Origin of the sequence: Novosphingobium sp. ZW T3_23, from assembly GCF_044987305.1 — a bacterium.
Lineage (GTDB): Bacteria > Pseudomonadota > Alphaproteobacteria > Sphingomonadales > Sphingomonadaceae > Novosphingobium.
Genome location: NZ_JBJDRF010000013.1, coordinates 57,672 through 103,214, shown reverse-complemented (window position 1 = coordinate 103,214; position 45,543 = coordinate 57,672). Strand labels below are relative to the sequence as shown.

General features: G+C 65.2%; 43 protein-coding genes and 1 pseudogene (1 of these 44 cut by a window edge). 19 read left to right on the top strand and 25 right to left on the bottom strand.

The window, feature by feature from the left end; translation table 11 throughout:
- Positions 1-242, bottom strand: a pseudogene (locus ACI3K3_RS09880) (hypothetical protein); the annotation flags it as partial.
- A 150-nt stretch (positions 243-392) separates the two neighbouring features.
- Between ACI3K3_RS09880 and ACI3K3_RS09875 the strand changes: the two are divergent.
- Entirely contained in the window at positions 393-2,153 is a 1,761-nt protein-coding gene (locus ACI3K3_RS09875; RefSeq protein WP_404913413.1) for a fatty acyl-AMP ligase, read from the top strand.
- Positions 2,154-2,217: 64 nt separating this feature from the next.
- On the opposite strand, the gene ACI3K3_RS09870 is transcribed toward ACI3K3_RS09875, so the two are convergent.
- The 7 genes from ACI3K3_RS09870 to ACI3K3_RS09840 form a co-directional block, all read right to left on the bottom strand.
- Positions 2,218-2,703, bottom strand: a complete 486-nt coding sequence (locus ACI3K3_RS09870) for a DUF421 domain-containing protein (RefSeq protein WP_404913412.1) — start codon at positions 2,701-2,703, stop codon at positions 2,218-2,220.
- Positions 2,703-3,242 carry a hypothetical protein gene (locus ACI3K3_RS09865; RefSeq protein WP_404913411.1) on the bottom strand — a complete coding sequence of 180 codons (540 nt, stop codon included), beginning with the start codon at positions 3,240-3,242 and terminating at the stop codon, positions 2,703-2,705. Before ACI3K3_RS09865 ends, ACI3K3_RS09870 begins: the two co-directional genes overlap by 1 nt.
- Before the next feature lie 53 nt (positions 3,243-3,295).
- Entirely contained in the window at positions 3,296-4,567 is a 1,272-nt protein-coding gene (locus tag ACI3K3_RS09860) for an MFS transporter (RefSeq protein WP_404913410.1), read from the bottom strand.
- Positions 4,568-4,659: 92 nt separating this feature from the next.
- Positions 4,660-5,100, bottom strand: a complete 441-nt coding sequence (locus ACI3K3_RS09855) for a DUF2721 domain-containing protein (protein WP_404913409.1) — start codon at positions 5,098-5,100, stop codon at positions 4,660-4,662.
- Between the two features lie 24 nt (positions 5,101-5,124).
- Positions 5,125-5,940 carry a class I mannose-6-phosphate isomerase gene (locus tag ACI3K3_RS09850; protein ID WP_404913408.1) on the bottom strand — a complete coding sequence of 272 codons (816 nt, stop codon included), beginning with the start codon at positions 5,938-5,940 and terminating at the stop codon, positions 5,125-5,127.
- A 10-nt stretch (positions 5,941-5,950) separates the two neighbouring features.
- A complete protein-coding gene (locus tag ACI3K3_RS09845) occupies positions 5,951-7,000 on the bottom strand; it encodes a mannose-1-phosphate guanylyltransferase (protein ID WP_404913407.1) in 1,050 nt (349 codons plus the stop codon).
- Positions 7,001-7,267: 267 nt separating this feature from the next.
- On the bottom strand, positions 7,268-8,014 hold the full coding sequence (locus tag ACI3K3_RS09840; protein WP_404913406.1) for a TonB family protein: 747 nt from the start codon (positions 8,012-8,014) through the stop codon (positions 7,268-7,270).
- A 133-nt stretch (positions 8,015-8,147) separates the two neighbouring features.
- On the opposite strand from ACI3K3_RS09840, the gene ACI3K3_RS09835 reads away from it, so the two are divergent.
- Positions 8,148-8,870: a dienelactone hydrolase family protein gene (locus tag ACI3K3_RS09835; RefSeq protein ID WP_404913405.1), complete on the top strand. Its 723-nt coding sequence runs from the start codon at positions 8,148-8,150 to the stop codon at positions 8,868-8,870.
- A gap of 18 nt (positions 8,871-8,888) precedes the next feature.
- Here ACI3K3_RS09835 and ACI3K3_RS09830 read toward each other — a convergent pair whose 3' ends face one another.
- Positions 8,889-9,941 carry a phosphotransferase gene (locus tag ACI3K3_RS09830; protein ID WP_404913404.1) on the bottom strand — a complete coding sequence of 351 codons (1,053 nt, stop codon included), beginning with the start codon at positions 9,939-9,941 and terminating at the stop codon, positions 8,889-8,891.
- A gap of 121 nt (positions 9,942-10,062) precedes the next feature.
- Here ACI3K3_RS09830 and ACI3K3_RS09825 point away from each other — a divergent pair, with 121 nt between their 5' ends.
- From ACI3K3_RS09825 to ACI3K3_RS09810, 4 genes are all read left to right on the top strand, one after another.
- On the top strand, positions 10,063-11,271 hold the full coding sequence (locus tag ACI3K3_RS09825; RefSeq protein WP_404913403.1) for a CaiB/BaiF CoA transferase family protein: 1,209 nt from the start codon (positions 10,063-10,065) through the stop codon (positions 11,269-11,271).
- A 2-nt stretch (positions 11,272-11,273) separates the two neighbouring features.
- On the top strand, positions 11,274-11,672 hold the full coding sequence (locus ACI3K3_RS09820; RefSeq protein ID WP_404913402.1) for a Zn-ribbon domain-containing OB-fold protein: 399 nt from the start codon (positions 11,274-11,276) through the stop codon (positions 11,670-11,672).
- Positions 11,669-12,853, top strand: coding sequence for a thiolase family protein (locus ACI3K3_RS09815; protein ID WP_404913401.1), 1,185 nt, complete (start codon positions 11,669-11,671; stop codon positions 12,851-12,853). The genes ACI3K3_RS09820 and ACI3K3_RS09815 overlap by 4 nt, the downstream gene beginning before the upstream one ends.
- An 81-nt stretch (positions 12,854-12,934) precedes the next feature.
- Positions 12,935-14,134, top strand: coding sequence for an amidohydrolase family protein (locus tag ACI3K3_RS09810; protein WP_404913400.1), 1,200 nt, complete (start codon positions 12,935-12,937; stop codon positions 14,132-14,134).
- Between the two features lie 51 nt (positions 14,135-14,185).
- Here the strand turns inward: ACI3K3_RS09810 and ACI3K3_RS09805 are convergent, their stop codons facing one another.
- The 4 genes from ACI3K3_RS09805 to ACI3K3_RS09790 form a co-directional block, all read right to left on the bottom strand.
- Positions 14,186-15,253: a phosphotransferase family protein gene (locus ACI3K3_RS09805; RefSeq protein WP_404913399.1), complete on the bottom strand. Its 1,068-nt coding sequence runs from the start codon at positions 15,251-15,253 to the stop codon at positions 14,186-14,188.
- A 177-nt stretch (positions 15,254-15,430) separates the two neighbouring features.
- Positions 15,431-16,267, bottom strand: coding sequence for an IclR family transcriptional regulator (locus ACI3K3_RS09800; protein WP_404913398.1), 837 nt, complete (start codon positions 16,265-16,267; stop codon positions 15,431-15,433).
- A 93-nt stretch (positions 16,268-16,360) separates the two neighbouring features.
- Positions 16,361-17,923: a class I adenylate-forming enzyme family protein gene (locus tag ACI3K3_RS09795; RefSeq protein ID WP_404913397.1), complete on the bottom strand. Its 1,563-nt coding sequence runs from the start codon at positions 17,921-17,923 to the stop codon at positions 16,361-16,363.
- A gap of 136 nt (positions 17,924-18,059) precedes the next feature.
- Positions 18,060-19,448, bottom strand: coding sequence for a short-chain fatty acyl-CoA regulator family protein (locus tag ACI3K3_RS09790; RefSeq protein WP_404913396.1), 1,389 nt, complete (start codon positions 19,446-19,448; stop codon positions 18,060-18,062).
- Between the two features lie 166 nt (positions 19,449-19,614).
- Between ACI3K3_RS09790 and ACI3K3_RS09785 the strand changes: the two genes are divergently transcribed.
- The 4 genes from ACI3K3_RS09785 (at position 19,615) to ACI3K3_RS09770 (ending at position 24,827) form a co-directional block, all read left to right on the top strand.
- A complete protein-coding gene (locus ACI3K3_RS09785) occupies positions 19,615-21,207 on the top strand; it encodes an isocitrate lyase (RefSeq protein ID WP_404913395.1) in 1,593 nt (530 codons plus the stop codon).
- Positions 21,208-21,307: 100 nt separating this feature from the next.
- Complete coding sequence (locus tag ACI3K3_RS09780; RefSeq protein ID WP_313441671.1) at positions 21,308-21,478, top strand: hypothetical protein; 171 nt, start codon at positions 21,308-21,310, stop codon at positions 21,476-21,478.
- Positions 21,479-21,740: 262 nt separating this feature from the next.
- Positions 21,741-23,804, top strand: coding sequence for a putative bifunctional diguanylate cyclase/phosphodiesterase (locus ACI3K3_RS09775; RefSeq protein ID WP_404913394.1), 2,064 nt, complete (start codon positions 21,741-21,743; stop codon positions 23,802-23,804).
- A gap of 93 nt (positions 23,805-23,897) precedes the next feature.
- Positions 23,898-24,827, top strand: a complete 930-nt coding sequence (locus ACI3K3_RS09770) for a 1-phosphofructokinase family hexose kinase (RefSeq protein ID WP_404913393.1) — start codon at positions 23,898-23,900, stop codon at positions 24,825-24,827.
- A 3-nt stretch (positions 24,828-24,830) separates the two neighbouring features.
- Here ACI3K3_RS09770 and ACI3K3_RS09765 read toward each other — a convergent pair whose 3' ends face one another.
- Complete coding sequence (locus ACI3K3_RS09765) at positions 24,831-25,508, bottom strand: TetR/AcrR family transcriptional regulator (protein ID WP_404913392.1); 678 nt, start codon at positions 25,506-25,508, stop codon at positions 24,831-24,833.
- A 147-nt stretch (positions 25,509-25,655) separates the two neighbouring features.
- Between ACI3K3_RS09765 and ACI3K3_RS09760 the strand changes: the two genes are divergently transcribed.
- The 3 genes from ACI3K3_RS09760 (at position 25,656) to ACI3K3_RS09750 (ending at position 29,014) form a co-directional block, all read left to right on the top strand.
- Positions 25,656-25,982, top strand: a complete 327-nt coding sequence (locus ACI3K3_RS09760) for a 2Fe-2S iron-sulfur cluster-binding protein (RefSeq protein WP_404913391.1) — start codon at positions 25,656-25,658, stop codon at positions 25,980-25,982.
- A 22-nt stretch (positions 25,983-26,004) separates the two neighbouring features.
- Positions 26,005-27,264: a cytochrome P450 gene (locus tag ACI3K3_RS09755; RefSeq protein ID WP_404913390.1), complete on the top strand. Its 1,260-nt coding sequence runs from the start codon at positions 26,005-26,007 to the stop codon at positions 27,262-27,264.
- Between the two features lie 391 nt (positions 27,265-27,655).
- Complete coding sequence (locus tag ACI3K3_RS09750; protein ID WP_404913389.1) at positions 27,656-29,014, top strand: MATE family efflux transporter; 1,359 nt, start codon at positions 27,656-27,658, stop codon at positions 29,012-29,014.
- Here the strand turns inward: ACI3K3_RS09750 and ACI3K3_RS09745 are convergent.
- The 8 genes from ACI3K3_RS09745 to ACI3K3_RS09710 are packed head-to-tail and all read right to left on the bottom strand — an operon-like array spanning position 29,011 to position 35,139.
- Entirely contained in the window at positions 29,011-29,361 is a 351-nt protein-coding gene (locus tag ACI3K3_RS09745) for a hypothetical protein (RefSeq protein WP_404913388.1), read from the bottom strand. The two genes, ACI3K3_RS09750 and ACI3K3_RS09745, sit on opposite strands and share 4 nt — an antisense overlap.
- Positions 29,362-29,367: 6 nt before the next feature.
- A complete protein-coding gene (locus ACI3K3_RS09740) occupies positions 29,368-29,814 on the bottom strand; it encodes a chemotaxis protein CheW (RefSeq protein WP_313437880.1) in 447 nt (148 codons plus the stop codon).
- Between the two features lie 15 nt (positions 29,815-29,829).
- Entirely contained in the window at positions 29,830-30,201 is a 372-nt protein-coding gene (locus tag ACI3K3_RS09735) for a response regulator (RefSeq protein ID WP_313437883.1), read from the bottom strand.
- A gap of 16 nt (positions 30,202-30,217) precedes the next feature.
- Entirely contained in the window at positions 30,218-30,787 is a 570-nt protein-coding gene (locus ACI3K3_RS09730; protein WP_404913387.1) for a chemotaxis protein CheD, read from the bottom strand.
- Positions 30,787-31,812: a chemotaxis response regulator protein-glutamate methylesterase gene (locus ACI3K3_RS09725; RefSeq protein ID WP_404913386.1), complete on the bottom strand. Its 1,026-nt coding sequence runs from the start codon at positions 31,810-31,812 to the stop codon at positions 30,787-30,789. Before ACI3K3_RS09725 ends, ACI3K3_RS09730 begins: the two co-directional genes overlap by 1 nt.
- Positions 31,809-32,678: a CheR family methyltransferase gene (locus ACI3K3_RS09720; protein ID WP_404913385.1), complete on the bottom strand. Its 870-nt coding sequence runs from the start codon at positions 32,676-32,678 to the stop codon at positions 31,809-31,811. The genes ACI3K3_RS09725 and ACI3K3_RS09720 overlap by 4 nt, the downstream gene beginning before the upstream one ends.
- A complete protein-coding gene (locus ACI3K3_RS09715) occupies positions 32,675-34,843 on the bottom strand; it encodes a chemotaxis protein CheA (RefSeq protein WP_404913384.1) in 2,169 nt (722 codons plus the stop codon). The genes ACI3K3_RS09720 and ACI3K3_RS09715 overlap by 4 nt, the downstream gene beginning before the upstream one ends.
- Entirely contained in the window at positions 34,840-35,139 is a 300-nt protein-coding gene (locus ACI3K3_RS09710; protein WP_404913383.1) for an STAS domain-containing protein, read from the bottom strand. The genes ACI3K3_RS09715 and ACI3K3_RS09710 overlap by 4 nt, the downstream gene beginning before the upstream one ends.
- 174 nt (positions 35,140-35,313) lie before the next feature.
- On the opposite strand from ACI3K3_RS09710, the gene ACI3K3_RS09705 reads away from it, so the two are divergent.
- On the top strand, positions 35,314-36,348 hold the full coding sequence (locus ACI3K3_RS09705) for a chemotaxis protein CheB (RefSeq protein WP_404913382.1): 1,035 nt from the start codon (positions 35,314-35,316) through the stop codon (positions 36,346-36,348).
- Positions 36,349-36,433: 85 nt separating this feature from the next.
- Here the strand turns inward: ACI3K3_RS09705 and ACI3K3_RS09700 are convergent, their stop codons facing one another.
- From ACI3K3_RS09700 to ACI3K3_RS09690, 3 genes are read right to left on the bottom strand one after another with little or no spacing between them, the layout of a single operon-like run.
- Complete coding sequence (locus tag ACI3K3_RS09700) at positions 36,434-37,990, bottom strand: DHA2 family efflux MFS transporter permease subunit (RefSeq protein ID WP_404913381.1); 1,557 nt, start codon at positions 37,988-37,990, stop codon at positions 36,434-36,436.
- A complete protein-coding gene (locus ACI3K3_RS09695) occupies positions 37,990-39,129 on the bottom strand; it encodes an HlyD family efflux transporter periplasmic adaptor subunit (RefSeq protein WP_404913380.1) in 1,140 nt (379 codons plus the stop codon). The genes ACI3K3_RS09700 and ACI3K3_RS09695 overlap by 1 nt, the downstream gene beginning before the upstream one ends.
- Positions 39,129-40,580: an efflux transporter outer membrane subunit gene (locus tag ACI3K3_RS09690; protein ID WP_404913379.1), complete on the bottom strand. Its 1,452-nt coding sequence runs from the start codon at positions 40,578-40,580 to the stop codon at positions 39,129-39,131. Before ACI3K3_RS09690 ends, ACI3K3_RS09695 begins: the two co-directional genes overlap by 1 nt.
- Positions 40,581-40,658: 78 nt before the next feature.
- Between ACI3K3_RS09690 and ACI3K3_RS09685 the strand changes: the two genes are divergently transcribed.
- The 5 genes from ACI3K3_RS09685 to ACI3K3_RS09665 form a co-directional block, all read left to right on the top strand.
- Entirely contained in the window at positions 40,659-41,264 is a 606-nt protein-coding gene (locus ACI3K3_RS09685; protein WP_404913378.1) for a TetR/AcrR family transcriptional regulator, read from the top strand.
- Positions 41,265-41,314: 50 nt separating this feature from the next.
- Positions 41,315-41,818 (top strand): asparaginase domain-containing protein, encoded by a 504-nt coding sequence (locus ACI3K3_RS09680; RefSeq protein ID WP_313437913.1) that lies wholly within the window; start codon positions 41,315-41,317, stop codon positions 41,816-41,818.
- Positions 41,819-42,052: 234 nt separating this feature from the next.
- Positions 42,053-43,510: a PAS domain S-box protein gene (locus ACI3K3_RS09675; protein ID WP_404913377.1), complete on the top strand. Its 1,458-nt coding sequence runs from the start codon at positions 42,053-42,055 to the stop codon at positions 43,508-43,510.
- The gene (locus tag ACI3K3_RS09670) at positions 43,503-43,970 is read left to right on the top strand and encodes a response regulator (RefSeq protein WP_404913376.1); all 468 of its coding nucleotides are present in this window, start codon (positions 43,503-43,505) and stop codon (positions 43,968-43,970) included. The genes ACI3K3_RS09675 and ACI3K3_RS09670 overlap by 8 nt, the downstream gene beginning before the upstream one ends.
- 57 nt (positions 43,971-44,027) lie before the next feature.
- Positions 44,028-45,543: the 5' portion of a putative bifunctional diguanylate cyclase/phosphodiesterase gene (locus ACI3K3_RS09665; protein ID WP_404913375.1), read on the top strand. The gene runs 251 nt beyond the window's last position; only the first 1,516 of its 1,767 coding nucleotides appear in the window; it begins with the start codon at positions 44,028-44,030; its stop codon lies beyond the right edge, outside the window.

Genomic DNA, 45,543 nt, shown 5'->3' with positions numbered 1-45,543 from the left:
CATCCTGCATCGTCCACATAGCCCAGCTCGACATAGCGGCCGATCAGACGATCGAGGTCGGGAGCGTCCCGCCCGTCCGCCTCGCCGTCTTCCGCCCCGACCCACCCCCGCTCGCGCAGCTTGCGCTGCAGATAATCGCGCAGCTTCCCTTGCGTCGTCGCGAAACGCGCGACATAGGCGAGCGCCAATTCCTCAAGGCGCTGTTCGGTAAGGGGTTGCGGATTGCGACGCTTGACGGACATCTTGCCCTATTCGTGCCACAGTCGGCTCGGATTGGGGAGAGCGTACGAAACCTCGTCGTGCGGATTTGCTGCCTTCGGTACGGTCAAAGCCGGACGCAGCGCGGGGTTTCTGCAGGAATACATGTTAAAACAACAACGGGTTAGAACGAAATGAACGACACCATCAACGTGGTGCCGCAAGCGAGCGAAGCACTTGTCGCCACGCCGAACGAGGACGCGCTTGCCCGCCGCTTTGCCGATTTCGACACCTTTGGCGATGCGCTGGACTATGCGGCGCAGGGCCAGCGCGGCTTCAATTTCCACGATCCGCGCGGCACGCTGAAGCAGGTCTATCCGTTCAGCCAGCTGCGTACGGATTCGATCAAGGTCGCCCACGCGCTGATCGCCCGCGGCGTGAAGCCCAACGACCGCGTGGCCCTGATCGCCGAGACGGGAGCCGATTTCGGGGCCCTGTTCTGCGGCGTCGTCTACGCAGGCGCCTGGCCCGTGCCGCTGCCGCTGCCCACCAGCTTTGGCGGCAAGGACAATTATATCGAGCAGCTTGCCGTCCAGCTTTCCAGCTCGGACCCGATGCTGTTGGTCGGCCCGGACGAGATCGCCGAGATGACCGCGCAGGCCGCGACGCGCCAGGGCTGCGATCACGCCACCTGGGCCGATTTCGCCGCGAAAGATGCGCCCGAAGTCGCGCTGCCCAAGGCCAGTCCGGACGATATCTGCTACCTGCAGTATTCCAGCGGTTCCACGCGCTTCCCGCATGGCGTCGCCGTGACGCACCGTTCGCTGATGTCGAACCTGGCCGCGCACAGCCACGGCATGGAACTGGCCGACGGCGACCGCTGCATCTCGTGGCTGCCCTGGTACCACGACATGGGCCTGGTCGGCTGCTTCCTCTCGCTGATCGCCAACCAGGTTTCCGGCGACTACCTCAAGACCGAGGACTTCGCCCGTCGTCCGCTGGCGTGGCTGGACCTGATCACGCGCAACCAGGGCACCTCGATCTCGTACTCGCCGACGTTCGGCTACGACATCTGCGCCCGCCGCATCTCCAGCCAGAGCCCGGTTTCCGACCGCTTCGACCTGTCGCGCTGGCGCCTTGCCGGCAACGGTGCCGACATGATCCGTCCGGACGTGATGCAAAGCTTCGTCAACGCCTTTGCCGACGCGGGTTTCAAGGCCACGGCCTTCCTGCCCAGCTACGGCCTTGCCGAAGCGACGCTCGCCGTCACCATCATGCCGCCGGGTGAAGGCATCCGCGTCGAACTGGTCGAGGAAGAGCGCCTTTCCGGCACTCCGCGCGATCTCAGCCGCCCGGCCCGCTATCGTGCCATCGTCAACTGCGGCAAGCCCGTGCGCGACATGGAAGTGGTGATCCGTGGCGAGAACGGCGACAGCCTCGGCGATCACAAGATCGGCAAGGTCTGGTGCCGCGGAATCAGCGTCATGCACTCCTACTTCCGCGACCCCGAGGCGACCGAGGCCTGCCTCGTCGACGGATGGCTGGACACCGGGGACATGGGCTACATGGCCGATGGCTACCTGTTCATCGTCGGCCGCGCCAAGGACATGATCATCATCAACGGCAAGAACCATTGGCCCCAGGACATCGAATGGGCCGTGGAACAGCTGCCGGGCTTCAACCATGGCGACATCGCCGCGTTCTCGGTGGAAACGGACAATGGCGAGGAAGCTCCCGCCGTGCTCGTGCACTGCCGCGTCTCTGATCCGGTGAAGCGCATCGAACTGCGCGACCTGATCCGCGACAAGGTGCGCTCGATCACCGGCATGAACTGCGTGGTCGAACTGGTACCGCCCAAGAGCCTGCCCCGCACCAGCTCGGGCAAGCTCAGCCGCGCCAAGGCCAAGAAGCTTTACCTTTCCGGCGAAATCGAGCCGTTCAAGATCGCGGCCTGATTGCAAGCCTCCTGAAACGTATCGGGGCCGGGAAAGCGAAAGCGCTTTTCCGGCCCTTTTCGCGTCAATCCGCCAGGTCGTCCTCATTCCGGCGAGAATCGACATCCTGTCCGTCCGCACGGATGAAGGAGATCTTGCCTTCCGGTTCGAGGATAGCCCAGGCCACCTGATCGAGCCGGGATATTCCCGCGAGTCGCATTTCGGCTGCGAGTTCGTCGCGATCGATCCGCTCGATATCCATGTTTCGCTTTATCACGCTGCCGCCCCGCACCAGCACCACCGGCGCGCTTTCCAGAATGCGGCGCGCGCGCGTCGAATGATGGCCGACCAGGCCGAGCACCAGACTCCAACCCGCGAATGTGACGATGGCCAGCGTCGCTCCGGTCAGCGAGAAGTCCTGATGGGTGACGCCCTGCTGGATGAGATCGCCCATCACGATCAGCGATACCAGTTCGAACGGGGCCATCTGCCCCAGCTCGCGCTTCCCCATCAGCCGCAGCAGCAGGTACATGACCGCGAACATGACCGAGGCGCGGATCACGATCTCCATCAGGGAAGGACCGTCAGATGGAGCGGGATCGTGGCGATTTCCGCCTGGCCGTCGGCGACATGGAGGCTGCCCTCCAGGCGTCTGAACGAGCGGGGCTGGATCTGGCCGTCGAACTTCAGAACGAACGGCTGCCCGGCCTCCACTTTGCCGAAGTGATAGGCGTAGACACCGTCCAGCGCGGTCGCACTCTCTGCGTCGGGCACGATCGTGTCGATGCTCATCCCGCGCCAGAGGGGGTCGTCGATCCCCACCACAAGATCGGACAGGGCCTGCCTGGGCGTTATCCGTACTTGCGTCTCGAACCAGTTGCCGCTGCGAAGAATGCCGGCGTGCGTCAGTTCGATCGTTGCCAGGGGCGTATCGAACCGGGTCTTTTCGTCCGCCCCTCCGCCCAGCCAGCCGGTGAATGCCGCAAGGATCACACCGACGATCACCAGAACCGCCAAAGGCGTCCGCCAGACCGCGAATCTGCCCACATCGTCATGACGCGTCGCGATACCGAATGGGGGATCGACAGGACTGGGATCGGTACTGGTCATCGTATGTCTAGGAACCGACTGGGCGTTCTCGTGTTCCCGCCTCAACCAGGCGTTCAGGCCGCCTGTTCTTTCTCCTGCGCTTCCTCTGCATCCCAGCGCGGGTATGGAGGCAGGAACACCAGCAGCGTCCCGCCGATCAGACAGCCTACGGTTCCGGCCCAGAGGAAGGGCTCATAGCCGCCGAGCCGATCGTAGATAGCTCCTGCCGCCAGCGGCCCCAGCCCCGAAGCCAGCGCCACCAGGGCCGACATCATCCCATAGATCGCTCCGAAATGGCGCATTCCGGCATATCCGGCGGTCAGATAGGCGCAGATCTGCATCTTGGTGCCCGCCGCATAGCCATTGACCAGAAGCGCGATAACGATCGCCGGGGTGGAACTCATCGCCACGGTCAGCAGGAAGAAGGTCACGGCGGTGACTCCCATCGTCAATCCGCCGATCCAATTGGGTCTGAAGCGATCCAGCAGAGCCCCCGTCGCCAGCTTGCCAATGATCCCCGCGACCCCGGTCAGCGAGGTCAGCCAGGCCGCATTGCTACGGCTTACGCCCGATTCGGTGAGGATCGGAAAGAGATGGATGGAAAGCCCGATCGTCAGGAACATCACCACGAACGTGGAGACGGCCACTTGCCACAGCGGCCGGCTTCGCAGCGCTTCCTGCCGCGTCAGCCCCGGCAGATGCGCCCCGGAACGGCTTTCGGGAGCCCTACCGCTACGGACGTTGCGGTCGTGGGCATCGTAGAGGAACAGGAAGCAGAGCAACAGCGATAGACCGCCCCAGCCCAGACCGAACCACACGAAAGCCCCGCGCCAGCCCACGTCCTCGATCAGAAAATTGCCCAGGGGCGGCACGATGGCCTGCGCGAGGGCCGTTCCCGAAACCGTGAAGCCCAGCGCCAGGCCCCTGCCCTTCGTGAACATGCTGGCCACGGCCAGCGTCCAGATGGTCGATTTGATGGTGGTCAGGAGCACGCCGAGCACAACCCAGAGCACAATCCATTGCACGGGCGAGCCATTCGCGGTGGCGAAGGCGCATGTCGCTGCCATCACCGCAACGATCCCTGGGAGAGCGAGCCGCCGCGATCCTGCCCGGTCGATCAAGGCGCCGTAGAAGGGGGACAGCACCGCCGTGATGAGCGTGGCGATGGCCGGTCCGGCCGAGAGCAGCGAGCGATTCCAGCCGAACTCTCGCGATAGCGGTTCCATGAACAGGCCGGTTGCGGCCAGAAGCACGGAAAAAAAGGAAAACCCGACCGACGCCGCCAGAACCAGCGTCCAGCCCGATTTCCATTCCTCGGCCTGTCCCGACCCAATCGCCTTGTCCATGGCGCCTCTCCCTCGTTGCCGCGAGACTAGAGGGAAAGGCGCAAACGCCAACCGCCGGGACGATAACCCCCAGATAATTCCAAGTCTGCCGGTCAGATGGTGCGGTGCAGTTCCAGATAGTCGCGAGGAATGCTCAACGCATCCTTAGCCACTTGCGTCTCCCGCAGGAACAGGACCAGAGCCACCAGAAGCAGAACGATCGAGGCAAGGAAGATGACCGCCGCAACGCCGTGCAGGTCGAGCCCGGCCAGGCCCTGAAGGAACAGCACGGCCACAGTCGTGCCGATGCACAGCGCCGACAGCACCATGAACCGGATGGCCTTGGTGATGATGTTGATGCGCTTGTCGACCAGGCGGATCTCCAGAACCACCATGTCGTGTTCGGCGCCTTGCGTCTCGTTATGACGCGACTGCAACTCGCGCGCGCGATCCACGACACGTCCGAGCCGACTGGACAGGATGTTGAGGATGTTGCCGATGGCCACCAGCACGAACACCGGCGTCAGCGCCAACTGGATGGTCTGGACGATCATGACATCGTCTATTGCAAACATGCGTCAGCCTGCACAGGCTCTCGCCAGCAGACAAACGCCGTTTTCCGCAAATTTGACGTCATCCAGGGACTTTGCCAAGCCGCAGCCACCCGGCGAAATCGTATCCTGTCCGACAGTTACGTTGCCTTCGCGCGGTATCACCAGCAGCGCCTCGGGATATCGAGCCGCAACCGCAGGCGAAGGCATGCCCGCGACCTGATCGAGCAGGAACAGCGGGCCATCCACCAGTACGGCGCTATCATGCTCCGGCACGCGCTTGTGCCAACGTGCCAGGTCGTAAACCTCGCCCTTCGCCACGGCCATGCCTTCGTCGAGGTGAAGCTCGCGCGGGCGGCCATAGTCGTAGAGGCGATAGGTGATGTCGCTGTTCTGCTGAACCTCGATCAGGCTGACGCCTACGCCGATGGCATGAACGGTATTCGCCGGGATGTAGAAGAAATCGCCGGGCTGGACTTCATGCCAGGTCATCAGCCCTTCGATCGAACCGTCGCGAGCCGCTGCGCGCATCGCTTCCTCGTCGATCGGCGCATCGAAGCCGATGCCGAGCGTCGCTCCGGGCTCAGCCGCCACGATCAGCCAGCACTCTTCCTTGCCCTGCCGGCCAAGTCCCTTTGCCCGTGTCTGCGCGTCGCTGGGGTGGACCTGCACCGAAAGCTTCTCGCTGGTGAAGATGTACTTCACCAGCAGATCGGGCAAAGCGGCCGGTGGTTCGAACCAGATCTCGCCGATACGCTCCCCGTCCGGCGCCGTGAAAGGCGCAGGCAGCACATCCTTGCCCCAGGGCTTTTCGACCTGGCGGATCGGCAGTGCGGCGTTCATGTGAAATTCCTTACTGGTTGACGGCGCCCGAAAGCTTTCCGACCTTTTGCACACCGTCAACGGTCGTGACCAGCACATCGTTTCCGTCTATCACGACGATGACGTTCTCCAGTCCGATCACAGACACGCGCGGGCCGTCGCTGTCTACCAGCACATTCCGACAATCGACCATCTCGACCGAGCCCGTCCCGCGCACCGAGTTGCCCTGATCGTCTCGCGCCAGCGCATCGTGCAGGGCCTGCCAGTTGCCGATGTCGGACCACTCCATGTCGGCCGGCACAAGAGCCGCCCGGCGGGTGTTTTCCATGACCGCATAGTCCACCGAATCGCTTTCCACTTCCGCGAAAGTGGCAGCGTCCGGGTGGAAGCGATGGCCTTCCTCGCTGCCTTTTTCGACCGCTTCGCGCACTTTGGCGGCGATCTGGGGGCGGTGCGCGGCCAGTTCGGCCATGAAGTCCCCCACCCGGAAAGCGAAGATGCCTCCATTCCAGGCGTAATTGCCATCGGCAAGGAAGGACCTGGCGCGTTCGAGGTCGGGCTTTTCGACGAATTGCGCGGTGCGAAACGCCTTTTCGTGTCCGTCGATCGGTTCACCGCGCTTGAGGTATCCAAAACCGGTCTCGGGTGCCGTCGCTTCGATCCCGAAGGACACGAGCCACCCTTCCTTCGCAAGTTCCGCAGCCGCGCAGGCGGCCGTGGAGAAGACGTCGGGCCGCCCGATGTGATGGTCACTGGGGCACACCAGCATGATGGCATCGTCCGGCAGGCGGCAGGCGGCAAGCGCGATGGCCGCGGCCGTGTTCCGGGCTGCGGGCTCGACGATCACCGAAGCACCCTCGACGCCGCGAAGCTGCGCTTCAACATGGGCCAGATGCTTGGTGCCGGTCACCACTACGGGTGCCGAGAACCCGCTGGCGGCGGGGCAACGCGCCACGGTCGCCTCGAACAGCGTCGAATCTCCGACGAGCGGGAGAAAGGGCTTGGGCATGGCGGCGCGGCTGCGCGGCCAGAGGCGGGTGCCGCTGCCGCCGCAGAGGATGACGGGAACGATTTCGGGCATGGAACTCGCATTATGAAGGGAAAGGGAGCTTTGCGGCGCGCTATTAGCCGCGCCTTCGACCAATGCAACAGGATCGATCCAGTCAGACTTCATCTTTCACTCCTGCGCCGCAGTCCTGCGGCCTGCCCAATTCGTTTTCACATGGTCGTCGACGGGCGATCTCTCGATCCATAGCAACGTTAGCGCCAACCCGGCGACGCGTCTTGGCGGAACGGGACCAACTGAACCAACGTTGCGCCGCATCGAAAGATCCTCAAATTCAATCCCTCAGGATCGGGTCTTCAGAAACCATCGCTGCCGCCATCCATATTCGGCCTCGACCGCGTTCCCTTTGGCATCTCGTGCCGGTTTGAAGCGAAAACGCTCCGTGGCGAGTCGACAGGTGATCCGATCGGCCTCCGCATCCGGACTTGGCTGTAGCACGCGACATCCCTTCACTTGGCCATCGGTGCCGACCCGAAGGGCCACGACGACTTGTGATCCCAAGCGCAGTTCCCGGCTTTCAGAGGGATAGTCTCGGGCCGAATTGATGTCTCCCGCGATTTTCACCGGTTTGGCGGCAATTCCCCCGCCTCCCCCCGATCCCGAGCCATTTCCTCCCGCGCCGCGCCCTTCGCCGGTGCCCCCCGCGCCCCTGCCTGCCCCGTCATCCTGCGCGCCCGATGCATTATCCGGACCGCTGCCCGCGATGATAGGTGCCTCGGTGGTGGCAATCCGTACCGCCGGCTGCGGCGCCGCAATGGGGCGTGGCTCCGCGCGCTTGCCGGGGCTTCCCGCCGCACCCTTCTCCTGCGGGGAAGCCGAACGCGGCATGGGTGACGGCAGCGGTGGATCCGGGAGCGGTGGCTTCAGGGGGATATCAAAAGTTCGCGTCAGCGATCCGATGGTGGTTGCCGCCAATTCCGGCGCGAAGGCACGTATCAACACCGCGAAGAGCGCCAGATGCAAAAGGACGACCAGCAAGATCACAGCCACGCGCGTCTGCCGACGAGGCTTCAGATCGGCTCCGCTCATAGCGACAGGATGCCACGATCGCCGCCCGACCGGCAAGTCCATCGGATTTTGACATGGACCGGCCCCGCGCTACATTCCGATTTGCGAACGCCAATTCACTAATGCGACGCGACATCTTGGGAGAGAGACAGGGATGCCATTCGAACCCGTGACCTGCGAACATGACGGCGCCCGCCTTCATGGCCGGATCGCTCATTCCCAACATGAAGGAATGGGCGGAACCGTGATGATGTTTCCCGGCGCTACCGGCGCTTCGGAAAGCTTCGACGCGGCGATGCGGGAACTGGCCGAGGCCGGCTACACCGTCGTTCATGCCAACATGTATGATGAGGATGTCGATTTGTCCTCGCATCAGACGGCGGGGCAAGGGTTTGCCGCGCTCATGGCAGAGCCTGCCAGACTACGGGCGCGCGCGATGGCCTGGTTCGAGCGCGTACGCCGACTGGACGGCGTCGATCCCGATCGCATCGCTGCCATCGGCTATTGCTTCGGCGGCAGATGCGTTCTGGAACTGGCGCGCTGCGGGGTCGATCTGCGCGCGGTGACAAGCTTTCACGGGCTGCTGACCACCCATGCTCCGGCCCATCCGGGCTCGGTTCGAGCCCGCGTGGCGATCTGGACAGGCGGCGACGATCCCTACGCCCCCGTCGAGGATGCCCAAGCAATCCAGGCGGAATTCGACGCCGCCGGAGCCGATTACCAGTTCACCCTCTTCGCCAAGGCCAGGCACGCCTTCATGGACCCCGATCACGACGGCCTGGCGCCCGGCATTGCCTATGACCGCATGGCGCATCGCATCGCCTGGTCTGCGACACGCGCGCTGCTGGCGGAAACGATCGGCGAGCCTCTGACATAAACCCGCCTCGGGCAGCGGTCAGGCCTGGAGCAGACCATGGCTCCCGTGCCGGGCCACTGCCTTGCCGAGACGGTCCACGAACTCGACGATGATGGGCGGATCGACGCGGCGCGTGATCGACCATAGATAATAGCCGTAGATCGCTGCCTCGCGATATTGCAGCCACGCCTCTTCCTCATCCGGCATGGCCAGGCCATGGCCGCGCATCATCTTCAGATATTCCCCTAGCAGGCGCCGCTCTTCGGCTTCAGCCACCTCGGGCGGCAGTACCGCGTTGATGTGATAGGCCACGTCCAATGCCCAGCCGCCGCGCTGAAGCAGTTGCCAGTCGATCAGGCCCATCCCGCCGTTCCGGCGGAACACATTTCCGGCGTGCGCATCGCCATGGACCAGAAACTGCGGGCGCCGCGCGTCGCGCGCAGCCAGGGACTTCAAGGCCGCCACCAGCCGCGTCGCATCTCGAACCTGGCTTGGAAGACCATCGCCGCGCGGGCCGTCGAGCAGTTCCTGCAGGGTTTCCGGCGTGATGTACGTCATTTCCGCCAGTTGGGAGAGGCGTGGGCGAATCCAGTCGAACTGCGCCAGCACATCGCTGCGCGCATGAAGTCGCGCGATCTGGCCAAGGCTGAGCACGGCATCGTCCGGCGTGAAGCTTTCCAATGCGGAACAGAACACTGCACCCTGACCGATCAGGTCGCGCATCACCGTTACCGCCTGCTGGCGCTCCCGGTCGATCACCGTGGCGATACATTCGGGCACGGTGCAATCCACCAAGGGCGCGATTCTGCCGTAGAAGTCCGATTCCAGAACGCAGGTCGGCCCTCCCCGCGCGGTCGCCTCGTCCACGTCGAGCAAGCCCTTCAGACAATAGGCGCCGCGTTCGCCATCCTCAAATTCCACGGCGAAGCGAACCTTCGTGGCCACCGTGCGAATCACCTCCACGGTTTCGACGCCCTTCACTCGGCGGGCCAGCACGATCGTCAGCCACGCCGGATCCTGCGCCTCGATAAGCGTCTTTGGTACTTCCGTGGCGGCAAGGCGCGGAACTTCGCGCGTGAGAACTTCCGACATGTCGCATTCTCCCATGCCGGGCGAGTCCGGCTTGTCCAATTCTCTATTTCGTTACATAATTCGCAATAGAGAATTTATGGCGGGCCGTAAAATTGATGCCGCCGACGGGAGAGATGCACAGATGGGCAAGCCACTGGAAGGCATAAAGGTCGTGGAAGTGGCGATGTGGGCGTTCGTGCCCGCTTGCGGCGGCATGTTGGCGGACCTCGGCGCGGAAGTGATCAAGATCGAGCCGCCCAGCGGCGATCCGCTGCGCGGCTTGCAGATTGGCGGGCTGGGACAGAGCGCCATCGACTACTCCTGGGAAAGCTACAATCGCGGTAAGCGCTCGGTGACGCTCGACCTGAAGCAACCGGCCGGCCGCGCCGTGCTTGACCGATTGCTGGAGGACGCCGACGTCTTCCTCACCAATCTTCTGCCGCCCGCACGGCGGACCATGCGGATCGATGCCGCAACCCTGCGCGAGGCCTTTCCGCGTCTGATCTACGCCAGCGGCAGCGCTCTCGGCCCCAATGGGCCGGAAAGCGACAAGGGCGGATATGACGCGATCACCTTCTGGGCGCGCGGTGGCCTGGCCTCCTCTCTGACCGAAGAAGGCGCGCTTCATCCGGTGGGTCCGCCCGGCCCCGCTTTCGGAGATACCCTTTCTGGCGCCATGCTCGCGGGCGGCATCTGCGCCGCCATCGCCCGCCGCGCACTGACTGGCGAGGCCGGCGAGGTGGACGTGTCGCTGCTAGGCGCGGCCATGTGGTCGCAGCAGCGGCTGATCTGCCAGGCGACTGCCGACGGTGTCCGGAAATTTCCCCGTCCCGATCCACGGCTTCCCAACAACGTACTGGTCGCCAACTACCGGACGGCGGACGGCAGGTTCGTCGCGCTCTGCATGTTGCAGGCGGATCGCTACTGGGCCCGGTTCTGCGAAGTGGCGGGGCGGCCGGACCTCGCGGCCGACCCCCGCTTCGCGAACAGCGCGGCACGGCGCGAGAACTTGGCCGCCTGTCATGAAGCCGTGACCGAACTCTTCGCCTCCAGGACGCTGGCAGAGTGGCGGGACATCCTTTCCCGTCAGGACGGGCAATGGGACGTGGTACAGGACGTGGGCGAGATCGCGCAGGACGTTCAGGTTCGCGCCAACGGCTATCTCAAGCAAGTTCCGGCAGGCGGCGACACCACGCTACCGATGGTATCGGTGCCCATGCTTTTCGACGGCGCCGCGCTGCCATCCAGCCGTTCGCCGGAACTCGGGGCCGACAGCGACGCCGTGCTCTCCGCGCTGGGCTACAGCGAGGATGAGATCATCGATCTCAAGGTCCAGGGCGTGGTGTTCTGAGCATGATCCGCAAGCTTCCCCGACTGGAACCGGACAGCGCGTTCTTCTGGACGTCCGGCGCCGATGGCATCCTGCGGATCCAGCGCTGCGCGGATTGCCGGCGATGGCAGCACCCGCCCCTTCCCCGCTGCGCCGGGTGTGGCAGCGAAGCGGTTTCCCCGCAGCCGGTCTCCGGCAACGGCCGGATCGCCAGCTACACCGTCAATCGCGAGGCATGGCTGCCCGACATGGCCGTGCCTTTCGTATTCGCCGTGGTCGAGCTGGAGGAGCAGCCGCAACTCTACGTGTTCACGAACCTCCTGGCGCAGGTCGAGGAAGCACGAGTGGGGCTGCCGGTATCCGTCACGTTCGAGCAGCACGACGACCTTTGGCTGCCGCTTTTCCAACCGGACCCGTCATGACCCAGTTTCCCGAAAAGCTGGTTTGCGTAACCGGCATTGCGCAATCCGAAGTAGCCCGCCCGTCGCAGCGCAGCGCCCTGCAACTCACCGCCGACGCCTGCCTGACCGCCATCGCGGACGCCGGTCTGGCAGTGTCGGATGTCGACGGGATCGCCACTTATCCCGGCAAGTCGTCGGAAGGCGGCGGCATTGCCCCGGTCAGCCCTTCCGAAGCGGCGGAGGTGCTGGGGATCGATCCCCGCTGGATTCTCGCTTCGTCCGAAGGCTTCAGCCACATGGCGCCGATCTTCAACGCGGTGACCGCGATCGCCTGCGGCATGGCGCGCCATGTCGTGGTGTTCCGCACGGTTGCGCAGGCCAGCGCGCGCCGGCAAGCTCGCACCTCTACGCTGATGTCCGGCGGGCGCGACCGGGTGGACGGCAACAACGCCTGGACGGTGCCGTTCGGGGCACTCTCGCCGGTCAATACTTTCGCGCTCTACGCGCAGGCCTACTTCGATCGATACGAGGCCACGGCGGAGCAACTCGGCGCCATAGCCGTCACCAGCCGGGCCAACGCCGCGCTCAACCCTGCGGCGATCTATCGCGAGCCGATCACGCTCGAAGACTATCTGGCCTCGCGGGTGATATCATCGCCATTGCGCCTCTACGATTGCGACGCCCATGTCGATGGAGCCACGGCGCTGGTCCTGTCCCACCGCGACGCCGCGAAGGACTTGCGCAATCCGCCGCTTCACATCGAAGCGATGGGCATGGCCGTCGGAGGGCTTTGGACCGGCCGGCACGAAGGCGATTTCACCAGTCTGCCCGCAGCCCGGCGCGCTGGCGATATGCTCTGGTCGCGCACCGACATGACTCCCGGCGGGATCGATTGCGCGCAGATTTATGACGGGTTCTCGATCTTCGTCTGGCTCTGGATGGAAGCGCTGGGGCTAGTCCCCCCGGGCGAAGCCTGCCGCTTCACCGAAGGCGGCAGCCGCATCGGTCTGGATGGAGAGCTGCCCCTGAATACGGGCGGCGGCCAGCTCTCCGCCGGACGGCTCCATGGCTACGGGCATATTCACGAGGCCTGCATCCAGCTCTGGCGGCGCGGTGAGGGCAGGCAGGTCGCGGACGCAAGCACCGCCATCGTCTCCAATGGCGGCTACGGATACGGCGCGATGCTGCTGAGACGGGACTGAGCGACGCCGCGACACTTGACTCAAAAGTTCGTTATATCGATAATTGGTTCACAATAACGAATATATGAGAGGAGTCGGAAGTTGAGCGAAGCCGATCCGGCCGTTCGGGCCAATATCGCAACGCCTTGGCCCTATGGACCGATCTTCGATGCGGACGCGCATATCGATCCCCCGCACGACATGTGGAAGGAGTACCTGCCCGCCCATTTGCGCGAGCGAGCGCCCTTCATCGAACATGCCGAGGACGGCGATTACATCTGCTTCGAAGGCAATCGCCGGCCGTTCATGATGATCAACAACCAGGCCGGTCGCGAGGGCAAGAACTTCAAGATGAAGGGCCGCCTGGCCGACCAGCGCAAGGTCTGGGAACCGGCGACCCGCCTGGCCGACATGGATGCGGACGGCATGGACGCGGCGCTGCTGTTCGGTGGCGGACCGCTGGGCTCGCTCGACAACGAACTCTATATCGCCAGCTACGAAGCCTATCAGAACTGGGTGATGGACTTCTGCTCGGCGGCGCCGGACCGGCTCTACCCGGTCGGTTACGTGCCGATGCGCGATGTCGATGAAACGGTCGAACATGTCCGCCGCCTGGCAAGCAAGGGCTTTCGCGCCATCAACCTGCCGGCCTTTCCCCAGAACCCGGACGCCTGGAGCACCAGTTCCGGCGTGGCCGCGCTCAAGCCGGGGCAAGTCTCGGCGCTCACGGGCGATCCCAAGGGGAGCCTGCAATATTATCAGCCCGAGTTCGACCGGCTCTGGGCCGCGATCTGCGACCATGATCTGGTCGTCACCTTCCACCTCGGTGCGCGCGTGCCGCGTTTCGGGGAAAAGCAGTTCTTCCTGCCCGACATGCCGATGAGTAAGCTGGCCATGGCCGAACCGCTGGGAATCCTGATCTACAACGGCGTCTTCGACCGCTTTCCCACGCTACGCATCGGCTCGATGGAAAGCGGTGTGGGCTGGTTCGCGTGGTATGCCGAATACAACGACCGCACCTGGGAAAAACAACGCTACTGGACCGAGTCCCCGCTGAAGAACCCGCCAAGCTGGTACATGGACCGCAACATCTACGGTTCCTTCATCCAGGATCGCGCAGGGATCCTGAGCCGTGACCTACCCGGCGGTCGCAATATCATGTGGTCGTCGGACTATCCGCATTCGGAGACGACCTTCCCGCGATCGCGCGACGTCATCCTGCGCGACTTCGAGGGCGTGCCGGAAGCCGACGTGAGGGCGATCATCCATGACAATTGCCGCCGGATGCTCGGCCTGACCTGAGTTGCCTCTAATGGCGAGCCCGGATGCGCCGGGCTCGCCACCACGATCGCTTCAAGCCACCTTCAATCGCCGTGCCATGGCCGCATCATCCATCCTCGGCGTTCCGCGCAAGTGCGCGAGGCGGACGCCGGTGCAGGTCATCTTGAGATGGGCGAAATCTTCGTACCATTCGAGGTCGGCGGAGGACTTTCCGGTCAATTCCTCCCACAAGGCCACCGTTTCCTCGCGATTGCCCATGCCCTCCAGCGGCGCACCGTAGGTGGCGCGCGGGCCGTGCATCGTTTCCGCGATCACGCAGAACCAGGCGAGATCGTGCAGCGCGCCGCCCAGCGAAGGCTGTTCCCAGTCCATGACGGCAACGACGTCGAAGGCATCGTCGAACATCATGTTGCCAATCCGCGAATCACCCCAGACGAGGCCCTCGGGCTGGTTTTCCGGCCATGAAGCGCGCAGCCGCTCCAGCGCGGCGTTCAGCACCGGCAAAGGTTCGACCTCCTGCAACCAGCGCGCGAACCCGGTGAACTTGACCCATTCCTGTTCCAGCCCGTGCTCGCCAGCCGGTCCGGCGAGAAAGTCCAGCCCCTCCAGCGGCACGCGCTGTATCGCCGCCAGTTGCTGCACCGCATTTCGCCAGAGCACCCGGCGCTGCGCCGGAGCGGCGTCCTTCAGCCAGCCTTCGCGGGCATAAGGCGGAATGGATACGGGCACGCGGCCGACCTTCCGTTCCATCACGAAGAAGGGACTGCCGAGCACATTTGCGTCTTCCTCGAACCAGAGCGGACGAGCCACGCGGACGGCTTCATCGTCAGGACTTGCGTCGCCGCGTTCCGCGAGCACCTTCATGATGCGATACTGCTGCTCGAACAGGTCGTCGGGATAGACGGTGAAGCCCTGCGGCTTGATGCGAAGGACGCAGCCCTTTCGCCGAGGGACGTTCCCCTCCCTCCAAAGCGCCTCGAACAGGATCGTTTCATGGCTCTGCCCCGCGCCGCGCGGATAGGAGAGGTCGCGGATCTCCAATCCCTCGGCTTCCGGCAGGCGCCTCGCCAACCAGCCTTCGAGCACACCAGCCGTCTCTCCCAGGTCACGGGTTTCCGGCGCGACGATCACGTCCGACATAAACACTCTCCCATTCGCGTTATTCTAAATAGCGAATTTATTTTCGCTTATTTGATAAGTCCGCGAAGGGTTGCGGGTCAAGCCTCGCTGCCCGTGTTTGAGATAAAGTTGCCGATGCGCAGGCACCGCCGCATGCCGCTTTCGGAGACCTGCTCCAGGCTTGAAAGCGAACCCGGCTCAGGCTTCCGTGGGTTGGCCGATCAGGAAGCGCGAAATCCTCGCGCAAGCCTCTGCCAGCGCCTCTCCGGCTTCGCGCGCCTCCGCACCGCTTACCACGCCGTTGAACCCCGCCATGACCAGCGAGATCGAAACACGATCCCGCGCATCATAGATCGGCGCCATGATCGCCAGCAGGGGATACGAGTTGCCGGGGGCGAGATCGGTTTGCGGCACTACCGGAGGATCGTCGAGGCCGGAAGTCGAAGACACCTCGCCGGAAGTGCTTTCAGGTCGGCGTACCAGCGCGATGAAGCCGTTTTCGCGCACGAATGCCATTCCCCCATGCAGTTGTTGAAGCTGCTCGGCGCTGGGCGAGGGATTTATGCGGACCTGGGCGGCATCCGCCTCGCGAGGGTTGCGGGCGAAGAACGATGTCGCCTGCACCCAGCGCAGCGGCATGCGCGTGCCGAGGGGAACCGGGTAGCCCACGTGGCGGGCCGAAGTGGCTCGCTCCCGCAAGTGGATCGTGTCGCCTTCGAGGAAATAGGCCCCGCAGACCACGTCGAAATCGTCCGCCAGCTTGCGCATCTCCGGCTGCGCCACCTGGAGCGGAGAGAAATGTTCCGCCGCCGTGCGCCCGATAGCCGCCAGGGCAGGCCCGAGGACGTAAGTCTTGTCGCCGGTGCGATAGAGATAGCCCACGTCCACCAGGCCGGTCAGCAGAGCATGGCACGTGGCCCGGCTCAGCTTCAATGCCCGCACCAGATCCGTCAGCGCGAAAGACTGACGCGGGTGGTCGGCGATGAAATTGAGAATGGCGGCCATGCGGGCGACGCCGGGAGAGGAACGCGACATGGGCACTTTCGCTATTTCGAATTGCCTGTCGGGTTAAGGCCTTGGCCGCGCGTTCGTCAATGGGGTGCTGGCGTCAATGGGAACCTGGAGATCCTAATCGCTGCCGCAAGGTTGCGCTTCCAGGCGCTCCGCCACGATCCGCGCGATCTCTCGGCGGGCGACCTTGTTGGAATGGAGGAGCGGCACCTCATCGCGATCGAGCTGCACCCAGGCGCGTGGCACTTTGTAGCCGGAAAGGCTGCGCTTCATCCGCGCTTCGATGGCCGTGAGGTCGAGCGTTGCCCCCTCCCGCGGAACCAGCGCCGCCACCAGCAGCGCTCCGCGTTCCCGGTCCGGCAGGCCGACCACATAGGCACTGTGGACATCGGGCAGGGACTGCAATTCCATCTCCACCTCGGCAGGGGAAACGTTCGATCCCGAGACCTTGATCATGTCCCCACCGCGCCCCACGAAATGGATGCGACGGCCATCGGCCCGATCCTCGACCAGGCAAAGGTCGCCGGTGCGCAAGTATCCGTCGGGCGTGTAATGCTCGGCGCGGTCGATCTTGTGGAGCGCCGGGGCGACCGCGCCGCCGCGAACCTGCATTTCGCCGGTCTCGCCGTCGCCCGCCGGCCGCCCCTCCTCGTCCGCGATGCGAATGTCGTAGCCGGGCGCGAAATGATCCATCGGCGCGCAGACCGGGCGTCCGGCCACGCGGAATTCGTCTCCCCAACCGTATGGCCCCAGCGTCTCGCTCATGCCCAGGCCCCACCACGGCGGCGGCCCCTTGATGCGTTCGAGGTCTTCCTCGGCAAGGACGGAGCCCATGGCGAAGCGGCTGTTGCTGAGCGTGCGCTCGGCACAGACCGTGACGGCCCCGCGCTGCCAGTTCGGCAATAGCGACAGCATCAGGCCGCCGACCCAGAACATCGGCAGCACGGCCGCCCGCTCTTCGCCCTTCGTGACGCCGATCATCTCGCCCAGCCATCGGCTGCGCGCCATGACCGCGCCGTGGAGATGGCGCACGCCCTTCGGCAGCGCCATGGATCCGGATGTGTAGATCTCGATCATCTGGTCGGTGGGATGAACTTCGGATTCGACCTCCCGCAGGAGGTCGTCCGTCACGTCCGATCCGCCGTCCGCAAGCCAGGAGACGGGGGCCACGCCCGGCGGAAGATCGTCTCCATCGGAAACTATCCAACGCAAGTAGGGCGCGCGCGGCATGCGAAGATCGCCGCAAGTCTGAGCGGCCAGTTCAGGCAAGGCCTCGACCAGCCGCGCGACCAAATCCTTGCCCAGCATTTCGCGCTGGACGATCAGCCCCTGCACATCGCTCTGCCGCAACACGCGCACGAGTTCGTTGGCGCGAATCATCGTGCTGATCGGCACCGCCACCGCACCGATGCGCGCAATGGCAGCCAGCGCCGTCGCGAACCCCGGTCCGTTGCCGAAGATGAAGCCCACGCGCGTGCCCTTGCCCACGCCGCGCGCCAGCATACCCCGCGCCCATTCTCCCGAGCGCCGGTCAAGATCGGCAAAGCTGGCGCTTTCCCCGTCAACGCCGCCGTCAGACCTGATCGCTTCGGCTTCGCCATGGATAGCGGTCGCCAGCCGGATCAGCTCAGGGAAAGTGCGCGCGTCGTGCGGCGATCGGCTGCCTGTTGCGGTGCTCAATGCAGTAATCCTCTCGCAGGTCTATTGCCTTCTGGCTGATCCTGCTGGCCAAGCGCAGCGATCGCAAGCACGAGGCATAGGCCATCGCCAGAGCGGATTTGTCATATTTGCGAATTACCATTCGTAATAGCGAATTTTAGCTTTCCGCGAAAGTATAGGGCTGCGCGCCCCGCCGATAATCGTCGGCCAGTACGTCCCGGCCGATCGGGGGAACCGATCGCGCCGCGCAATCGGCACGCTGGCACAGGCGGCAAGTAACGCCGATGGGCGTGAACCGCTGCTCTCCCGCGTCCGCATAGACCAGCCTCCCCGCCTCGTCGGCTGCGCAGGCGAGCGCAACCGCCCGCGTAACCTTGAGCCGTCCCTGCCGCCCCTCACCCGACGTCACGCTGCGTGCGATCGAGAAGAAGCGCTGCCCGTCAGGCAGTTCCAGCCACTGGGTGCGGATTTCGCCGGGCCAACGGAACACCTGATGAACCGACCACAAGGGACAGCCGCCGCCATGTGCAGCGAAAGGAAAGCCGGCGCCGTCCAGCCGCTTGGAGACATTCCCAGCTTCGTCCAAGCGCAGGAAGAAGAACGGTAGCCGCTCCTCCCCCGGCCGATGGAGAGTAGTGAGGCGATGGGCGACCTGCTCGAAACTGGTGCCGAACAGTCCGCAGAGCGCCTCGATATCGTAGCGCCGCGCTTCGGATGCGCGGGCGAATTTGCCATAAGGCATCAGGATCGCCGCCGCCGCATAGCCCGCCAGCGCTCTTCGCACGAGCGTTCCCGTCGTCGTCTGCGCGAAGGCCGCTGCACGTACCACCGCTACGATATCGCTGCGCATCGCGGTGTGGGCGATGTGGGTCGCGATCTGGAAGGCCCGGCTCGACGGCCCCAGCGTGTCGTCGATCAGCAGCTGCTGGTTATGCCGGTCGAACCGCCGCAGCGAGTCGACCATGACGTCTGGCGGCAGGAAACGCACCCGCACGCCCTTGGCCGCCAGCCATGCAGTGGCGCCGCCCGCCTGCTCGATCTCGGCGGACAGTTCCTCAGCGCGCAGATCGATCGCATGGAAATAGTTGCGTGACTGGCCGAGGAACCGCTGCGCCTCCCGAACCGGCTCGTTCTCTTCGGCGACCGGGCCGGAAGCGCGTTGCTCCGCCAGCGCCTGCGCCTCGCGCGTATAGGCACCGTGAAGCCGCAGCAGCGCTTCCGAAATGCCCGGAAAGCTCATTGCCAGATCGGCGATTTCCAGGGACGGCAAGTCGATGTCGGCAAACAGGGGATCGCGCAGCACGTCCCCCACGCGGCGGGAATAGTCCTCGCCATCGTCACCGGCGATATCGGCCATGTCGAGCCGGTAGGTTCGCACCAGCCGCACCAGCATGTCCGCCGTCACCGGCCGCTGGTTGCGTTCCAGCAGCGCAACGTAGCTGGGCGAAATCTCCAGATCCTCCGCCATGGCTTGCTGGGTAAGACCCAGCTCCCGCCGGAGCCGGCGCAATCTGGGGCCAAGATAGAGCGGGCGGTTCTCTGCCAAGTCATCCTCCGTCGGGCCTTTGCAAGGGCTTGTCAGTACCACACAACTTTACAAAGAACATTTGTAAAGTTTGACAACCGGACTTCGCGGGCCATTCCGCACCGCCTCGTCGGGGGTTAGCTGAACGTCATAGCCCAACCACATTCTCAGACGGGGACTTTCGGCAGTGACCTACCAGACCAAGATCATCGAAGCCGGCCAGACGATCGGCACCGAGCCCAACTGGAACGGCATCCAGGCCGAATCGGTCGCGCGCATGCGCTTGCAGAACCGCTTCCGCACCGGCCTCGACATCGCCCGCCATACCGCTCGCATCATGCGCGAGGACATGGCCGCCTATGACCGCGACCCCGCCAACTACACCCAGTCGCTGGGCTGCTGGCACGGGTTCATCGGCCAGCAGAAGATGATCTCCATCAAAAAGCACTTCGGCACGACCAAGGGCCGCTACCTCTATCTTTCGGGCTGGATGGTCGCGGCGCTGCGCAGCGAGTTCGGCCCCCTGCCCGACCAGTCGATGCATGAGAAGACCTCGGTCCCCGCCCTGGTAGAGGAGCTCTACACATTCCTGCGCCAGGCCGACGCCCGCGAACTCGGGATGCTGTTCCGCGATCTGGACAAGGCGCGCGAGGCCGGTGACGAGGTCGAAGCCAAGCGCCTCGAACACGCCATAGATAACCACGAGACGCATGTCGTGCCGATCGTCGCCGATATCGACGCCGGCTTCGGCAATGCTGAGGCGACCTATCTGCTCGCCAGGAAGTTCATCGAAGCCGGCGCCTGCTGCATCCAGATCGAGAACCAGGTCTCGGACGAGAAGCAGTGCGGCCATCAGGACGGCAAGGTCACCGTCCCGCACGAGGACTTCATCGCGAAGATCCGCGCCGTTCGCTATGCCTTCATGGAACTGGGCGTCGACGAGGGCCTGATCGTGGCGCGCACCGACTCGCTGGGCGCGGGGCTGACCAAGCAGATCGCCTTCACCCGCGAGCCGGGCGACATCGGCGACCGCTACAACGGCTTCCTTGACTGCGAGGAGATCGCAGCGGGCGAAGTCGGCCACGGCGAAGTGCTGATCACCCGCGACGGCAAGCTGATGCGCCCGAAGCGGTTGCCTTCGAACCTCTACCAGTTCCGCAGCGGAACCGGCGAGGACCGCTGCGTGCTCGATTGCATCCATGCGCTGGAGAACGGCGCGGACCTGTTGTGGATCGAAACCGAGAAGCCGCACATCGGCCAGATCGGCGGAATGGTCAGCCGCATCCGCGAGGTGATCCCGAACGCGAAGCTGGTCTACAACAACTCGCCCAGCTTCAACTGGACGCTGAACTTCCGCCAGCAGGTCTACGATGCCTGGGCCTCTGAAGGCCGCGACGTGACGGCCTATGATCGGGCGAGGCTGATGAGCGTGGACTACGACGGCACCGAACTCGGCACGGAAGCCGACGAGCGTATCCGCACTTTCCAGAGGGACGCGGCGCGCGAGGCGGGGATCTTCCACCACCTCATCACCCTGCCGACCTACCACACGGCCGCCTTGTCGACGGACAATCTGGCGAAGGAATACTTCGGAGAGGCGGGCATGCTCGGCTACGTCAAGGGCGTGCAGCGCCAGGAAATCCGCCAGGGCATCGCCTGCGTGAAGCACCAGAACATGGCCGGATCCGACATCGGCGATGACCACAAGGAATACTTCGCCGGCGAGGCCGCCCTGAAGGCCGGCGGCACGCACAACACGATGAATCAATTCGCTGCCTGAGGCAGCGGGGGAATCAGTTCGCTGCCTGAGGCAGCGGGAAAACGAACTTCGAAGGTCACCGGAGCGGACCGGGGCCGCCAAGCAAGGAAAGGAAGGTACTATGACCACTATGACCGCCGAACCGGCCCGCGCCCGCGCGGTGCTTTCGAACCAGGACTTCAAGCTGCTTCAGGAAGCCGTGCTCTATTACATGCGCGCGCATGAGGACGACCCGATCAGTTCGACCTACTCGAACCTTTATCATCGTCTCGGAAGCGCCACCCGGCGCTGACAACTTCGGAACGTCGGCAGGATAAGGCCGGCGGCCGGAACAAACCGGCCTGAAAGCGCCGGATAACCTTTCAAGCGTTTTCCTGGGGAGGAAGACCCGGCCCGTCGCACCCTGTTGCGGCGGGCCTTTCTTCTTGGTTAATTTCCCCGATCCCGGCGCTGAGACTGCCCTTCTCCAACTCCCAACATTCCGTTGAAAGAAAAATTAACATCCTGTGTTATAAGCGAAACCAGGGTTGGGCCCGTCAGCTTGGTTATGGATAGTGCAGGAAGACTACGGACCCTCGGAAGGCGAAACGTCGCCTGAAACGCTTGACGCCGCGCTTGCGGCCGCTTCCCGCGCGGAAAAACGCCTGCGCGAGGCCATTGACGTGCTTCCGCAGGGCATCGTCTTCCTCGACGACGAGGGGCGCTACATCCTCTGGAACCGCAAGTACGAAGAGATATACAGCCGATCCGCCGACCTGCTTGAGCCTGGCGCCCGCCTTGCCGACACCCTGCGCGTCGGCCTGGAGCGGGGCGACTATCCCGAAGCCGAGGGGCGCGAGGAGGAATGGCTCGAAGACCGGCTCCGGCTGATGCAGGAACCCGCTTCCCGGCACGAACAGCGCCTGTCCAACGGTCGCTGCATCCTCATCGAGGAACGCCGGACCGATGACGGCGGATCAATCGGCCTGCGCGTGGACATCACCGATCTCAAGCAAAAGGAAGAGAGCTTCCGGCTGCTGTTCGACCGCAACCCGCTCGCGCTGCTCATTCACGATCCGCAAACCGGCGGGATCCTCAGCGCCAATGCCTCGGCCTGCCGCCTGTTCGGCTATTCGGCGCATGAAATGGAAGGATTGAGCGCCCGCCGCCTGTTCGGTCCGGACGCCTGGCCTTCGGCGGCACCGATGCTGGCAGGCGACGCCCCGGCATGCTCGGCGCACTGGCGCATGCTGCGGCGCGACGGCGACCTGGTGGAAGCCCACGTATCCACGCAGAACTCCGTGCTCGAAGGCAGGCAGGTCACGATCGCCTCCATATTCGACATCACCGAACGTCGGCGGATCGAACGGCGCATGGAACACATGGCCCGGCATGACGACCTGACCGGCCTTGCCAATCGCTCGCACTGCCGCAAAATGCTGCGCGAGATGCTGGAGCACGTCTCCCCGGCGGATACGGTGACGCTGGTCCTCATCGATCTCGATCACTTCAAGACCGTGAACGATACTTACGGCCATCATCTTGGCGACGCCCTGCTGACCGATGCCGCACGGCGGATGCGCGAGCTGATACCGCCCGCCGCCCAGCTCTGCCGCATCGGCGGCGACGAATTCGCGATCATCTTCCGCAAGTCCAGCCTCACACAGGCCGAGCTGATCGGAAAGGCCATCATCGCCACCCTTTCGGAGCCGTTCCACGTCCACGGCAATACGCTGCACATCGGCGCCACCGTGGGCATGGCCGCCGCCCCCTTCGACAGCAGCGATCACGAAACCCTGATGCGCTACGCCGACCTTGCGCTCTATGCCGCCAAGGCCGAGCGGCGCGGCACCTGTCGAGCCTTCGAGCCGGCCATGGACGAAGCGGCCCAGGCGAAGAGCCGCCTCGAAAACGATCTGCGCAAGGCGGTTCGCGACGGCGAACTGGAAGTCCACTACCAGCCGCTGCTCAATCTCGAAACCGGTGCGGTGGAATGCTGCGAGGCCCTGCTGCGCTGGAATCACCCCGAACGCGGGCAGGTCTCGCCCGAGATTTTCGTCCCCATCGCCGAGGAACTGGGCCTGATCGACAAGCTCGGCCGATTCGTCCTGCAAGTTGCCTGCCGCGAGGCCGCGGGCTGGCCGGAAGCGGTTCGTGTTTCGGTGAACGTCTCACCCGTCCAGTTCCGCAACGGCAACCTGCTTGCCGCCGTGATAAACGCCCTGTCCAGTTCCGGATTGAGCGCCGATCGCCTGGAACTGGAGATCACCGAAGCCGTGCTGATGGAACGCGGCCCCCGCCCCGCCGCGATCATCCGCAACTTGCGGTCTTTCGGCATCGGCATCTCGCTGGACGACTTCGGCACCGGCTATTCCTCGCTCAGCTACCTGCTCAATTATCCCTTCACCAAGATCAAGATCGACAAGTCGTTCATCCTGAACCTTCACGAGGAAGCCACTTCACGCGCAGTCATTCGCGCCGTGATCGGCCTCGGCCGCAGCCTTGGCCTGACCGTAGCGGCGGAAGGTATCGAGAGCGAGGTGGAGCGGGAATACTTGCGTTCGGAAGGCTGCACGCAAGGACAAGGCTTCCTGTTCGGCAGGCCGCAGCCGGCCTCCATGCTGGAGTTTACGGCCTAGATGGCTCGGCCAAGCCTCGAAAAAACCGAATGAATGTTTGCGCAGGCGAACTCCGGCGGGCATGAATTGCGCCGAACTGCAGGAGCTGCCCGGATGAAGAGCATCGCCACCCTGACGATGAATCCGACGATCGACGTCTCCTACGACGTCGGCAAAGTCCAGCACACGCACAAGATGCGCACCGACAACGAGCACTATGCGCCGGGCGGGGGCGGGATCAACGTGGCCCGCGTCTTCGTACGCCTGGGCGGCAATGCGCGCTCTTTCTATCTCTCTGGCGGCGCCACCGGCCCGGCGCTGGACGGGCTTGTCGACCTTCACCAGCTTGTCCGAACGCGCATCCCCATAGCCGGCTCCACCCGCGTCGCCGCCGACATTCTCGAACACGATACCGGCAAGGAATACCGCTTCACGCCCGCCGGTCCGCACGTCAGCGAAGCCGAATGGCAGGAATGCCTCGATCGCCTTGCCGAGGCGGATTGCGACGTGCTGGTCATGAGCGGCTCGCTGCCACCCGGCGTGCCGGACGATTTCTACGCCCGTGTCGCTCGCGTGATGTGCAAGCGCGGCGTGGAGATCGTGCTCGACAGTTCCGGCAAGGCGCTGGCGGCCGGTATCGCGGAAGGCGGACTGCTGCTGATCAAGCCCAGCCTCGGCGAACTCCAGGCCTATGCAGGGCGCAAGCTTGAAGACCTGACCGCAATCGGCAAGGCCGCGATGGAGATCGTCGAAGCGGGCAAGGCCAGGCTTGTCGCCGTGACCATGGGCCACGAAGGCGCGGTTCTGGCGCGGGCCGAAGGCACGGCATTCCTGCCCGCGCTCAAGATCGACGCCGCCAGCGCAGTGGGCGCCGGAGACAGCTTCGTGGCCGCAATGGTCCATGCGCTGTGCCGGGGCGACGGCGAACTCGAAGCCTTCCGTCGCGGCATGGCGGCAGGATCGGCCGCAGTGCTGCGCGCCGGCACCGACCTTGCCCGACCGGCCGACATCGAGCGCATGCTGGAGCGGATCGAACCGCTCTGACCGTCAGGCCACGATGGCCCGACGGCAGAATTCCCAGATCGCCCCTGCCAGGGCCTCTCGTCCGGCGAAATCGGGAAGACGGCCTTCTTCCTGAAGCAGCACGGTGTGCACCGTGGTAGAGACGAGGTTGTAGATCAGCCGGGCCTGGAGATGCGCTTCGGCGGCGCGAAACTCACCGGTCTTCATCCCCTCGTCGACTTGCGCCGCCATGAGGTCCAGCAGAGGCTGAAGCGCGGCCTGAAGCTCTGCAGGGCGAGACTGCGCCAGCCGCAAATGCTCCCGGCTGAGCGCTGCACTGCGCAAGTGAGCACCGCCTTGTCCGCCCTGCTCCCGCTCTTCGCCAAACTGGCCGACGACGATCCCGGACACGATCAGCCGCAGCGCCTCGGTAGGGCTGGCAACCTGGCGAGTAATGTCCCCGAACCGCATCGCCGCCGCACGCAGCGAAGAATCGAAGACCGCCAGCACGAGGTCGTCCTTCCCCTGGAACCTCTCGTAGAAGGCACGACGCGCGAGGCCCGTGCGCGCCAGAACCGCCCGGATCGTCAGGCCCTCAAGCCCCGCTTCGTCCAGCAGGTCGTAGGCGGCATCGATCAACAGACGCGTGCGATCCCGCTCGCCGTCCTGCCGGGGCTCGGGATTGTTCGAAATCTCCTGGGGGATCGGACGGGGTGTCACCATTTCCCCAGGACTAGGCGCAGATTCCCTCGCGGTCCAGTGCGCCGCATCGGATCGGCATGTGGATTGACTCCTTTCCGCGTCCCGCGCTAAACACCATGAGAACAGCGTTCTCAGAAACGCGCCGACATTGAAGGACAGGAGAGTCAGATGCCCAAGGTCACATTCGTCGATCATGAGGGCCGCGCGGTGAACGTCGAAGTCGAAACCGGCGACAACGTCATGCACGGCGCCGTCTACAACGGCGTCGAAGCCATCACCGGCGAATGCGGCGGCGGCCTCTCCTGCGCCACCTGCCACTGCTATATCGATGCCGACTGGGTGGACGCGGTGGGCGGACCCTCCTCTCAGGCAGAGGAAGAACTGCTCGAATCCGCTGCGGCGGAAGTGAAGCCGAACAGCCGCCTTTCCTGTCAGATAGAGATGACCCCGGCCCTCGACGGTCTCGTCGTCCACATGCCCGAACACCAGTTCTGAGCCGAGCGACAGGAAGACAGCCATGCCTATCGACGCCGCAAACCCCGTTCCGCCCAGCTTCCCGCGCCATGTCGGCATGGATCAGGTGCCCGACCATGTCCCGGCCGACCTTATCCGCCAGTCCGGCCTGACGGTCGGCCCGGAATTCCTGGCCGGTCCGCACGATTTCATGGCCGCGCTGCACCAAAAGCAGCCGCCGATCTATTACGACGTCAGCCCCATGGGAAACATGTGGCACCTCACCAAGCATGAGGACGCCCTGTTCGGCCTGCGCCATCCGGACATCTTCTCCAACGAGGGCGCCACGCCGTTCCCGCGCGATCCGAACGACTATTTCTACTTCATCCCGATCGAGATCGACCCGCCACACCACCGCAAGTACCGCAACATCGTGGACCCGGTGTTCAGCCCCAAGGGCGTGCTGAAGCTGGAAGAACTGATCCGCAAGCGCTCGAACGACCTGATCGACGCCATCGAAGCCAAAGTCGCGGCCGGCGAAACCTGCGAGTTCACGGAAGACTTCGGCCGTCCACTGCCGGTCTCGGTGTTCCTGGACATCATGGGCCTACCGCAGGCCATGCGCGACACGTTCGTGGAATGGGCGATGGAACTGCTTCATTCCAACGACCGCGCGATCATGGGCCAGGCCATGGCCAAGATCACCGCCTATCTGAAGGAAGCCATCGCCGAGAAGAAGGCCAACCCCGACGACGGCGTGGTCAGCCTGATCGCTCATGCCGAGCCGGACGGCGTGCCGCTTTCGGACAAGGAGATCTTCGGTTTCGTCTGCTTCCTGTTCATCGGCGGGCTCGACACCGTCTTCGCCACCCTCAACAACATCTGGCTGTGGCTGGCGCAGAACCCCGAGAAGCGGCAGGAGATCATCGACCGGCCCGAGGACATCGACCGCATCGTCGAGGAACTGCTGCGCCGCTGGTCCGTCACCTTCTCGGGCCGCGTGCTCGACAAGGATTACGAAATGCGCGGCGTGCAGATGAAGAAGGGCGACCGCGTCACCTTCATCCTGCCCGCCTGCAACTTCGACCCGGACGTCTTCCCCGATCCGATGACGGTGGACTTCGATCGTCCTCGCAAGACCATCCTGGCGTTCACGGTCGGCGTGCATAGCTGCATGGGGGGGCATCTCGCTCGCCTTGAAGTGAAGATCGCGCTGCAGGAATGGCTGAAGCGCGTGCCGCAGTTCGACCTCCAGCCGGGCACCCATGTCGAGTACCGCCCCGGTGGCGTGATCGGCCCGGAAGCGGTGCCGCTCGTCTGGTAAAAATCGATTGCAAGAAATTTCCTGCAATTCCGCTTTGAGTTCGCGGAAAATTGTTGCAGAGTGATTGGCGAAGGACCGCTTGCGGTTCTACCGGTGTTGGGAGAGAGCGCGCCGGGTAGGAAGTTTACTTTCTGTCCGGCGCGCCGAACTTCGCAGACGCAGCATTTTCTAGATTAACGGTTTTAGCGCTCCCTGTCTCTCTTCGTGAGGGACGGGGAGCGCGCCGTTTGGCGCACGCTTCCATCGTCATTTCGCAGATGCAGCATAGCCGCTCACCTCATTGCTGGTGCAACAATCCCGTCGAGATGAGGGCCAGTGATTCGCGCCGCATGAACCGCGCCATCTGTGCGCGATTGCCGCAGACGGGGCATATGCTAGGGCAGCCTTGTCCATGACGCGAGTTCCGCCGTTGCCCCTCCCTGCCCCCACGCCCTCCATCGGCCCTGCCCGCCTGCTCTGGGCAATCGCGCTGCCGGCGATGCTTACCAATGTGGCGACTGCCCTGTTCGGACTTGCCGACATGTGGGCGATCGGCCGTCTCGGCGATGCGCCCGCGCAAGGTGCTGTCGAACTCGGCGCGAAGTACATGATGGGCCTTCTCAACGTGTTCAACTTCCTGCGCACGAGCACCGTGGCGCTTACCGCGCAAGGCACCGGGCGAGGCGATCCGCAGGCGCAGGCGGAAACCCTGACCCGCGCGCTGGCCGTCGCAATGGGGATCGGGTGCGTGCTGCTTTGCCTGATGCCGCTGGCCATCCCGCTCGGGCTCGACCTGCTCGAAGCCTCGGGCCCGCTGCGCGCGAACGCACGGCATTACATCGAAATCCGCTACTGGGCCGGCCCGCTCTGGCTGGGCAATTGCGTACTGGTGGGCTGGCTGATCGGGCAGAGGCTGGTGCGTCACGTCCTGATAGTGGAAATCGCCGCCAACGCCGTTCACATCGCGCTAGACCTGTTCCTCGTGCTGGTCGCCGGATGGGGCGTCACCGGCGTGGCGACGGCCACGTTCTCTTCCGAACTGTTCAAGTTCGCGCTGCTTGCCGTCCTGGTGTTCCGGCGGCCGGAAGCGGGCGCCGCTTTCGCCCTGGCCGGCCTTCGCTCCACTTGGCGTCGCAGCGAACTTGCCCGCCTGTTTGCACTCAATCGCGACCTGTTTCTGCGAACCCTGCTGCTCACCGCCGCCCTGCTCGCCTTCGCCCGAACCGGCGCGCAGGCGGGGCCGGTGACGCTGGCCGCGAACGGCATCCTTTTCCAGCTGTTCATGCTGGCGACCTTGCTGCTGGACGGCTTCGAAAGCGCCGCGCAAGTGCTTTGCGGCGAAGCACTGGGAGCCGATGACCGCGCACGCTTTCGCGCAACCGTCCGCTCGGCGCTGTGGTGGGGCGGCATGATGGGCCTTGCGCTCACCGTGGCCTATGGACTTGGAGGCAAGGCGCTGGCCGCCGCCTTCAGCACCGACCCGCACGTCATCGCCGAAACCGCCACCTACGCGCCCTGGCTGGTGGCACTGCCGCTACTCGGCGTTTCCGCCTATGTGCTCGATGGCGTCTTCGTCGGCGCCGGATGGACGCGGGCGATGATGGGCACGATGCTCGGCGCCATGGGAATTTACGCCCTGCTGCTCTGGCTGATGCACCCATGGGGCAATCACGGGCTCTGGGCCGCCTTCACGTTGTTCTTCGTGATGCGCGCGATCGGCCAGGCGGCTGTGCTGCCCCGTCTGATGCGCCGCAGTTTCAATCCGCGCTAGGATCCAGCTTCCCATAAATCGAGCGGATCGCCCCGTTCCGCAGCGTCGATCGGCACTTCGCAGCACGTTTCGGCAGCGCCATCGATGAACCCGCAGAACCGTTCGTGCAGCGCTTCGAGGTTTATGCGCCGCATTTCGGCCTCGCTGAACCCGGCCGCAAGGATCGCCGCGAGCGCCCGCTGTTTCTGCGCGATCAGGTCTATGGCCTGAAGCTCGCGCATGTGCCGGGCCACGAAGCCCTCGTCACGGCAGAACACTTCGCCCAGCGCCTCGATCTCGGCCCCGAGTTCACCCAGAACTTCGGCCATGGCGACGAAGCGCGGTTCGAATTCAGGCTGCCCGGCCATGTGTCGTCAGACCGCCGTGGCCTCGGCGGGAGCCACCGAGGCGCTGAGCGCGGGAATATCGAGAACCATGACCATGCGATCGTCGATCGCGACAAGGCCTTCGAGGAACGGCGTCACTTCGTCCTGCCCCACGCCCGGCGGGGGCTGGAGGGTTTCCGACTGAAGCGCGACGATATCCGACACCGAGTCCACAATCAGTCCCTGCGCCTGCCCGCCGACCTGGCAGACGATGATCGCGTGGCGCGCCGTCGCCTGGGTCGGCGGCCAGCCGAGCCGGGCGGCAAGGTCGATCACCGGCAGCACGGTGCCCCGCAGGTTCACCACGCCTGCCACATAGTGCGGAACGCGTGGCATCGGGGTCACGGGAGTCCAGGCGCGGATCTCGCGGATCGCCATGATGTCGAGCGCGAAGATCTGCCCGGCCAGTTCGAAAGTGATGAGTTCACGGTGCATCGCGGTTTTCCGCCTTCAGTGGGCGACGCGGCGCACGGCCGCGACCAGTTTATCGGTGTCGAAAGGCTTGACGATCCATCCCGTCGCGCCTGCGGCACGCGCGCGCGCCTTCTTCTCGTCCGAACTCTCGGTGGTGAGCACCAGGATCGGCCGGTCCCGGTGGCGCGTGCCGCCGCGCACTTTCTCGATCAGCCCGAATCCGTCGAGCCGGGGCATGTTGATGTCGGTGATGACCACGTCCACCTCGTTCACCGCCAGCCATTCCAGCGCGGAAAGCCCGTCGTCGGCCTGGGCCACGTCGAACCCGTTCGCGGACAGCGCATGGTTGAGCAGCGCCCGCATCGAGGCGCTGTCGTCTACGGTAAGGATGCGGGTGGTTCGGGACATCGGAGGGCCTCGTTTCTCAAAACAGTTCGACTTCGCCGCGCGGCTCGGTGCGGGGGAGAATGGGGCGGAGGGAAACGGCGGCTTCGGCGTCCAGCGCATCCACGGCGGCAAGCCGACGACAGCGCACCAGTCCCGACGCGGGGCGGAAATCCAGGCGCCGCGCGGCGCTGCCGCCGAGATCCTCTCGCGCCAGTGTAATGCCCTCGCGTTGCAGGAATTCGCGGGCGAAGCGGGCATTGGCGCTGCCGATCCGTTCCATTCCGCGATGGAGATTGGCGCCTCCGTAGAGATGCGCGCGCATGTGCTGCTTGCGGCCGCCTTGCGCCAGCATGGCATTGATCAGCATCTCCATCAGATAGACGCCGTAATGCACGTCCACCTCGCCCCGTTCGGTTTCGGAAAGCGGCTTGGGGAGGAGGAAATGGTTCATGCCGCCCAGGCTCGCGACGGGATCGTGCAGGCAGGTGGCAACGCAGCTTCCCAGCACGGTTCCAAACTCGTCCACCGGCGATGCGCTCACCCGGAACTGGCCCTGAAGCACGGTTGCATGGTTGTGCCGCTCCGTGTCTGGAAGAGGTTCGAGCATCAGGCGGCCTGGTGCAAGGCATGGCGGGCGATGCGGTCGAGCGGCGCCACCACGCGCGCGGCGCCGAGGGAGATGGCGGCGCGGGGCATGCCGAAGACCGTGCAGCTGTCCTCGTCCTGCGCGATCGTGTGCGCGCCCGCCCGGCTCATGGCCAGGAGACCGCGCGCGCCATCCTGTCCCATGCCGGTGAGGAGTATGCCTACGGCCCCACCGCCCAGTTCCGCCGCCGCCGAGGCGAACAGCGCATCTACGCTCGGGATATGCCCGGAAACCGGCTCGCCCCTTCGCAACCTGGCGTGGAGCGCGCCGGTAGGCCCCGCCCGGACCGTCAGGTGACAGTCCGCCTCGGCAGCCAAGTAAACGTTGCCTGCGCGCAGCGGCATGTCCTGCCCCGCAACCTGCACTCGCGCCGGGCAGGCCTGGTCGAGCGTGCGGGCGATGGCGGGCGCGAAGCGCGGATTGACGTGCTGGACGATCAGCGTCGGTGGGCAATCCCCGGCGAAGTCGCGCAGCAGAACCTGCAACGCTTCCACCCCTCCAGTGGACGATCCGATCGCGATCAGGCGCGTGTCGCGCCGGATCGAGCGACGGCTTTCCTCCGCCAACGCGCGCAAGACCGGGCGATGGAAACGCACTTGCGCCGCTGCCCGGACCATGGCCGCCAGTTCGCCGCCGTCGTGCAGGGCAAGCCGGCCCTCGGGATCGTACTTGGCATAGCAGTCCACCGCGCCCAGCCCCAGCGCGCGGGCGGTCGCCTCGCTGCCGTCGCGCGTCATGCCGGACACCACGATCACCGGGGTCGGCCGCAGGGTCATGATCTTTTCGAGGAAATCGAGCCCGTTCATGCCCGGCATCTCGATGTCGAGCGTGACGACATCGGGATCGAGGCGCTTGATCATCTCGCGTCCCTCCACGGCATCGGAGGCCGTGCCCACGACTTCGATATCGTGCTGCTCACGCAGGCGCGCCAGCAGGATCGCGCGCATCGTCGGGGAATCGTCGATGATGAGGACGCGGATGGTCATGCCCCTCTCCGGCGATAGATCGTGGGGCCCACCAGTTCGAGCAAGTCCGAGGCCGGGCCGGTCACGCGCTCGGAATGGCCGATGTAGAGATAGCCGCCCGGAATGAGCGCCTCGGCAAAGCGATGGACCAGGCGTTCGTTGGTGGGAGCGTCGAAATATATCATCACGTTGCGGCAGAAGATCGCATCGAAACGGCCCCGGATCGGCCAGTCGCCCAGCAGGTTGAGCGTGCGGAAGCGCACGATGGAACGCGGCGGCTCCGCCAGTGCGACCTTCCCGTGCTCCTCGGCCGTCCAGAGCAGGCGCAGTTCCGACGGCACCGGCTTCAGGTCTCCAGCGGCATAGACGCCGCCCATCGCCTTGTGCAGCGCATGCGGCGCGATGTCGCTGGCAAGCACGCGCAAGTCGCGATGCGTCAGGTCGACGCCTGCCGCGCGGTCCGTGCCCAGCAGGGTCATGACGATCGACCAGGTTTCCTCGCCGCTCGAACAGCCTGCAGACCAGATGCGCACGGCGTCGCGGCGGCGCAGCTTCTCTATCAGCGCGGGCCTGACATGGTCGCGCAAGTGCTCGAAGTGATGCGCCTCGCGATAGAAGAACGTGTGGTTGGTCGTCAGCGCGGCAACCGCGCGGCCCATCTCCTCGGGATCGGCGCGCATCGCCTCGATATAGCGGCCGAACGTCACGAGGCCGGTCGCGCGCACCAGCGGCGCAAGACGGGAATAGACCAGCATAGCCTTGCCCTGCGGCAGGACGATACCCACCGCATCTTGGACGATCCGGGAAACTTCCGAGAAATCGGCGGCACCGTAGATGTCCGGGCTGACGCCGGGCACGAGTTCGGTCACGATGTCCGTGGCCATCATGCCGCGGCCTGTTCCGGGCCTGTCGGTTGCCCCTCCGGCGAAGAGAGCGTGAAGGCCACCAGTCCGTCCACGTCGAGGATCAGGGCCACCCGCCCGTCGCCCAGGATCGTCGCCCCCGCGACCCCTTCCACGGAGCGGAAGTTGGTGGCGAGGCTCTTGATCACGAACTGCCGCTGGTCCTGGATATCGTCCACCAGCAGCGCCGCCTGTCCGGCACTTTCGGTTTCGACGACCACCAGCACGCCCTTCCCCGCCGCCCCGCCATCCGCCTCTGCACTGGCTCCGCCACTGGCGTTCAGCGCCTCTCGCAAGGGAATGACGGGAATGAAGCGACCGCGCACGTTGAGCACCTGACGACGGGTACCGATTCCCTGCACTTCGTTCTCGCCGGGGCGCAGGCTCTCGACGACGTGGGAAAGCGGCACCACCAGCGTCTGGTCGCCGACATTGACGATCATGCCGTCGGAGATCGCCAGGGTGAGCGGCAGGGTGAGGATGAACTTCGTCCCCCTGCCCGGCACGCTCTCGATGGTGATGCGGCCGCCGAGATCCTTCACGTTCTGCCGCACCACGTCCATGCCGACGCCACGCCCCGAGATGTTCGAGACGACCTCGGCGGTGGAGAAGCCGGGGGCGAAGATCAGATGGTCGATCTCTTCGGCAGTCAGTTGAGCGTCGCTGCCGATGATACCCTTGTCGATGGCCTTGGCGAGCACCCTTTCGCGGTCGATGCCCGCGCCATCGTCGGCAATGGAGATGAGAATGCGACCGGATCGGTGCTCCGCCGCCAGCGTCAGCGTGCCCTCCGGGGGCTTGCCTGCCGCGATCCGGGCCTCTGCGCTCTCGATGCCATGATCCACGGCGTTGCGGATGAGATGGGTGAGCGGTTCGCCGAGCCGCTCGATCACGGTCTTGTCCAGTTCGGTGGTCTCGCCCAGCACGTCCAGCCGGACGTGCTTGCCGGTGCTGGCGGCAAGATCGCGCAAGATGCGGGGAACGCGGCTGAACACCGAGGCGATGGGCTGCGCGCGGATCGACATGGCGCTTTCCTGCATGTCGCGCGTCAGGCCTTCGAGCAAAGACAGCTCCTCGCTCGCCGTCACTCCCGCCCCTTGGAGCCGCTGCACCAGCATGGCCTGCGCGATCACCAGTTCGCCCACGAGATCGATCAGCCGGTCGAGCTTGAACAGATCGATGCGGATGGACTGGCCCGAGTTGGAACTGGGGCCGGAACTAGTCGTTGGGCCGGTCGTCGCGGTGAAAGTGCTTGCTATAGGGGCCGCAGCAACGGGCTCCGGCGGTGCGGCCGACAGGATAGCGCCGCTGGCCGGAAGCGCGCGGACAGGCGCGGATTGCACGGGAGGCATCGCTGCATCTTCGCCGATGGTCAGTGCGCAATCCTCGCCGATGAAGTCGAATATCTCGCGCACCACCTCTTCGGACAGCTCGCCGGGCATGGCGTAAGTCCAGCCGAGATAGCCCTGCTCCAGATCGAAGTGATCCAGCGGCGGCACCTCGGAAGTGTCGCAGTGCAGACACTCGCCCCCCAGCGCCGCCAGATCGCGCAGCATTAGCAGCGGCTCGCTGCCGTTGCGCATCGCGCCTGCGTGTGGCCGGACATGCACCTGCCAGGAGGGCTTCGCAGCCGGGGCCGCGGCGAAGTCGGCGGTGAGGTCGTCAAGCAACGCATCGAGATCGAGCCCGAAATCGTCGGATACGGGCGCTTCAGCCGCCTCCGTCGTCTCAGGTTTCAGCGCGATCGGCGGCGCGCCCCCCGAATCTGCCCCCAAATCCGCCATCGCCGCGTTCATCTCCGCAATCAGCCCGGCGTCGGCCGGTGGCTCGCCTTCCTCGCGCGCGGCCTCCACATGATCGGCCAAGGTATCGAGGGCACGCAGCAGCAGGTCCACAAGCCCCCGCTCGATCGGCACCAGCCCTTCCCGCACATCGGAAAGCAGGGTCTCGAAAACATGGGTATAGCCCTGGAGCGCGGCGTATCCGAAAGCGCCGGCGCCGCCCTTGATCGAATGCACCCCGCGAAACACGGCATTGACGGTGTCGGCATCCTGGGTTCCCGCCTTGCAGGCCGCCAGGCCGGCTTCGGCCGCCGCGAGCGACTCTTCGCACTCGACGAAGAAGATCTGCTGGATTTCCTCCGGGCTCACAGCACGGCATCCTCAGGAGCAACCTCCTGCCGTAACTCCGTCCCGGCGCCCTCCCCGAAAAGCTCCGTGCAAAGCCCCGTCAGCGCCGCAACGTCGCGTAGCACGGGAGAAGGCACGATAGTGGCGCCCGCGCTGCGCCGCGCCGAGACCAGCAGTTGCAGGACCGCCTGCCCCATCTGCTCCACCGCCGTGCCGTCGATCGTCATCTCGTCGCCGCCGATGGCCGCAACCATCTCGGGCCAGAGCGCCTCGGCGGCGGCGCGGTCGCAGCGGGCAGGAAGAACGAGTGTGGTCATCGCGGGAACCCCGGTCCGGGAAAGGGTGAAGCGCCCTCCTATCCGCGTCGTTGCCAACGCCGGGTTTGCCCGCCGCTCCGAAAAGTCCCTTAGAACGCAGAAGGACTTTCGTTCCGTTCCCCACGCTATCGCGCATCTCCGTCAGCCGATTTTCTCGAACGGGAAGGTTTCTCCATGCACGATGCACGCGTTCTGGTCGTCGACGATTCCGCCGCCATGCGCGCCCTGTTCTGCGACGTGCTGGAGCAGTCGAAGAACGTGCGCGTGGTGGGCACCGCCGCCAGCGCGGCCGAGGCGCGGGAACAGATCGCGCAGCTCATGCCCAATGTCGTCACGCTCGATGTGGAGATGCCCGGCATGAGCGGGATCGAGTTTCTGGAAGAGATCATGACGACCAACCCGATGCCGGTCGTCATGCTATCGGCACTGACCCAGAGCGGCACCGAAACCTCTTTGAAAGCCTTCGAACTCGGCGCGGTGGAATGCTTTCCCAAGCCGCTCAAGGCTACGCCCGAACAGTTCGCCAAGACGGTGGGCAAGCTCGGCAAGATCGTCATCGCCGCCGCCAATTCCAACGTCCGCGACCGGCCCCGGCATCGCGGCGCCAAGCCCGCCGAGGAACAGGGCGGCTATCGTGCCAGTGGAAAGATCGCTGCCTTCAGCACATCGATGGGCGGCGTCGATGCGTTGACCGCCGTGCTATCGCACTATCCCAAGGCCTGCCCGCCGACGGTGATCGTGCTCCAGACCGAGCCGGCGCTGGCCGAGATGTTCATCGCCCGCGCCGACCGGGACAGCGCCTGCAACGTCAAGGCAGCCGTCGATGGTGCAGAGCTGGTCGCAGGCATCGTCCACATCGCCTTCGATCCGGCGCGGCACGTCATAGTCGAGCCCGGCACGCCGCCGCGCATCCGCCTGGTCGAGCGCGATCCGGTGGAGGGGTTCCGCCCTTCCGCCACGCTGCTGTTCGGCTCGATCGGGCGCGGGGGGATGCCCGCCATCGGCGCGGTGCTGACCGGCATGGGCGAGGACGGCGCGAAGGGGCTTCGGCTGCTCCAGGCCGCTGGATGCCGCACTCTCGCGCAGGACCGTGCCAGCGCCACCGTACCGCAGGCCCCCGCCGCCGCCGTGGAGGCAGGCGCGGTGGATGCCGAACTCAGGCTGGAGGATCTCGCCGCGGACGTGCTGGCGAACTGCGCGCAAGACTGACACAGGAAAGCCGCCGACGCTGGAGGAGGGGATAGCGTCGGCGGCTCGCCAGGCTTCGGAGAAGGACGTCAGGCGTACCTGGGGATCAGTGTCCGCCCGAAGCCGGCTTCGCACCGCGCGGGGGACGCGGGGCGATCCAGATAGTGCAGGCCGCGATGAACAGCAGCACGGCACAAAGTGCGAAAACATGGACGGTGCCGAGCGCCGTGCCCTGCCCCGCCACGAGGTTCGCCAGGGTCTGGCGTGCCTGCTCCAACGAGAAACCGGCGCCCTGAAGCTGTTCCATGGTTCGCTGCGCGCCGTTCATCGACGCGGCCATCTCGGCCCCGTTGGCGCGGGACATGTCGTCCCAGGTGGTCGTCACCAGGGCCGTGGCCACGGCGCTCGCCAGCGTTCGTCCGAAATTGGCGATGCCTGCCGCGCCCGCCGTCTCGTCGGGGCGAACCGAGGCGAGGCTGATGGTGGTTAACGGCACCATGAACAGCGAGACGCCGATGCCCTGCACGAGTTGCGGCCAGGAGATCGTCCAGAACGTCACGTCGGTGGACCAGCTGGTGCGGAAGATCGCGCAGACGCCGATCCAGGAAATGCCGATGAACACCAGCAGTCGCGGATCGAAGCGCTGCATCAGCTTGGGCACGAACGGCGATGCCACCACCGCCAGGACGCCGGAGAAGGCCATGGCTTCGCCCGCCTGGGTGGCGGTATAGCCCATCGAGGTCTGGAGCCACTGCGGGATGATGACCACGGAGGCGAAGTAGGTACCGAAGGCGATCGTCAACGAGAAGGTCGCCGCCGAGAATCCGCGATGCCGGAAGACCTTCAGGTCTACCACCGGATGTTCCTCGGTCAGCTCCCAGATGATGAAGGCGATGAAGAAGATCACCGCGATCACCGCCAGCGCGACGATGAAGGGCGATCCGAACCAGTCGTGCTCGCGGCCGAGGTCGAGCATCATCTGGAAGGCGCCGACCCATGCGATCAGCAGGCCCAGGCCCACCACGTCGATCGGCAGCTTGCGGGTAGGCGTTTCCACGCTGCGCAGCATGGTGAACAGGCCGAAGAAGACCACGATCACGATCGGCACGTTGATGAAGAAGATCCATTCCCACGACCAGTTGTCGGAGATGTAGCCGCCGACGATGGGCCCGGCGATCGGCGCGGTGACGACGGTCATCGCCCACATCGCCATGGCGCGCGGGTGCATGTGCTTGGGGAAGATGCGCAGCAGCAGGGTTTGCGTCAGCGGCATCAGCGGACCGCCGCAGAAGCCCTGCCCCAGGCGGAACACCACCAGCAGCGGGAAAGTATGCGCGATGCCGCAAAGCGCCGAAAACAGGCCGAAGCCCACCAGCGAGAACAGGAACACGCGCAAGCTGCCGAAACGGCCGGCAAGCCAGCCCGTAAGCGGCACGCAGATCGCCTCGGCAACGGCGTAGGATGTGATGGCCCAAGTGCCGTTCGTTACCGAGACGCCGAGGCCCCCGGAAATATGCGGGATCGAGACGTTGGCGATCGTCAGGTCGAGCACGACGACGAAGTTGGCCATCGCCAGCAGGAAGCCGGCGATGAGCAGCTTCGCCCCCTTGAAGGTAACGTCGCCTGATTCCCCGTCTACGGGCGCAGCAGGTGCGCCTGCCATCAGTCGGCGTCCGTCAGTTCGATCTCGGCGTCCATCGACAGGCCGATGCGCAGCGGATGGGCCTGAAGCTCCTTGGGATCAAGCTCGATACGGACGGGCAGGCGCTGGACCACCTTGATCCAGTTGCCGGTCGCGTTCTGCGCGGGGATCAGCGAGAAGGCCGAGCCGGTGCCGCCCGCAAAGCCGATCACCTTGCCATGATAGACCACGTCGCCGCCGTAGAAGTCGGACTTCAGCGTGGCGTTCTGGCCGGGGCGGACCTTGCCGAGCTGCGTTTCCTTGAAGTTGGCGTCAACATAGAGATGACCGACCGGAACTACCGTCATCGCCACGCCGCCGGTCTGGACCTTCTGGCCGACCTGGATGGCGCGCCGGGCGATCACGCCGTCGATCGGCGCGCGGACGATGGTGCGTTCGAGGTCGAGCTTCGCCTGGTCCAGCTTGGCCTGTGCTGCGCGGATTTCCGGCGCGGTGGTGTCGCTGGTGCCCTTGGTGAGCGCCACGGCGGCGTCTTCCTGGCGGCGGGCGCTGACAGCGGCGGCCTGCATCTGGGCGAGCATGGCGCGCGCCTCGCTGGCCGAAGCCTGTGCCGAGGCAAGCTGCTGGCGCGCGGTCGTCAGTTCGTCGCCGGATACGGCGCCGCTGCCGACCAGGGCCTGGCGGCGGGCGAAGTCGGTCTTGGCCTTGGTGAGGGTCGCCTCGGCCGAGGCGACGCTGGCCTTGGCCGAGTTGATCTGCGCGTCGCTGGCGTCTGCCGAGGCACCGAGCGCCCGGTTCTGCGCGAGCGACTGGCCGTAGCGGCGCTGCGCGGCGGCAAGCTCGGCCTCGGCCTGGGCGAGCGCGATGCGCTGGTCCTTGTCCTCGATCCGGAACAGCAGCTGGCCCTTGCGGACGGGCTGGGTGTCAGTGACGAGCACTTCCACCACGCGTCCCGAGGTCAGCGGCGTGACTTGCGCATTGTCGCCGCCGACATAGGCGTTGTCGGTAGAGACCGAGCGGCTGCCGATGAAGGCGTCATAGGCAAAATAGAGCAGGCCCACGGCCGCCACGCCGACGGCCAGGCCGATCAGCAGCGGCTTGCGCTTGTTCTTGCCCAGCACGCTCCCGGAGCCCTGTGCGTTGTTGTCCTGGTCACTCATCACTCGGGAGCCTTCTTGCTGGAATTGTCTTCGTAGCCGCCGCCCAGCGCGCGCTTGAGCGCGACTTCGCTGGCGAGGGTACGGAAATGGGCATCGACGGCCGCTTGCCGCGCATCGAGCGCGGTCGTCTCGGCGCTCAGCGCGTCGAGGTAATTGCCGAGGCCGCCCTTGTAGCGTTTCATGGCGATGTCATAGGCGCGGGCCGACTTGGCCTGGGCATCTGCGGCAGCCTGTTCCTGCTCGGCCGCCGCATTGCGCGTGGCCAGCGTATCGGCCACGTCCTGAAGCGCGCCGATCACGGTGCCGTTGTAGTCCGCCACGGCCAGGTCATAGGCGCCGCGCGTGCGGGTATATTCGCCCTTGAGGCGGCCGCCCTGGAAGATCGGCAGGCTGATCGCGCCGCCCGCGTTTCCGTAAGTGGAGCCGCTCTTGAACAAGTTCGAAAGTCCGAGAGACTGGAGGCCGAACAACCCGCTGATCGAGATATCGGGCAGGAAGGCGGCCTTGGCGGCATCGATCCGCTTGCCCGCACCTTCGGCGCGCAGACGCGCGGCAACGATGTCCGGACGACGACCGACAAGACCGATTCCGGCGTCTCCGGGAACCGCCGTCACCGGCAACCCGTCGATCGAGGTAGGCGTGATGGCCAGGCCGCGATCGGGGCCCGCGCCAAGCAGCGCTGCAATCGCATGGCGGCGCAGCAAAATCTGCTCGTTGTTGGCGGAAAGCGCCGCGCGCGCCGAGGCGGCCAGCGATTCCGACTGACGCAACGGCAGTTCGCTATCGAGCCCCTGCTGGTTGCGCTGGTCGCTGAGCGTGACCATCGCCTCGCGCGCCTTCAAAGCTTCCTTCAGCGCCTCTCCGCGCGCCACCAGGCGGGCGAGATCGAAGTAGGAGGAGACGACGTTCGAGGAGATCATCAGCTCGGCCTGGCGGGCATCGGCCTCGGCCGCGTACTGCTCGGACGTCGCCGCGGCGAGCATCTTGCGGTTCTTGCCCCAGATATCGAGGTCGAAATCGCCAGACAGCGCGAGATCGCCCCTGCTCTTCCATCCCTTGGGCACGAATGCAGCCGGAATGCCGTTGTTGTAGCTCTGCTTCGCTCCACCGGCGGAGCCCTGCCCGTTGAGGCTCGGCAAAGTCGCCGCTCCGGCCACGAGCGCCGCGCCGCGCGCTTGCAGGATACGGGCCTGCGCCTCGGCCACGTCGGGGGAATTGGCCAACGCCTCGGCCACCAAGGCATCGAGCTGGGCATCGCCGTAGGCGGTCCACCACTGCTGCTGCGGCCATGCGGCATCGCCGGTGGCCATCAGCGACTGGCTGCTGTCCAGGATTGCGGGGGCCCGCATCTGCGGCTTCGGCCCAAGGTCGGGCACAGCGCAGGCGGACAGCGAAAGGCCTACGGCGAGCATGGAGGCTGCCGCGACTCGGGTGATAGTGATCGTACTCATCGGTACAGTTTTAATCGGAGTCCGGGTTGCGCCTGTCAATGGAAAAGTGTACCAGCCAGTACCACTATGACAGAAAATATGGGCAAGAGAGAACTCAACAAGGCGCGCAAGAGAGCCGCTATCGTGGACGTAGCCACGCGTTCCTTCTTCGAACGCGGCTATGCCGCCACCACGATGTCTTCCATCGCCGACGAACTCGGCGGCTCCAAGGCGACGCTCTGGGCACATTTCGGCTCCAAGGAAGAGTTGTTCGCCGCCGTGGTCGACAACAAGGTGGACTCATTTTCGCAGGACGTGAACGAAGTTCTGACCGGGCAAACCTTTTCGTTTCCGGCGCTGCGCCGCGCGTGCCTTCGCTTCATCGACTGCTTGCTGCGCGAAAACTCGGTGCAGCTGTTTCGCCTCGTGGTGAGCGAGGGGGAGCGGTTTCCAGAGATCAACGAAATGTTCTACGAGCGCGGCCCCTGGCGTTTCCGGCGCTGCGTAACGGAGTTCTACGCCACCCGGTTCACCCAGGAAGAAGCCGAGCGGCTGACGCAAGTGACGGTGGCGGCCATGGTCGGCTATCGCTCGGACATTCTCATGCAGCCCCGCCGTCCCAGCCTGAAAGAGCGTGAGGCTTTCGTCGACAACCTGATCGGCCTGATCGATTGGCCACGAGGTACCTGCCCCCGCGCGGCATGAATGGTAAGGAATGGCTTGACCTAGCGCGGTCGGGATAGGAAACGGCGCGCATGGACCAGGCCAGCGCACTTTCCCCCATTCTCGTCGTCACCACCGGCGGGACTTTCGACAAGCAGTATTTCGACGCGCTCAGCGAATACCAGATCGCCGAGAGCGTGATCGAGAAGCTGCTGAAAGTCGCGCGCGTCGCCCACCCGGTGCGCGTTGTCGAACTGATGCGCAAGGACAGCCTGGAACTGACCGACGAGGATCGCGCGGCCATCCGCGCCATCGTCGCAGCCGCGCCGGAAACGCACGTGGTCATCACCCACGGCACCGACACGATGACCGAGACCGCCAAAGTGCTGGCGGACCTGCGCGGCAAGACCACGGTGCTCACCGGCGCCCTTGCCCCTGCCCGCTTTGCCGAGAGCGACGCCACGTTCAACCTCGGCATGGCTTTCGCCTGCTGCCAATCCGCACCCGAAGGCGTGTGGATCACGATGAACGGTTCGGTGTTCAACGGGCTGAAAGTGCGCAAGGACCGCGCTGCGGGGAAATTCATCAGTCTCTGACCGACGCCGCGCCGGAGCGGCCAGTCTTTGCGCGCATCCAAACCACATTGACCCATAACTAAGGGCAAAACCGGAAAGCCTCCTTCGTCAGGCGCAAACGGCCTGCCTCATAGACCGGAACGCGGAAGGTCGATCGCCGCGTCGCCGATGAACGCGCACGACCTCCCGGTCGCACGGTAACGTCGCTCCCCTGTTCTCAGGGGTGCCGGCTTTTACGCTGCGAAGGGAATTGTGGTGACGGTAGCGCTTCAGAACCAGGCGGACGTGCATGTCGCGCTGACTCATGCGCCGATCGGCGCCATGATCATCGACGAGGCCGGCGTTATCTCCTGGGCCAACAATGCCGTGGCGGCGCTGCTGGGTGAGCCGGACCCTTCGGCCTTGCGCCTCTCCCTCGCATTCGTGTGGCTGCCGCAGGACGATGCCGAAATTCTCCGCAAAATGCTGGAGGTGTTCTTCGCCGCACCGGTGGATGCACGGCCTTCCTGGACGCGCGTAGTCGCGGTAAAGGCGCTGGAAGGAATCCAGCAGACGGTGGAACTGACGCTGACGTCCTCCCCCGGCGACTTCGACAAGCGCGCAATCCTCTACTTCCAGAGCCTGACGCGCCAGACCATCGCCGAAAAGCGCTTCACACAGATTTTCGAGAACCTGCCGCTCGGCGCACTGGTGGTCGACAGTCGCCAGCGCATCGTCCAGGTCAATTCCGCCCTTGCCGGCGAATTCGGCTACCCGCGCGAGGAGCTGGTCGGGCAACCGCTCGAACTGCTGCTGCCCCCGCGCTATCGCGAACCGCATCGCGATCACGTCTCGGGCTATGTCCAGGCACCCATCTCGCGCATCATGGGCACGGGCCGCGATCTGACCGGCCTGCACCGGTCGGGACAGGAAATTCCCGTCGAGATCGCGCTGACGAAGCTCGAGAACGGCGCCCAGCCGATGTTCATGGCCATCGTGAGCGACATTTCCTCGCGCAAGCAAGGCGAGACCGCGCTCCAGCAGACCAACGCGCAGCTTGAGGAATTCACTTACGTCGCCAGCCACGACCTGCGTTCGCCGCTGCGGGGGATCGCGGATCTCGTCACCTGGATCCGCGAAGACCTCGGCGATATCGAACTGCCGGACGACGTGAAGCACAATTTCGATCGGATATCGCTGCGCATCGACCGCGCCGAGCAGATGATCGACGACCTGCTGGACTATGCCCGCGCCGGCGTGCGCGAACGCCACGTCGAGACGATCGCCCCCGCCGAACTGTTGGAGGAGGCACTGGGCCTGGCCCTCGTCCCCGACGGTTTCGAGGTGGAGATCGACCTTCAGGGCGGCGACATCGTCGCGCCGCGCGCGCCCCTGGCCACCTCGCTGCGCAACCTGATCGGCAACGCGGTAAAGCACCACGGCGGCGCTTCGGGACGGATACGCATCGCCATGCGCGAGGAAGGCCGGTTCTCGGTCTTCACGGTGGACGACGACGGCAAGGGCGTCACCCCCGGTAACGAGGAACGGATCTTCAAGCTGTTCCACCGCGCCTCGCCGGGCACCAGCGGCGACGGCGTGGGACTGGCCTTCACGCGGCGCATGATCAACGCCCACGGCGGCATGGTGACGGTCCGCTCTCCCGGAACGCTCGGCGGCGCCTCGTTCGAAATCCACTGGCCGCGGATACTGCTCAAGGAAAACGAGGATGACTGAACGCGACACCGCGCAACCCCGAAACGCCCTGTCCGACTATACCGTGCTGGTGGTCGACGATGACGACGTGGCCCTCGAAAGCGTGCTGCGCAGCTTCAAGCGCCATGGCGTTCCCTGCCGCAGCGAAACCGCCGGGGACGGCCGCGAAGCCCTGGACATTCTGCGCAGACGCCACGGGGACAAGCAGGTCGACACCCCGGTGATCGTGCTGCTCGACCTCAACATGCCCAACATGGACGGCTTCCAGTTCCTGGAGGAATTGCGCGCCGACGCCGAACTGAAGCGCACCGTCGTGTTCATCCTCAGTACCAGCTCGCGCGATCGGGACCGTTCGCGGGCCTACGACGAGCATGTCGCCGGATACATGGTGAAGTCGGCGGTCGGTCCGCAGTTCGCCCAGCTTGCCCAATTCATAACGAAATACGCCACCACGCAGAACCTGCCGACGATGGCGCACTGAAACCGCCCGACGATCCCGCTCGAAGGTCGCCCACTCACACCCGAGGAACTTCAGAGAATGGAATATATTCACAACGGCAAGACGGAAATCCAGGCCCTCGTGGTGGATGACGACGATGTCGATCGCGAGCGCCTGATCCGCATGCTCCAGCGCGGGCCACGCCCGATCAACGTGATCGAGGCCAGTTCGCAGGCCGAGGCGCTCCAGATCATCCGCCACGCCGAGCCCGCGCTGGACATCGTTTTCCTCGACTTCGGCCTGTCCGACGGCGACGGCCGCGACCTGGTTCCCACGATCCGCGCCGAAGTGGATCAAGACTGCCCGATCGTGGCCGTCACCGGCAATGTCGACGAACAGGTCGCGGCGGATTCGATCAAGGCGGGGATGACCGAGTACCTGACCAAGCGCGCGCTTTCGCCGGAGCGGGTCGCCGCCTCGGTCGAGGAAGGGATCGCCTGGCGCAAGTACCGGCAGGACTTGCGCCGCACCGAGGAGGAACTGACGCACCGCAGCCTCCACGATCCGCTGACCGACCTGCCCAACCGCACGCTGCTGTTCGACCGGCTCGGCCAGGCCTGCGCCCGCGCCCGCCGCAACGGCGGAACCTTCGCGGTAATGATGATCGACCTCGACCGCTTCAAGGAGATCAACGACAACTTCGGCCACGCCGCCGGCGATGTGGTGCTCACCACCATCGGCCGCCGCCTGCGCGGCCACCTGCGCGAGGTCGATACCGTGGCGCGCCTCGGCGGAGACGAGTTCGCCTTGCTGCTGCAGGATGTGCCCGACTACGACACCGCCACGGGACTTGCCGGCAAGCTGGCGCGGGTGATCGAGCAGCCGATCGTCCACGAGAACCGCATCCTCCATGTCGGCGCCTCGATCGGGATCGCCATGTGCCCGCAGCGCGGCTATGCGCCGACCGGGCTGCTTTCCGCCGCCGACGACGCGATGTACGCGGCCAAGCGCGGGCTCGACAAGCTGGTCGCCAGCCGCGAGAACCTGCCCGCCGCCCCGGCCTTCGATCCCAAGGACATGCTGGAGGAGATCGACCAGGCCATCTCGCACGATGCGCTCGAATGGCACTGGCAGCCCAAGGTGGACTTGCGCGACGGCCGCGTGCTCGGCTTCGAGGCGCTGGTGCGCTGGCGCCATCCCCGTAGCGGCAATATCCCAGCCGACCAGCTCATCCGCACCGTCGAGCAGTCGCCGCTGCTGGAGACGTTCACCAACCAGTGCCTGGACACCGTGCTCGCCCAGTTCGCGCGCATTCAGGACAAGGTGGACGGCGCCTCGATCGCCATCAACGTCTCGGCCCGGATGCTCGAACGCCCGACTTTCGTGGACAGCGTAGTGGAACTGATCGAATGCCACCGCATCGCCCCCGAGCGCGTGACGCTGGAGCTGACCGAGACCGCGCTCATCACCAATCCCTCCCAGGCCAAGCGCGTGATCGAGAGCCTGCACGAGCACCGCATTCCTCTGTCGATCGACGATTTCGGCGCGGGCTTCACCTCGTTCGGCTACTTGCGCGAGTTCGCGATCAGCGAGATCAAGATCGACCGCTCGTTCA

Coding starts and splice junctions, on each gene's coding strand:
- ACI3K3_RS09695 (WP_404913380.1), bottom strand. CDS start 39,129: ATGAGTGACCAGGACAACAACGCACAGGGCTCCGGGAGCGTGCTGGGC.
- ACI3K3_RS09765 (WP_404913392.1), bottom strand. CDS start 25,508: ATGGTGACACCCCGTCCGATCCCCCAGGAGATTTCGAACAATCCCGAG.
- ACI3K3_RS09780 (WP_313441671.1), top strand. CDS start 21,308: ATGACCACTATGACCGCCGAACCGGCCCGCGCCCGCGCGGTGCTTTCG.
- ACI3K3_RS09760 (WP_404913391.1), top strand. CDS start 25,656: ATGCCCAAGGTCACATTCGTCGATCATGAGGGCCGCGCGGTGAACGTC.
- ACI3K3_RS09705 (WP_404913382.1), top strand. CDS start 35,314: ATGCACGATGCACGCGTTCTGGTCGTCGACGATTCCGCCGCCATGCGC.
- ACI3K3_RS09845 (WP_404913407.1), bottom strand. CDS start 7,000: ATGCCCGAAATCGTTCCCGTCATCCTCTGCGGCGGCAGCGGCACCCGC.
- ACI3K3_RS09860 (WP_404913410.1), bottom strand. CDS start 4,567: ATGGACAAGGCGATTGGGTCGGGACAGGCCGAGGAATGGAAATCGGGC.
- ACI3K3_RS09870 (WP_404913412.1), bottom strand. CDS start 2,703: ATGGAGATCGTGATCCGCGCCTCGGTCATGTTCGCGGTCATGTACCTG.
- ACI3K3_RS09805 (WP_404913399.1), bottom strand. CDS start 15,253: ATGTCGGACGTGATCGTCGCGCCGGAAACCCGTGACCTGGGAGAGACG.
- ACI3K3_RS09875 (WP_404913413.1), top strand. CDS start 393: ATGAACGACACCATCAACGTGGTGCCGCAAGCGAGCGAAGCACTTGTC.
- ACI3K3_RS09865 (WP_404913411.1), bottom strand. CDS start 3,242: ATGACCAGTACCGATCCCAGTCCTGTCGATCCCCCATTCGGTATCGCG.
- ACI3K3_RS09855 (WP_404913409.1), bottom strand. CDS start 5,100: ATGATCGTCCAGACCATCCAGTTGGCGCTGACGCCGGTGTTCGTGCTG.
- ACI3K3_RS09770 (WP_404913393.1), top strand. CDS start 23,898: ATGAAGAGCATCGCCACCCTGACGATGAATCCGACGATCGACGTCTCC.
- ACI3K3_RS09685 (WP_404913378.1), top strand. CDS start 40,659: ATGGGCAAGAGAGAACTCAACAAGGCGCGCAAGAGAGCCGCTATCGTG.
- ACI3K3_RS09690 (WP_404913379.1), bottom strand. CDS start 40,580: ATGAGTACGATCACTATCACCCGAGTCGCGGCAGCCTCCATGCTCGCC.
- ACI3K3_RS09850 (WP_404913408.1), bottom strand. CDS start 5,940: ATGAACGCCGCACTGCCGATCCGCCAGGTCGAAAAGCCCTGGGGCAAG.
- ACI3K3_RS09735 (WP_313437883.1), bottom strand. CDS start 30,201: ATGTCCCGAACCACCCGCATCCTTACCGTAGACGACAGCGCCTCGATG.
- ACI3K3_RS09820 (WP_404913402.1), top strand. CDS start 11,274: ATGATCCGCAAGCTTCCCCGACTGGAACCGGACAGCGCGTTCTTCTGG.
- ACI3K3_RS09670 (WP_404913376.1), top strand. CDS start 43,503: ATGACTGAACGCGACACCGCGCAACCCCGAAACGCCCTGTCCGACTAT.
- ACI3K3_RS09750 (WP_404913389.1), top strand. CDS start 27,656: ATGACGCGAGTTCCGCCGTTGCCCCTCCCTGCCCCCACGCCCTCCATC.
- ACI3K3_RS09740 (WP_313437880.1), bottom strand. CDS start 29,814: ATGCACCGTGAACTCATCACTTTCGAACTGGCCGGGCAGATCTTCGCG.
- ACI3K3_RS09720 (WP_404913385.1), bottom strand. CDS start 32,678: ATGATGGCCACGGACATCGTGACCGAACTCGTGCCCGGCGTCAGCCCG.
- ACI3K3_RS09725 (WP_404913386.1), bottom strand. CDS start 31,812: ATGACCATCCGCGTCCTCATCATCGACGATTCCCCGACGATGCGCGCG.
- ACI3K3_RS09835 (WP_404913405.1), top strand. CDS start 8,148: ATGCCATTCGAACCCGTGACCTGCGAACATGACGGCGCCCGCCTTCAT.
- ACI3K3_RS09745 (WP_404913388.1), bottom strand. CDS start 29,361: ATGGCCGGGCAGCCTGAATTCGAACCGCGCTTCGTCGCCATGGCCGAA.
- ACI3K3_RS09815 (WP_404913401.1), top strand. CDS start 11,669: ATGACCCAGTTTCCCGAAAAGCTGGTTTGCGTAACCGGCATTGCGCAA.
- ACI3K3_RS09700 (WP_404913381.1), bottom strand. CDS start 37,990: ATGGCAGGCGCACCTGCTGCGCCCGTAGACGGGGAATCAGGCGACGTT.
- ACI3K3_RS09800 (WP_404913398.1), bottom strand. CDS start 16,267: ATGTCGCGTTCCTCTCCCGGCGTCGCCCGCATGGCCGCCATTCTCAAT.
- ACI3K3_RS09710 (WP_404913383.1), bottom strand. CDS start 35,139: ATGACCACACTCGTTCTTCCTGCCCGCTGCGACCGCGCCGCCGCCGAG.
- ACI3K3_RS09730 (WP_404913387.1), bottom strand. CDS start 30,787: ATGCTCGAACCTCTTCCAGACACGGAGCGGCACAACCATGCAACCGTG.
- ACI3K3_RS09840 (WP_404913406.1), bottom strand. CDS start 8,014: ATGAGCGGAGCCGATCTGAAGCCTCGTCGGCAGACGCGCGTGGCTGTG.
- ACI3K3_RS09680 (WP_313437913.1), top strand. CDS start 41,315: ATGGACCAGGCCAGCGCACTTTCCCCCATTCTCGTCGTCACCACCGGC.
- ACI3K3_RS09825 (WP_404913403.1), top strand. CDS start 10,063: ATGGGCAAGCCACTGGAAGGCATAAAGGTCGTGGAAGTGGCGATGTGG.
- ACI3K3_RS09755 (WP_404913390.1), top strand. CDS start 26,005: ATGCCTATCGACGCCGCAAACCCCGTTCCGCCCAGCTTCCCGCGCCAT.
- ACI3K3_RS09830 (WP_404913404.1), bottom strand. CDS start 9,941: ATGTCGGAAGTTCTCACGCGCGAAGTTCCGCGCCTTGCCGCCACGGAA.